The organism is Tahibacter aquaticus (genome assembly GCF_004363655.1).
Lineage (GTDB): Bacteria > Pseudomonadota > Gammaproteobacteria > Xanthomonadales > Rhodanobacteraceae > Tahibacter > Tahibacter aquaticus.
In genome coordinates this window covers 57,672-113,997 of record NZ_SNZH01000003.1, presented here as the reverse complement: position 1 = coordinate 113,997, position 56,326 = coordinate 57,672, and the positions used below count along the sequence as shown (strand labels likewise).

54 protein-coding genes, 1 tRNA gene and 2 pseudogenes (2 of these 57 only partly in view) are annotated in these 56,326 nt (G+C 64.5%); 22 read left to right on the top strand and 35 right to left on the bottom strand.

The window, feature by feature from the left end:
• From DFR29_RS06115 to rimK, 6 genes are all read right to left on the bottom strand, one after another.
• Positions 1-1,218, bottom strand: the 5' portion of a protein-coding gene (locus DFR29_RS06115) for a sensor histidine kinase (protein WP_133817705.1). 78 nt of this gene lie to the left of the window's left edge; only the first 1,218 of its 1,296 coding nucleotides appear in the window; the start codon lies at positions 1,216-1,218; its stop codon lies off the left edge, out of view.
• 18 nt (positions 1,219-1,236) lie between these two features.
• Positions 1,237-1,923: a response regulator transcription factor gene (locus tag DFR29_RS06110; RefSeq protein WP_133817704.1), complete on the bottom strand. Its 687-nt coding sequence runs from the start codon at positions 1,921-1,923 to the stop codon at positions 1,237-1,239.
• Between the two features lie 303 nt (positions 1,924-2,226).
• The gene (locus DFR29_RS06105; RefSeq protein ID WP_133817703.1) at positions 2,227-3,966 is read right to left on the bottom strand and encodes a M56 family metallopeptidase; all 1,740 of its coding nucleotides are present in this window, start codon (positions 3,964-3,966) and stop codon (positions 2,227-2,229) included.
• A complete protein-coding gene (locus tag DFR29_RS06100; protein WP_133817702.1) occupies positions 3,966-4,364 on the bottom strand; it encodes a BlaI/MecI/CopY family transcriptional regulator in 399 nt (132 codons plus the stop codon). Before DFR29_RS06100 ends, DFR29_RS06105 begins: the two co-directional genes overlap by 1 nt.
• 114 nt (positions 4,365-4,478) lie before the next feature.
• Positions 4,479-4,958 (bottom strand): hypothetical protein, encoded by a 480-nt coding sequence (locus DFR29_RS06095; RefSeq protein ID WP_133817701.1) that lies wholly within the window; start codon positions 4,956-4,958, stop codon positions 4,479-4,481.
• Positions 4,959-5,175: 217 nt separating this feature from the next.
• On the bottom strand, positions 5,176-6,072 hold the full coding sequence (rimK, locus tag DFR29_RS06090) for a 30S ribosomal protein S6--L-glutamate ligase (protein ID WP_133817700.1): 897 nt from the start codon (positions 6,070-6,072) through the stop codon (positions 5,176-5,178).
• 329 nt (positions 6,073-6,401) lie between these two features.
• Between rimK and DFR29_RS06085 the strand changes: the two genes are divergently transcribed.
• The 4 genes and pseudogenes from DFR29_RS06085 to DFR29_RS30460 all read left to right on the top strand — a co-directional run bounded on the left by DFR29_RS06085 (position 6,402) and on the right by DFR29_RS30460 (position 11,261).
• Positions 6,402-7,802 carry an RtcB family protein gene (locus DFR29_RS06085; protein ID WP_133817699.1) on the top strand — a complete coding sequence of 467 codons (1,401 nt, stop codon included), beginning with the start codon at positions 6,402-6,404 and terminating at the stop codon, positions 7,800-7,802.
• 458 nt (positions 7,803-8,260) lie between these two features.
• Positions 8,261-10,318, top strand: a complete 2,058-nt coding sequence (gene fusA / locus DFR29_RS06080) for an elongation factor G (protein WP_133817698.1) — start codon at positions 8,261-8,263, stop codon at positions 10,316-10,318.
• Between the two features lie 225 nt (positions 10,319-10,543).
• Positions 10,544-10,687, top strand: a pseudogene (locus tag DFR29_RS30465) (transposase); the annotation flags it as partial.
• 325 nt (positions 10,688-11,012) lie between these two features.
• Positions 11,013-11,261, top strand: coding sequence for a hypothetical protein (locus DFR29_RS30460; RefSeq protein ID WP_425598825.1), 249 nt, complete (start codon positions 11,013-11,015; stop codon positions 11,259-11,261).
• A gap of 335 nt (positions 11,262-11,596) precedes the next feature.
• Here DFR29_RS30460 and DFR29_RS06070 read toward each other — a convergent pair whose 3' ends face one another.
• A complete protein-coding gene (locus tag DFR29_RS06070; protein ID WP_133817696.1) occupies positions 11,597-11,986 on the bottom strand; it encodes a DUF6573 family protein in 390 nt (129 codons plus the stop codon).
• A 254-nt stretch (positions 11,987-12,240) separates the two neighbouring features.
• Here DFR29_RS06070 and DFR29_RS06065 point away from each other — a divergent pair, with 254 nt between their 5' ends.
• Positions 12,241-13,530, top strand: coding sequence for a hypothetical protein (locus DFR29_RS06065; protein ID WP_133817695.1), 1,290 nt, complete (start codon positions 12,241-12,243; stop codon positions 13,528-13,530).
• Between the two features lie 376 nt (positions 13,531-13,906).
• Here DFR29_RS06065 and DFR29_RS06060 read toward each other — a convergent pair whose 3' ends face one another.
• From DFR29_RS06060 to DFR29_RS06045, 4 genes are all read right to left on the bottom strand, one after another.
• Positions 13,907-14,896 carry a hypothetical protein gene (locus DFR29_RS06060; RefSeq protein WP_133817694.1) on the bottom strand — a complete coding sequence of 330 codons (990 nt, stop codon included), beginning with the start codon at positions 14,894-14,896 and terminating at the stop codon, positions 13,907-13,909.
• Between the two features lie 171 nt (positions 14,897-15,067).
• Entirely contained in the window at positions 15,068-15,355 is a 288-nt protein-coding gene (locus tag DFR29_RS06055; protein ID WP_133817693.1) for a helix-turn-helix domain-containing protein, read from the bottom strand.
• A 162-nt stretch (positions 15,356-15,517) separates the two neighbouring features.
• Positions 15,518-15,769: a hypothetical protein gene (locus DFR29_RS06050; protein WP_133817692.1), complete on the bottom strand. Its 252-nt coding sequence runs from the start codon at positions 15,767-15,769 to the stop codon at positions 15,518-15,520.
• Positions 15,770-15,784: 15 nt separating this feature from the next.
• A complete protein-coding gene (locus DFR29_RS06045) occupies positions 15,785-16,105 on the bottom strand; it encodes a BON domain-containing protein (RefSeq protein WP_166653907.1) in 321 nt (106 codons plus the stop codon).
• 109 nt (positions 16,106-16,214) lie between these two features.
• On the opposite strand from DFR29_RS06045, the gene DFR29_RS06040 reads away from it, so the two are divergent.
• From DFR29_RS06040 to DFR29_RS06025, 4 genes are all read left to right on the top strand, one after another.
• A complete protein-coding gene (locus DFR29_RS06040; protein WP_133817690.1) occupies positions 16,215-17,300 on the top strand; it encodes a helix-turn-helix transcriptional regulator in 1,086 nt (361 codons plus the stop codon).
• A 174-nt stretch (positions 17,301-17,474) separates the two neighbouring features.
• Complete coding sequence (locus DFR29_RS06035) at positions 17,475-18,236, top strand: hypothetical protein (RefSeq protein ID WP_133817689.1); 762 nt, start codon at positions 17,475-17,477, stop codon at positions 18,234-18,236.
• Between the two features lie 224 nt (positions 18,237-18,460).
• Entirely contained in the window at positions 18,461-18,943 is a 483-nt protein-coding gene (locus DFR29_RS06030; protein ID WP_133817688.1) for a hypothetical protein, read from the top strand.
• A 2-nt stretch (positions 18,944-18,945) separates the two neighbouring features.
• Positions 18,946-19,761, top strand: a complete 816-nt coding sequence (locus DFR29_RS06025) for an abortive infection family protein (RefSeq protein ID WP_133817687.1) — start codon at positions 18,946-18,948, stop codon at positions 19,759-19,761.
• Positions 19,762-19,890: 129 nt separating this feature from the next.
• Here the strand turns inward: DFR29_RS06025 and DFR29_RS06020 are convergent, their stop codons facing one another.
• From DFR29_RS06020 to DFR29_RS30455, 6 genes and pseudogenes are all read right to left on the bottom strand, one after another.
• Positions 19,891-20,139: a hypothetical protein gene (locus DFR29_RS06020; RefSeq protein WP_133817686.1), complete on the bottom strand. Its 249-nt coding sequence runs from the start codon at positions 20,137-20,139 to the stop codon at positions 19,891-19,893.
• Between the two features lie 123 nt (positions 20,140-20,262).
• Positions 20,263-20,997 carry an ATP-binding protein gene (locus DFR29_RS06015; protein ID WP_133817685.1) on the bottom strand — a complete coding sequence of 245 codons (735 nt, stop codon included), beginning with the start codon at positions 20,995-20,997 and terminating at the stop codon, positions 20,263-20,265.
• Positions 20,994-22,604, bottom strand: a complete 1,611-nt coding sequence (istA, locus tag DFR29_RS06010; RefSeq protein ID WP_133817684.1) for an IS21 family transposase — start codon at positions 22,602-22,604, stop codon at positions 20,994-20,996. The genes DFR29_RS06015 and istA overlap by 4 nt, the downstream gene beginning before the upstream one ends.
• Complete coding sequence (locus tag DFR29_RS06005; protein WP_133817683.1) at positions 22,601-23,041, bottom strand: hypothetical protein; 441 nt, start codon at positions 23,039-23,041, stop codon at positions 22,601-22,603. Before DFR29_RS06005 ends, istA begins: the two co-directional genes overlap by 4 nt.
• A 583-nt stretch (positions 23,042-23,624) precedes the next feature.
• Entirely contained in the window at positions 23,625-24,290 is a 666-nt protein-coding gene (locus tag DFR29_RS29945; RefSeq protein ID WP_243745974.1) for a hypothetical protein, read from the bottom strand.
• A gap of 294 nt (positions 24,291-24,584) precedes the next feature.
• Positions 24,585-25,082, bottom strand: a pseudogene (locus DFR29_RS30455) (MobA/MobL family protein); the annotation flags it as partial.
• 292 nt (positions 25,083-25,374) lie between these two features.
• Here DFR29_RS30455 and DFR29_RS05995 point away from each other — a divergent pair.
• Together DFR29_RS05995 and DFR29_RS05990 are read left to right on the top strand one after the other, a co-directional pair.
• Entirely contained in the window at positions 25,375-26,841 is a 1,467-nt protein-coding gene (locus DFR29_RS05995; RefSeq protein ID WP_133817681.1) for a hypothetical protein, read from the top strand.
• A 6-nt stretch (positions 26,842-26,847) separates the two neighbouring features.
• The gene (locus tag DFR29_RS05990) at positions 26,848-27,768 is read left to right on the top strand and encodes a DNA adenine methylase (protein WP_133817680.1); all 921 of its coding nucleotides are present in this window, start codon (positions 26,848-26,850) and stop codon (positions 27,766-27,768) included.
• An 880-nt stretch (positions 27,769-28,648) separates the two neighbouring features.
• Here the strand turns inward: DFR29_RS05990 and DFR29_RS05980 are convergent.
• On the bottom strand, positions 28,649-29,794 hold the full coding sequence (locus DFR29_RS05980; protein WP_133817678.1) for a hypothetical protein: 1,146 nt from the start codon (positions 29,792-29,794) through the stop codon (positions 28,649-28,651).
• A 162-nt stretch (positions 29,795-29,956) separates the two neighbouring features.
• Between DFR29_RS05980 and DFR29_RS05975 the strand changes: the two genes are divergently transcribed.
• The gene (locus DFR29_RS05975; protein WP_133817677.1) at positions 29,957-30,370 is read left to right on the top strand and encodes a hypothetical protein; all 414 of its coding nucleotides are present in this window, start codon (positions 29,957-29,959) and stop codon (positions 30,368-30,370) included.
• Between the two features lie 335 nt (positions 30,371-30,705).
• On the opposite strand, the gene DFR29_RS05965 is transcribed toward DFR29_RS05975, so the two are convergent.
• The 3 genes from DFR29_RS05965 to DFR29_RS05955 form a co-directional block, all read right to left on the bottom strand.
• A complete protein-coding gene (locus DFR29_RS05965; protein WP_133817675.1) occupies positions 30,706-31,953 on the bottom strand; it encodes a hypothetical protein in 1,248 nt (415 codons plus the stop codon).
• 64 nt (positions 31,954-32,017) lie between these two features.
• On the bottom strand, positions 32,018-33,592 hold the full coding sequence (locus DFR29_RS05960) for a site-specific integrase (protein WP_133817674.1): 1,575 nt from the start codon (positions 33,590-33,592) through the stop codon (positions 32,018-32,020).
• A 103-nt stretch (positions 33,593-33,695) separates the two neighbouring features.
• Positions 33,696-33,769 (bottom strand) — tRNA-Gly (locus tag DFR29_RS05955).
• A gap of 217 nt (positions 33,770-33,986) precedes the next feature.
• Here DFR29_RS05955 and DFR29_RS05950 point away from each other — a divergent pair.
• The 5 genes from DFR29_RS05950 to DFR29_RS05930 all read left to right on the top strand — a co-directional run bounded on the left by DFR29_RS05950 (position 33,987) and on the right by DFR29_RS05930 (position 40,542).
• Positions 33,987-36,365, top strand: coding sequence for a DUF6600 domain-containing protein (locus DFR29_RS05950; protein WP_133817673.1), 2,379 nt, complete (start codon positions 33,987-33,989; stop codon positions 36,363-36,365).
• A 134-nt stretch (positions 36,366-36,499) separates the two neighbouring features.
• On the top strand, positions 36,500-36,700 hold the full coding sequence (gene thiS / locus DFR29_RS05945; RefSeq protein ID WP_133817672.1) for a sulfur carrier protein ThiS: 201 nt from the start codon (positions 36,500-36,502) through the stop codon (positions 36,698-36,700).
• A 409-nt stretch (positions 36,701-37,109) separates the two neighbouring features.
• On the top strand, positions 37,110-37,901 hold the full coding sequence (locus DFR29_RS05940) for a thiazole synthase (RefSeq protein WP_133817671.1): 792 nt from the start codon (positions 37,110-37,112) through the stop codon (positions 37,899-37,901).
• Entirely contained in the window at positions 37,901-38,635 is a 735-nt protein-coding gene (gene trmB, locus DFR29_RS05935; protein ID WP_133817670.1) for a tRNA (guanosine(46)-N7)-methyltransferase TrmB, read from the top strand. Before DFR29_RS05940 ends, trmB begins: the two co-directional genes overlap by 1 nt.
• 56 nt (positions 38,636-38,691) lie before the next feature.
• On the top strand, positions 38,692-40,542 hold the full coding sequence (locus DFR29_RS05930) for an SLC13 family permease (protein WP_208113519.1): 1,851 nt from the start codon (positions 38,692-38,694) through the stop codon (positions 40,540-40,542).
• Positions 40,543-40,737: 195 nt separating this feature from the next.
• On the opposite strand, the gene DFR29_RS05925 is transcribed toward DFR29_RS05930, so the two are convergent.
• Positions 40,738-41,082, bottom strand: a complete 345-nt coding sequence (locus DFR29_RS05925; protein ID WP_243745972.1) for a Rieske (2Fe-2S) protein — start codon at positions 41,080-41,082, stop codon at positions 40,738-40,740.
• 64 nt (positions 41,083-41,146) lie between these two features.
• Here DFR29_RS05925 and DFR29_RS05920 point away from each other — a divergent pair, with 64 nt between their 5' ends.
• Positions 41,147-41,452 (top strand): hypothetical protein, encoded by a 306-nt coding sequence (locus tag DFR29_RS05920; protein WP_133817668.1) that lies wholly within the window; start codon positions 41,147-41,149, stop codon positions 41,450-41,452.
• Here DFR29_RS05920 and rimI read toward each other — a convergent pair.
• Genes rimI through DFR29_RS05875 form a run of 9 tightly spaced genes read right to left on the bottom strand, consistent with a single transcriptional unit; the run spans position 41,449 to position 48,366 of the window.
• The gene (gene rimI, locus DFR29_RS05915; protein WP_133817943.1) at positions 41,449-41,901 is read right to left on the bottom strand and encodes a ribosomal protein S18-alanine N-acetyltransferase; all 453 of its coding nucleotides are present in this window, start codon (positions 41,899-41,901) and stop codon (positions 41,449-41,451) included. The genes DFR29_RS05920 and rimI overlap by 4 nt on opposite strands.
• Before the next feature lie 35 nt (positions 41,902-41,936).
• Positions 41,937-42,404 (bottom strand): hypothetical protein, encoded by a 468-nt coding sequence (locus DFR29_RS05910; protein ID WP_133817667.1) that lies wholly within the window; start codon positions 42,402-42,404, stop codon positions 41,937-41,939.
• Positions 42,401-43,003 (bottom strand): ABC-type transport auxiliary lipoprotein family protein, encoded by a 603-nt coding sequence (locus DFR29_RS05905; RefSeq protein WP_133817666.1) that lies wholly within the window; start codon positions 43,001-43,003, stop codon positions 42,401-42,403. Before DFR29_RS05905 ends, DFR29_RS05910 begins: the two co-directional genes overlap by 4 nt.
• Complete coding sequence (locus DFR29_RS05900; protein WP_166653905.1) at positions 43,000-43,926, bottom strand: MlaD family protein; 927 nt, start codon at positions 43,924-43,926, stop codon at positions 43,000-43,002. The genes DFR29_RS05905 and DFR29_RS05900 overlap by 4 nt, the downstream gene beginning before the upstream one ends.
• Positions 43,927-43,948: 22 nt before the next feature.
• Entirely contained in the window at positions 43,949-44,755 is an 807-nt protein-coding gene (locus DFR29_RS05895) for an ABC transporter ATP-binding protein (RefSeq protein WP_133817664.1), read from the bottom strand.
• Positions 44,752-45,552 (bottom strand): MlaE family ABC transporter permease, encoded by an 801-nt coding sequence (locus DFR29_RS05890; RefSeq protein ID WP_133817663.1) that lies wholly within the window; start codon positions 45,550-45,552, stop codon positions 44,752-44,754. Before DFR29_RS05890 ends, DFR29_RS05895 begins: the two co-directional genes overlap by 4 nt.
• Positions 45,549-45,887, bottom strand: coding sequence for an STAS domain-containing protein (locus tag DFR29_RS05885; protein WP_133817662.1), 339 nt, complete (start codon positions 45,885-45,887; stop codon positions 45,549-45,551). The genes DFR29_RS05890 and DFR29_RS05885 overlap by 4 nt, the downstream gene beginning before the upstream one ends.
• Positions 45,884-47,578: an ATP-binding SpoIIE family protein phosphatase gene (locus tag DFR29_RS05880; protein WP_166653904.1), complete on the bottom strand. Its 1,695-nt coding sequence runs from the start codon at positions 47,576-47,578 to the stop codon at positions 45,884-45,886. Before DFR29_RS05880 ends, DFR29_RS05885 begins: the two co-directional genes overlap by 4 nt.
• On the bottom strand, positions 47,575-48,366 hold the full coding sequence (locus tag DFR29_RS05875) for a CDP-alcohol phosphatidyltransferase family protein (RefSeq protein ID WP_133817660.1): 792 nt from the start codon (positions 48,364-48,366) through the stop codon (positions 47,575-47,577). Before DFR29_RS05875 ends, DFR29_RS05880 begins: the two co-directional genes overlap by 4 nt.
• 222 nt (positions 48,367-48,588) lie before the next feature.
• Here DFR29_RS05875 and DFR29_RS05870 point away from each other — a divergent pair, with 222 nt between their 5' ends.
• From DFR29_RS05870 to DFR29_RS05860, 3 genes are all read left to right on the top strand, one after another.
• Complete coding sequence (locus DFR29_RS05870) at positions 48,589-49,044, top strand: DUF4124 domain-containing protein (protein WP_166653903.1); 456 nt, start codon at positions 48,589-48,591, stop codon at positions 49,042-49,044.
• A 7-nt stretch (positions 49,045-49,051) separates the two neighbouring features.
• Positions 49,052-49,366, top strand: coding sequence for a DUF4124 domain-containing protein (locus DFR29_RS05865; protein WP_133817658.1), 315 nt, complete (start codon positions 49,052-49,054; stop codon positions 49,364-49,366).
• 79 nt (positions 49,367-49,445) lie between these two features.
• Entirely contained in the window at positions 49,446-51,143 is a 1,698-nt protein-coding gene (locus DFR29_RS05860; protein WP_133817657.1) for a proline--tRNA ligase, read from the top strand.
• Positions 51,144-51,253: 110 nt separating this feature from the next.
• On the opposite strand, the gene DFR29_RS05855 is transcribed toward DFR29_RS05860, so the two are convergent.
• Positions 51,254-52,120 (bottom strand): hypothetical protein, encoded by an 867-nt coding sequence (locus DFR29_RS05855; RefSeq protein ID WP_133817656.1) that lies wholly within the window; start codon positions 52,118-52,120, stop codon positions 51,254-51,256.
• A 431-nt stretch (positions 52,121-52,551) separates the two neighbouring features.
• Here DFR29_RS05855 and DFR29_RS05850 point away from each other — a divergent pair, with 431 nt between their 5' ends.
• Positions 52,552-52,863 (top strand): H-NS histone family protein, encoded by a 312-nt coding sequence (locus tag DFR29_RS05850; RefSeq protein WP_133817655.1) that lies wholly within the window; start codon positions 52,552-52,554, stop codon positions 52,861-52,863.
• A 43-nt stretch (positions 52,864-52,906) separates the two neighbouring features.
• On the opposite strand, the gene DFR29_RS05845 is transcribed toward DFR29_RS05850, so the two are convergent.
• The 3 genes from DFR29_RS05845 to DFR29_RS05835 all read right to left on the bottom strand — a co-directional run.
• Entirely contained in the window at positions 52,907-54,145 is a 1,239-nt protein-coding gene (locus DFR29_RS05845) for a threonine/serine exporter family protein (RefSeq protein ID WP_133817654.1), read from the bottom strand.
• A gap of 481 nt (positions 54,146-54,626) precedes the next feature.
• On the bottom strand, positions 54,627-55,256 hold the full coding sequence (locus tag DFR29_RS05840; RefSeq protein ID WP_133817653.1) for an alpha-ketoglutarate-dependent dioxygenase AlkB family protein: 630 nt from the start codon (positions 55,254-55,256) through the stop codon (positions 54,627-54,629).
• Positions 55,253-56,326: the 3' portion of a CaiB/BaiF CoA transferase family protein gene (locus tag DFR29_RS05835; protein WP_133817652.1), read on the bottom strand. 147 nt of this gene lie beyond the right edge of the window; the window shows 1,074 of its 1,221 coding nt (coding positions 148-1,221); its start codon lies beyond the right edge, outside the window; the stop codon is at positions 55,253-55,255. Before DFR29_RS05835 ends, DFR29_RS05840 begins: the two co-directional genes overlap by 4 nt.

The window sequence follows — 56,326 nt, the reverse complement described above, 5'->3', positions numbered from 1 at the left end:
CAACTCGCACAGGCGCCGCACAATGGCCAGGCCCAGGCCGGCGCCTTTGCCCGACGCACCCTCGCCGCGGTAGCCGCGCTGGAACAGGCGCTCGGCATCTTCCAGCTTGATACCGGGACCGGAGTCCTCGACCACGACCTTGCCGTCGCCGATGCGCACGCGCACTTCGCCGGCAGGGGTGTACTTGAAGGCATTGCCGACCAGGTTGGTCAGGGCTACGGCCACGACCGAGGACGGTGCGACCACTTCCAGCGCTTCGTCCACTTCCAGGATGACTTCGACCGGTTTGTTGGCGAGGTGGGTGCGGTTGACCTCGATCACCTGCTCGGCCACGCGCGCCACATCGGTGGTCTCGCCGTCGCTAGGCGCCTCGCGCTGGCGCCGCGACAGCAGCAGCAGTGCTTCGGTCAGCTCGGTGGACTGGCGCGAGGCGCGCTCGATGCGCTTGAGCCGGTCACGCGATTTGTCGGCCAGGTTCGGCGCCGCCATGAGCAACTCGACCGTGGTCGCGATGACTGCCAGCGGCGTACGCAGCTCATGGCTGACGTCAGCATTGAATTCGCGATCCCGCTCGACCATTTCGGTCAGGCGCTCGCGATAGTCGTCCAGCGCCGCGGCCAGCTCGCCGACTTCGTCGTTGGCGTAGTGGGCGGCCAGGTTTTCCGGCGGCGCGCCGTTGCGGAAGGCACGCAGGCGCTCGGCCAGGTCGGCCACTGGCCGCATTACCCGTCGCGCCGACCACAGACCGAGCACGAAAGCCAGCACCGAGAACACGATGACGGCGACGATCAGCGCAGTAATCAGCTGGCGTTCGCCCAACTCTTCCTTGGCCACGTCGTAGCGGTAGAAAGCCCAGAGATCGGCCTCCTTGCGCACGGCCAGCTTGTACGGGCGCTCGCGGCCGTGTTCGTCGGCCTCGCGGATGTCATAGACGCCGGTGCCGTACTTCTGCCAGGCAAACGGCACGTTGGCGAACTTGCGTTCACTGACGATCAGCGCCGTAACCGGCGAAAACGGGAACTGGGCGCCTTCTTCCGGGTGCTCCCGCTTGAAATCGAGGAACTTGTTCACCCCGTCCTGCAACGAGGCATTGATGAGCTGGTCTTCCAGCGTACCGCGCAGGCCGACCACGGCCAGCGCGAACAGCGCCGTCAAGGCCATGCCGAACAGGCCAAAGGAAATGACGATGCGGCTGCGTAGCCGGCGGCGGTAGCGCACTCGTGCGATTACTGCGGCTTAGCTGCTGGCCGCATCCGGATCGGCCATGCGATAGCCGATACCGTGACGGGTCTGGATCAGCGGCTTGTCGAACGGCTTGTCCAGCGCCGCGCGCAGGCCGTGGATATGCACGCGCAGGGAATCGCTGTCCGGCAGCTCTTCGCCCCAGACCCGATGTTCCAGATCCTGGCGCGTAACGACCGACGGGCTGGCTTCCATCAGGAACTGCAGCAGCTTGAGCCCGATCGGGTTGAGCGGAATCTGCTTGCCGGCCCGGCTTACGGTGAGCGTATCGAGGTTGAAGCTGAGGTCGGCTACCTGCAGCACCCGGCTTTGCGGACCCTTGCCGCGCCGTGCCAGCACCAGCAGCCGGGCTTCCAGCTCCTGCAGGGCGAACGGCTTGGTCATGTAGTCGTCGGCACCGGAATCAAAGCCGGAAAGCTTGTGATCGAGGGCGTCGCGGGCAGTCAGCATGAGTACCGGCGTCTGCTTGCGCGCCTCCTGGCGCAGCTTGCGGCAGACTTCGAGGCCGTCCATGCCGGGCAAGGTGAGATCGAGCACGATGGCGTCGAAGTCATTGACCACGGCCAGGTGCAGGCCAGTGACGCCGTCGCCGGCGAAGTCGACGACGTGTCCCTTGTCCTCGAGGAAGTCGCCGACATTGGCGGCGATGTCACGATTATCTTCGATTACCAGTACGCGCATAGGCCTACTTTAACGAACTCCGTTTCGAATGGGGGATGCGCAGAGGATGCGGCGAAGGAACGGAGCGGCGGGAAGCGGCACGAAAGGCCAAGAAAAGATTGGCCCAAGGAGGTGCCATTGGGGGAACGCACCTCGCTTGGGCCAAATAGCTACTGCCCCGATTACCGTAGTCTGCTAGTCACGACCTGACCAGGAGTGTTCGCAGGATTACAGTGGCAGTGATGTTAGGAAGAGACGGCTTAAATCGCCGTTAAGCCGCCTTGATTCTGACGTTAAGATCTGAATGCGCTTGCGTATTGCGACTCAATCCAGCGCGGCGGTGGTTTGCAGCTCCACCGGCACCGTCTCGCTGGCGCGGCGGCAGATGCGCGTACCGGTAACCAGGCGACAGTCGTTCGGGTCCACGCTCTCTTCCGGCAGCTGCGCCACACCGCCGTTGAGGGCGAACACGAACTGGCGCGAGTAGCGGCGAGTGCCGGCCTCGAAGCTGCCGGGCACGAAGCGCCACTTGCGCAGTGCAGTCACGGCTGCCGTGTCGAAGATTGTTGCCGGGGTCGACTGCTCCACCTTGACGTCGCGCACGCGGCCGTCTTCATCCAGCACATAGGACAGCCGCACGTTGCCGCTGACGCCACGCAGCAAGGCGCGCTCCGGATAGCCCGGCTGTACCGCGTGGGCCGTCATCGGCTCGCGCAGCGTTGCCGATTCCAGCGGACCAGGCGTGGCTTCGGTCGGCGGTGCGGCCGGCGCAACGGCAGGAATACTGGCGAGCGGCGCGGGCGCGACCGCAGCGGGCTCGACCGTTGCGACAGGTTTGGTTTCCGGCGCGACAGGCGTCACAGCGGGTTGCAGCAGGCTCACGGCCGGCAGCGGACCAGCCTCGGGCGCAGCCTCCGTCAGCACGGGCAGACGCGGCAGGCGCAGCGAACGGCGGTCTACCGCCAGATCGCCGACAGCCGGCGCGGCCAGGCGGATCTGCACCGGCTCGCGCTGCAGCAACTCGCGGATCTGTTGCGGCGCCAGCAAAGTAAGCATGGAGCTGTTTTCCCAGGTCGCCCGCTGTGCGTAGCCCAGCACCATGACGGCGGCACCGACGACCAGCAGCGGCAGCAGGCGCACCGGCGCGCGCAGATCCAGCCGCGTCGTCGGCACCTTGGCAATATGCTGTACGCGCTCGAGCAGCACGCCGCCCGTGGCCGACAACGCCAGCGACGCCGGGCCTTCCAGGCGCAATTGCTCCAGATCGGCCAGGGTGGCGACGTAGTCGCGCGGATTGGCCTGGCCCAGTCCCAGCACCAGCGAGTCGCAGCAGATTTCACGCTGGTCGCGCAGGTCGCGCGAAATCCAATGCACGACCGGGTGGTAGAACAGAACGGTTTCGACAACGACCTGGAACAGGTTGACTAGATGGTCCCAGCGACGCAGGTGGCCAAGCTCGTGCGCGAGAATCAGCTCGATCTGCGCGGCCGGGAAACCCAGCGCGACGGCGGCAGGCAAAAGAATGACCGGACGTATCCAGCCGACCAGGGTCGGCGTTTCCACATCGCTGGAATACAGCAGGCCGACCTTGCCCAGGCCGAAGCGTGCGCAGAGCTGGCGCAGGCGGCCGCTCCAGTCCGGCATGGCCACGCCACCGCGGATCAGGCGGTTAAGACCGCGCCAATGCATCAGTGCGCGCAGGCTGAGCAGTGCCACACCCGCCGCCCAGAAGGCAACCAGCCAGGGCAGGTAGTCCATCCACTCGCCCAGCGCACCACCCGGAATCGCATAGACCGTACCTGCGTCCGTACTGACGGCGGCATGGGCGATCGCAGCCGTTGCCACAGCACCGTCGGCACTGAGCCACAGTGCCGTCACGACGGGCGCTGCGGCCAAGGCGAAGAAACAGATCATGCCCAGCGTATAGCGTGGGCCGCCGGCGCCGAGCTGGCGCCGCAGCAGGCCGAACACGGCACCGATAGCCGCGCCCTGCCAGAGAAAATGCAGTAATACCAGGCCGAGCAACTGCATGGCGGACGCCATTCCCCCGAAGGCGGCGTCCATTATTTCGACTCCCGGTCCAGCCGATTGATCAGCTGACGGATTTCCTTGAGCTCTTCCCGCGACGCGCTCTGGCTGCCCAGGGCATGCAGCACCAGCTGCGAGGCGGAACCGTCGAAGACCCGGTTGACCATGTCGGAAAGGAAGCGCTTCTGGGTGCGTTCCTTGCTGACGACGGCCCGGAACACATGGGCGCGCTGGGAATCGTCGCGTTCGACCAGACCCTTGGCATGCATGACCTGCATCAGTTTCAGTGCAGTGGTATAGCCGCCGCCGTCATGTGCGTAGAGCTCTTCGTGCACATCGCGGACCGTACCGCTACCGCGTTCCCAGAGGACGCCAAGAATGGCGAGTTCGGCCTCGGTCGGCTTGGGCAATTCAGAAACACGACGTGTAGTCACGGCAGCCCCACTCAACGAATGACTTCGTACAGCATGCCCCAGCCCCTGCCCGGCCGCAAGCGCAAGATCCGGGGCCGCCGCCGCAACACCAGACGGCGGCGCCCCCTTCTCCCGTCAATTGGTTCTAAGGCCGCCCTGGCGAACTTCGTTACGCAGGTAGTTTTGCGATTCGCGCCGCTCGCGTTCGCGCTCGGCAAAGGTGGTGCAGGTCTTCTGCTTGCGGTTGGAACCGGTCGGCGCAACGTTCTGGCAGATCAGCCGGCGGCCGTCCTTCTTGGTCAGGATGGCGTTGACCTCTTCCTGAGCTTCCAGCAGCTTGGCCTTGTCGCCGCCGGGCAGCTCGCCTACTTCGCTGCTGCTGGCCATCAGGGCAGTGATTTCGTCAAGGCGCTTTTCGACCGTGTCGCGCTCGCCGGCATCGACAAACTCCCAGCGACCGCCGGCCTTCATCTGCGAGCGTATCGCCGCGGCCTGGTCATCGAACTTTTCTTTGGTGGTGGCCTGCAGGGCAGGGTCCAGCTTTTCTGCTGCTACCGCGGCGAAGGACAGTGCAAAACCCAACGCGACCACGAACACTTTGGCGATACCTTTCACTGCGCTCACTCCGTCGGAACCCTGGAAACGTGTGCCCCCTGCGCACCGTCTGCGGCAAGGCCTGGGACAGCGGCCGGACGATGCTAGGCAAGCCTCCGACGGCTTGTCAACGACAATCTTCGTACGATGACATTACTTGACGAATGAACGAAGCTTCATTGACAGGCAGGACGAATGGCACATGTCTCGCGCACAGCGACTGGGCTTGCGCGGCTATCTATATACCGCGGCGTTTTCGCTTGAGCGCGCTGCTGCAGACGTAGTCGATGATGGCGCCAGCCACGTCGACCGAAGTGGCCGCCTCGATGCCTTCCAGACCTGGCGACGAATTGACTTCCAGCACGAGCGGACCGCGCTTGGAACGCAGCAGGTCGACGCCGGCGACATTCAGCTGCATGGTCCGCGCGGCCAGCAGGGCAATTTCCTGTTCGCGCACGGACAATTCCACTTCGCTCGCCGTGCCGCCCCGATGCAGATTGGAACGGAATTCGCCGGCACGCGCCTGGCGCCGCATCGCCGCGACCACCTTGCCACCGACCACGAAACAACGGATATCCGCGCCCTTGGCTTCGCGGATGAATTCCTGCACGAGGAAATTCGCATACAGGCCGCGAAACGCCTCGATCACGCTTTGCGAGGAAGAGCGCTTCTCCGCCAGCAGCACGCCCTGGCCTTGCGATCCCTCGTTGAGCTTGATCACATGCGGCGGTTCGCCCAGCAGAGCCAGAAGGTCGGCAGTGTCGTCGGGGTTGTCGCCGAACACCGTATCGGGCAGGCCGACCTCCTGCCGCGCCAGCAGCTGCAGGCAGCGCAACTTGTCGCGCGCGCGCAGCACCGCATCGGAACTGTTCGGGGTATATACGCCCATCATCTCGAACTGGCGCAACACCGCCGTACCGTAGAAGGTGATGGACGCACCGATGCGCGGAATCACCGCCGCATAGTCGGCCACCTGCTTGCCTTTGTAGTGAATGCTGAATTCGCCTGGCGAAATGCGCATGTAACAGCGCAGGGGATCCAGCACACGCACGCGATGGCCGCGGGCGCGGCCTGCCTCGATCAGGCGCCGGGTCGAGTACAATTTGGAATTACGCGACAAAATCGCAATATTCATACAATGGCTTTCGAGCGCCGACTCGCCCGCGGAACAGCGTCGGTAACTCAGGGGATAGCGGGAGCCGACACGCCTGGCGCCGAGTATCGGCGGGCAATGTTGCAATCGGCACCGGGCTACGGCGACGACCGGGCAATGCGAGACAAGCCGCACGATAACAAGAACGCCGTTGCGCGGGCTATCCCCGCTGCCACGCGTTGCGACCAGTGCGCCGATTGACGCCGGCCAATCCCGCGTGATTCCATGTGGTCGCCCTTGCGGCTGCTGATTGCCCTGACCCACTCCGAATTTCCGGGGTGCGTTTGTCTGTGCCTATCAGCAGGTTCCACATGTCTTCTTCCCCTACTCGTCTGCAACGGGCTTTCGCCCGGCACGGCATTGCGCTCGAACAACACGGCGCGGTCTATCAGGTTCGCCGCGGCCACAGCGAAGCACGCATTCTCCTTCCCCACGATCTGCCGCTTGAAGCCAAGGCGGTTTCCCAGTTGCTCGACTTTGCCGGCGTCGGCTGGCCGGACCGGCCACAGCCGGTACGCTGCGCCTGCGCCACGCCCGACTTTCATCCCGGCAGCCTGGCTCCAGTCGGCAGCATCGTCGCCACCGACGCCGACGTCGTCATTCCCGCCGCCATCGGCACCGACATCTACTGCGGCATGCGCCTGATTACCACCGGCCTGCGCCAGGATGCGCTGGCCGCGCACGAACCGCGCTGGATCCGCCACCTGACGCGGCGCCTGCTGGTCGGCGAAACCGACGTACCGGTGCCTTCGCAGGCATTCCGTGCCTTGTTCGCGCAGGGGCCACGGGCCTGCCTGGACGAGCTGGCCGCCGAGGGAGTCTGGGCAGCGGCCGACCGCGCGCGGCTGTTGCGCGAAGTTGCCGGCTGCGTAGGCCTGGACGGTCTCGTCGCCGACCCCGCCTACGCTCCCGAGCACCTGGTCGGTACGCGCGAACGCGTGCGCGCTGCCGACCTGGGCACGGTCGGCTCGGGCAATCACTTCGTCGAATTCCAGATCGTCGAAGCGATCCACGACCGCAACATCGCTCATGCCGCCGGACTGCGCCTGGGCGAAGTGGCAGTAATGATCCATAGCGGGTCGCGCGGCGTCGGTTTCCATGTCGGCCAGCGCTGGATGGACCAGGCCAGATCAGCCTGGCAGCAGGGCCACAAGCACCCGCCCAGCGGTCTGTATGCCTTGCGTGGCGCAGCGGCGCAGCAGTGCCTGGCGGCAATGGGCACCGCTGCACGTTATGCCTGGCTCAACCGTGTAGTGATCGCCGAATGGGTGCGGGAAGCACTGGAATCCTGCGTCGGTGCAGATGCCTCCCGCCTCGTGGTCGACGTACCGCACAACTTCGTCGCAGCGGAGCAAGGCCTGCATCTGCACCGCAAAGGCACGACGCCGGCGCATGCCGGCGACTGGGCCTTGCTGCCGGGCTCGATGGGCGATGCCTCGTACCTGGTCGCCGGACTGGGCAACCCCGACTGGCTGTGGTCGTGCAGCCACGGCGCCGGCCGCGCGCTGCGGCGACAGGTCGTGCGCCGCCAGGTCCGCCAGGACGGCGCAAGTAGTCCAACGTGGCGCTGCATCACACTGCGCGAAGAACGCCGCCTGCAGGAAGATCCTTCCGCTTACAAACCGATAGGCCCTGTGCTGCACAGCCAGGAGCAAGCCGGCCTGCTGCGTGCGGCGGTGCAACTGCGCCCATGGCTGACGTTCAAAGCGTAGTGATCCGAGACCATCGAATCCGGGGCAGGAACGTTCGCCCCGGATTCGTTTTGTTGGCGTGTCCATCGCTCTTGTATTTGCCGCAGCCACGCCCATCTGATGCAGCCATTGACTGGCTGCATCCACACCGCCAGACTTCGCCACCTTTTCGACCGACCGCCATGACCAACCAGCGCACGCCATTGCTGATATTGCCTCTGCTCCTGCGCGCAAGCGCGGGCATGGTGCGCCTGTCGCCGGTACTGGTCGAGCGCGGATCCTGACGATCCTCGCGTTCCTAACACCGCACAGAAGCACCCGCCCGGGTGCTTTTTTTTCGCCTGAATTTCCCGCCAACCCATCGAAGCCAAGGAGAACGTGTCGTGAATACCGCCGCGCCCGAGTCGCAAACCTAGCCGCGCGCCCTGTTGCCAACCGGAGCGCGCGGCCTCCGACGTTGGCAACAAGTGGAAATAATCATGACTACCAAAACCCTCGCACGCTGGCGCAACCTCGGCATCATTGCGCATATCGACGCCGGCAAGACCACACTGACCGAACGCCTGTTGTGGAAGACCGGCACCATCCACCGCATGGGCGAAGTCCATGACGGCGCCGCCACCACCGACTTCGGTGCGATCGAGCGCGCGCGCGGCATCACCATCGGCGCGGCCGCAGTACAGGCGCAATGGACGCCGCAGGGCGGCCAAGCGCATCGGCTGACCCTGATCGATACGCCCGGACACGTCGACTTCGCCATCGAAGTCGAACGTTCGCTGCGCGTGCTCGACGGCGCCGTCGCCGTGTTCTGCGCCGTTGCCGGCGTGCAGCCGCAATCCGAAGCAGTGTGGCGCCAGGCGCGCCGTCACGGCGTGCCGCTGATCGCCTTCGTCAACAAGATGGACCGCACCGGCGCGGCGTTCGACAACGTACTGCAGCAAATGCGCGAAAAGCTCGACGCGACGCCGTTGCCGCTGGGCCTGCCGCTGGGCGCAGAAAACCTGTTGCGCGGCTGGATCGACCTGGTCGGCGAAACCACGGTGCTGTGGGACGAGTCAGGCGATGCCACGCGCACGCCCTGGACCGCGGCGGAAGCGACCGAGTATTCGCCGCAGCGCCAGCGCCTGGTCGAAGCCGTCGCCGATGGCGACGACACGATGGCAACGGCCTATCTCGAAGGCCGTCGCGTCGATGCCGCCGAACTCAAGGCGGCCTTGCGTCGCATCACGCTGAGCGGCAACGGCGTGCCGGTGCTGGCTGGGTCGGCGTTCAAGACCAAGGGCATGGAATGCCTGCTCGATGCCATCGTCGACTTTCTGCCGTCGCCGCTGGATCGCGCTGCGGTCTGCGCGCAAGGCGAACACGGCGAAGTGCTGCTGCCGCCCGATCCGGAAGGCCCGCTGGCCGGGCTGGTGTTCAAGATCGCGCACCAGGAACACGGTCCACTGACCTTTGTGCGGCTCTATTCGGGCCGCCTGAAAGTCGGCGACACGGTATGGGCGTCGCGGCGCGAACGCAGCGTGCGTGTCGGCCGCCTGGTGGTAGTACAGGCCGATCGCGGCGATGACGTTGAGCAGGCTTGTGCCGGCGAGATCGTCGCCGTGCTGGGCTGGAAAGATGCGGTCAGTGGCGAAAGCCTGAGTGCACCGGGCCAGCATCTGCAACTGGCCAGCATCCAGGCGCAGCCGGCAGTGCTGTCCTGGCGCCTGAACGCCGCCAGGCCGGCCGATCTCCTGCGGCTGGGACAAGGCTTGGCCAGCCTGGCCCAGGAAGATCCGTCGTTCCGCGTCGGTACCGATGCGGACAGCGGCGAAACCCTGGTCTGGGGCATGGGCGAGCTGCATCTGGAGGTGATGGTCGAACGTCTGCGCCAGGACTGGAAGGTGGAGGTCAAGACGGGTACGCCACGCGTCGCGTACCAGGAAACTCCTGCCCGTGCCGTGCAAGGTATCGAAGGCAAGCTGGACAAACAGAACGGCGGTTCGGGCCAATACGCCCGTATCGTCATCGACGTCGCGCCGCGCAGCGACGGAGAGATTGTGTTTGTCGACCGCAGCAGCGGCGGCGTCATCGCGAAGAACTTCGTCGCGGCGACGGAAAAAGGTGTCCGTGCAGCCCTGGCGGAAGGCCCGCGCGGCTATCCGGTGATCGGCCTTGACGTGACCCTGCGCGATGGGCAGATGCACGCGGTGGATTCGTCCGATGTCGCATTCCAACGCGCCGCGGCCGAAGCGATCAAGACGGCGCTGGCCCTGGCCGGCACCACCTTGCTGGAACCGGTGATGCAGCTGCAGGTGGATACGCCGCTGGCAAATGTCGGCGACGTAATCGGCGACCTGCAACGGCGCGGCGGTCGCGTCAGCGGCATCGTCGAACAGGGCAGCCGCAGCGACATCGCGGCGCGTGTTCCGCTGGCGCAGCTGTCGGGCTATACCACGACGCTGCGTTCGCTGACCCAGGGACGCGCCAGCGCCAGCATGAGTTTCGACCGCTACGAACCGGCACGCCTGCCGGCAGCAGCAACACTGGCCGCATGAAGTACGACGGAGGGGCCGCGATGGCCCCTCCTTTTTGTCCATTCAAGGGAATGGAATTTTCCATGAATGTCTGCGCGGCCATGTAACGCCGCTGCAACGCCCCAGTCCTTGCCGGCACGCCGCCGCCCGACTGTTCGCCCGTCTCGCCCTGCCGCGGCATCCCCCGGCGTCAGAATAGTTGTCGCCCCGATAAACTCAGCAGGCAGGGGCGAAGGAAAGTAGAACGTGGCTCGATATAGACAAGCGTTTAAAGATCGGATGGTGGCGCGCTTGCTGCCGCCGGAGAGTGCGGAGGTGAGTGTGGTATCGCGGGAGGCTGGTGTTTCGGCAGAGACGCTGGGGCGCTGGCGTAGCGAGGCCTTGGCGAAGGGCCAGAAGAGCGGAGGCTGGACCGCGGTGGCGCGCTTTGAAGCGATTCTTGCGACGGCAGGAATGAGCGAGGAAGACAAGGCGGGGTGGTGTCGACGGCAAGGGATTTTCCCGAGTGAGCTGGTCGAGTGGCGAGAAGCCGCGACGGGAGCGCTGGAAGTGCCAGGTCATCGAGCAGCCAACGAATCGACGACGGCGGCGGAGCGCCGGCAGATCAAGGAACTGGAGCGCGAGCTGCGGCGTAAGGACAAGGCGCTGGCCGAGACAGCGGCGTTGCTGGTGCTGTCAAAAAACTCCCGGCGATCTTCCACAAGGACGCGGACGAATGATCGCGAAGGAAGATCGCCAGCGGATGGCCAAGGACATTGGCGTGGCACAGGACAGCGGGGCGCGCCTGGCTCCGGCGTGCGCGCTGGCGGGTATCGATGTGCGTACGCTGCAGCGCTGGAAGACGGTGGATGGCGTAGAACGCGGCGACCAGCGTCCGCATGCTCTTCATCACCGGTCTGGCCACGTAGGCTTCGAACGAGAAAGGTTGTGCCTACCTGCGCCCTCACATCCGCAGGAAGCTTGAACCGGACATACAGGCCGCCAGGGCGGCGCAACAGCAACGGTGTCGGCACGAAGGATACCTAAAAAGGATACCTCGGCTGAGGAAAATCCCAGGCATTGATCCTTCGATAACTCACTGAACCTGCACGGAAAAAAAGCCACGTCGTACAGTTTGTGGAGCGGGCGATGGGAGATCCGATTGTCGCGATCTAACCAGCTGAAAAACCTGCACTATCTCAGCCAGCGACCTCGAAAAAACGATACCCAAAACGATACCTAGAACCACCAGAACGCGGGATGCACTATAGCCTGCTGGATATGAAAGGGCGCCACGGTCAGGCCGTGACGCCCTACCCTTCAGTCTTCGTCTGGCATCAGAACGGTCGCGACGCATTCGCCCTGGTCGCCTGGTCCCAGAACGAGGGCTAACGTGGTGAGTCGAGGGCGGCGACCGCCCCGCGGCACGACGTAAACCTGGAACGCCACGCGTCCCGTTTGGCCACGCCGGGCAGCGGCCCGAGCAGCGACCGAAGCCATCCAAAGCACATCCCAGAGACGACCATCCTCGTCCTGCGGCACTTTCTCGGCAGAGCCCCAGCCAACGCACGTCGCCCAGACTCGGGCCGTGAGGGCCACCGGCACCTTGAAGCCCGCCTCCCCCGTCATCGCACTGGCATCCACAAGGACCCCGTCTTTCAACGCGTCCGCTCGACTGTAGGTGTGGATAACATCGCCTTCCTCAAACATGGTGCCTCCGTCGTTGTTGGTCCGGTTCCGGACAACGGTCCCGGTGTCTGGGGACGGAGACCCCGCTGCCCGCAGTGAGGCGCGGTCCAGTGGGGAGCGCAGCGGACAGCAGGCCGGCAGGCGCGGGCTGGAGGGAGGCACGACCGACGACACGGGCCGGCCTGCTGCACTTGACCGGGGAAGCCGAGCGGAGCGGAAAAGCAGCAGTACCTTCACTGCAGGAATACCATCAACTCGGTTCCAGGGAGAAGACGATGCTGAGCGTGCTCCGACCAGAAACCCTGTCCTTCATCTCGCAGTTTCCTGGCGGGTTGATTCCCCTGCCCTCTCCCGGGGAGCCGGATTCGGTCCTAGTCGTGAAGGTGCCCAAGGAATACATCCTTGCTGCTGTGCTGAAGCGCGGATTCAAGGTTTACGTTTTGCCCATCCACGTTGCAGATACGGACACCGCGTTCTTAGTGTCTGCCTTCTTTGACGACGAGGAAGAGCCGTTGGCAATACGCACCCCCTTACTCCGGGGTTGGCTCACGAGCCTGCTGCTGATGCGCCTCTTAACGGATGAAATCAATGTCCACTTTTTCGATGAACATGACCGAGAACATGCAGCCTTCAAGGCACGTCTGAACGTTCCGGTGGCAACTCGGCAATTACTGCTTCACTCAGAGTTGCTTCCCGAAACAAATTTCAATGCCCGAGCAGTTTTGGACGAGGCCGGGCGCATTTTTGGCCTGAGGGACACAGCCAGCGAAGCGGCCGCGATAGACGTGGAGTTCGGTGAATCCCTTATGCCAGAGGATTTATTTATGGCGGACATGCGCCCCGACTTACACGCTTTCCATGGAAGCAAAGGATGGAGTGAGTGGGCCTTGGTCCGAGAAGAACCAGGCCCGGCTCATGAAGTCGATATAGCACAACTGCTCCAGCGAATATTCCCCGCCAACACCATCTACATCAATCCAAAGCGCCCAAACAACGACAGAGAAATTGCTGATGTACTGGTTATAACGAGCCAGGTAGTTCTGATTTTGCAGGCTAAGGACAGCCCGAATACAGCCAAGGGACTTATGGCACCTCTGGACAAAAAAAGACGCAAGGTCATGAGCGCAGTGAGCGACGCTGCCCGGCAAGTCAAACGCGCTGCTCAGTACATCAGGAGCAGTCCGACGTTGGTCATGAAGGTGGGGGGCGCCACCGTTCAAATCGAACTCAATGGCCGCCCGATTGCCGGACTCGTGGTCGTCAAGGAACTGTTTCTGGATTCCTACGACGAATACACGTCCATTCTTCTTTCACTTTCCAGCACCATCAACGGCCCATGCATCGTTCTGGACTACCCAGAATTGAATGCCTACACCAAGTACTTGAGGGACGAAAACAGTTTTCGAGAAGCGTTCATGCGTGTTTTCGATGCGGGGCGTGAAACGGGGCGCTTTTTACGACTTCGATTCGGCCTGAGCGACCCTGAAGGCTCCTCGGACCAAACAAACGGTTTGAATGTCCGCGTAGGGCAACCGTTTTTCGCTCGGAAAGTTCCGGGGATTTAGGTCTTACTGCTCCCGGCGTCCACCCGCCGCCGCCGCGGCGGCCGGTACGGCTGCTCTTTCAGGCGCCCCTCAAGGCGTCGGGCAAAGCTCGGAAAGCCCACTCCGTACACCGCGGCCAGTTCCCGAACGTGAAGCAGGTCCCGCCCGCGCCCGCCCACTTCGAGCGCCGAGAGCCACGTTTGGGGACGGTTTGCGATATGGCTGGCGCGCTTCTCCGCCCTGACAGCCAGCCGCAGAGAACCGACCCAGCCAATGCCAGTATTGCTGGGCTGGCCGGCAAGGTTCGTCCGCAATCAACGGGACGTCCCAAAAGCAAGAAGGGGCCTTTCGGCCCCGTCTTATTGTGCTGGCAGCGCTTCGAGCGCACCGCTCTACCCTATTGCTGGCAGTACACCGTACACAGCATCTGCGCGCCCGCGTCGGAGCATGCGAGCACCACGCGGCGGCAGATGGGACCTCCGCCGTCGATGGAGTAGTTGCTGCCGGTGCGGTTGGCCACGAACGCCGCCATGTCGCGGGCTTCCTGGAACCCGTTGCGGCCCCATTCGCGCCGGATGGGCCGTTCGCTCATGGTCGGATACTGCACGTTGAGCGAATCGCGGGCGCCGAGGTAATCCGACTGGATTCCGTTGGGGGTTATGGTGATTTTCACCCGCGCGCAGTCGCCGTCGTTGTTGCAGAAATCCACGGTGATGGAGGAACCGATGCTGCCGAACTGGATGCCTCCGGTAACGCCGCCGGTACCGCCTTCGATGTAAGCGCCGGTGGCCGGGGACAGTACGCCGTGGATCATGCGGGAGAGCGTCCCACTGACGGCGGCGGAACTGTTCCGCCCCGACAGCAGCTCGTTGACGCGCTCCAGGAACTCAAAGCCTTCGCCGCTGGGGTATTCCCAGCCGATGGCCTGCGGGCTGAACGAACGCGGTGCGATGGCGCCGTGGGTCAGCCCGAGCCGGCTGATGTCCACCCGGTGCGTCTTGGAAAACGCGTTGGGATCGATGAGGTGGATGGCGCGCATTTCGCTGAAAATGCTCGCGACGTCCGAATCCACGGTCATCTCCCACAGCGTGCGTACCGCGACCCCGGAGGGCGTCTGCACGCGCGCGCCTTCGGTCGGCTGCGGCTCAACGGGAATCGCGTCCAGCACGAAGTTGTTGGGGACGTCCAGATACACCTTGAACTTGCGGATCGAATTCCCGGCAAGGTCGTACACGAAGCGCAGGCCGAGTCCCGGCGTGGACAGGGCCAGCTGTTCCTCCTGCGCCGCCGAGCAGTTGTTGCACGCCACCGCGGGGACGGCCGCCCTGGCCTCACCGATGGCACCCCACGCGGCCATGCACAGCACGGCAGCCACGAACTTTTTCATCTTTCACTCCTGTGAACAATTTCCCCTGAGCTTGACTATAGCGCAACCGTGTTGCGCTCCGGACCGGCGCGGCGCGCCGACCCTACGAACGGGTGGTAGTGGTGGTTCGTGCCCTCGCGGGGAGGCTGCACCGACAGCCGAGAGTGGCCGTCGTCGGGGCGACGGCGCGGGTCAGGCCCCGGGCTTGCGCCGCTTGAGCGGACGCACGGGCTTGCTCGCCAGCCGCTGTTCGAGGTCGGCCGCAAAGGCCAGGAAATCGCTGCCGTAAAGGGCAGCCAGTTCGCGCACTTGAAACAGGTCCAAGCCCCGGTCGCCGGTCTCGATGGACGACACATAGGACTGCGGGCGACCCAGGCGCGCCGCCGCCTCCTGCTGCGTCAGGCCGGCTTCCAAACGGCGATCGCGGAGCAGCGCGACCAGCAGCGCGTGCTCCGGGGTGTGGATCGAGGCGCGACGCATGTCCGGCACCAACCAAGGGTCGGCCACGGTAGTGCGTGCGCACCTTCATCGAAAACTCGAATAAATATCCATATTGCGGATAATATGCAGTCATGGCGCGCGGGTGCAATCGGTCTAGGTGGAGGGATGCCGATGGAGATGGCTGGAGACGACGCAGCAGGCTTACAGCGCCGTCCGGGCGCACTCGTCGGCCAGCCAACGTCGGACCCGCGGCAGCCAATCGGCCGCCGCAGGCCCCACGGCTTCGCCACTCATGAGGGCCGCGCTGAGGTCGGGAGGAAGGGCCTCGGGGGGAAGGGCGGCCAGGACGCGGCGAAGTTCGGTGCGCAGGCGTTCGGAGGGGTCGAAGCCCGGGCGGTGCGGGGCGGCGGCCTCGGCGACCAAGGAAACGAGACGCTGAACGGTGAAGTACATCGGGTTGGGCGGTCCTTACGGCGTGGGTTCGACTTCAATCTTGTCCAGCACCGAAACGACACCGGAGACTTTTCCGACTTCGCGGAGGACCGCGTCCCGGGTCTGCCGCGTCCGCGCAGTGCCTCTCAGCGACACCACACCATCGCTGACCTGAACCTCGATGCGATGGAAATTGACCAGGTCGTCGGCAGCCAGGCGGCGGCGCACAAGGGCTTCCGTCAGCGCGTCGGCTTCCGGGTTGTCCGCCAAGTCGGCAGGGCCGGCGGCGGCGGCCGGAAACACGGTCAGCGCGAGGAAGAGCGCGAGCAACCAGCGCGGGAGATTGAGGGTCGGCATGACAGGTGGACTCCGTGGGGCGCCTTGAGCGACGCACGGGGAATCCTCCGCATGTCGGCGCGCGCAGGGCATTCCCAAATGGGAATGGCGCACATCTTGGGAGCCGCACATGGACGCTGATAACCGTTTGGTCGGCGCCCTGTTCGAAAACCTCACGGAGACCGACTGGGCGAATGCGTTCCTCGCTGGCGTGTGCGAAGCGACCCGCAGCCCAGCGGGCGCCGTGCTGCAGGTGGACGTCGCCTCGCGGAAGCAAACCCTGCCCGCGTACTTCGGTCAGGGCCACGCAATGGCGGTAGCCTTCGAGCAGGAACACGCCATCAGGAACCCCTGGCGCCCGGTCGATGAGTCCAAAGGCCCGCCGCCGGGCTCGGTCGTGGTGCCCGACGACTTCCTGCCCCTATCGTCGCTCCGCCGAACCGAATTCTGGGCCGATTTTCTGCGCCCCATGAGGGTGGACCACGGCGGCGGTTTGATTGGGTTCCGTTCGCAGGAGCGCGTCGTCAGCCTGACGCTGTTGCGGTCGGCCCACGCAGGCCCCTACGACGCGCAGGAACGCGCGTGGCTTCGTCGCGTGGCGCCGCACTGGGTCAACGCCTGCAACCTCAGAAACCGACTCGTCCCGGACGAGAGCTACGGGTCGGACGCCACTCGGGCGCTGGACGCGCTGGGCACCGCCGCGTTTTTCTTCGACGAGCGGGGTCGGTGCACCCGCCGGAACGCCGCCGCGGATTTGCTGCTCAGCCAAGGCGACTTGGTGCGGCTGCGGGGCGGACACCTTGTTGCCGCACATCCAGACAGCGGCGCTCTGTTCGCATCGACCGGGGCAACGACGGCGTTGCGCCGGCGGGACGGAAGCGTGGCGGGGCACGCGGCCGCCCACCGCCTTCCCGGGCACGGTGCGTTGGGGAGCGCGCGAACGGTGGTTTTTGTGGAGCCTGTGGAGGCAACGCGCCCGCGGGCACTGCGGCAAGCCTTAGCCGCCGTGTATGGGCTGACCCCACGGGAGGCAGAACTGGCGGTGCGGCTGGCCGATGGCGACGACTTGCCGCGAGCGGCAGGCCAGATGGGAATCGCCCCTGGCGCAGCACGGACTCGGCTCAAGGTCGTTTTTGGAAAGACGGGCGTGCGGCACCAAGGCGGCTTGGTCGCTCTAGTGAAAAGTCTGAGGGCGGTGCTCGGCCCGGCCGAATGAAGCACTCCGAGCGCGGGAGAGGCGGCCGGGCTGACGAGACCCGGTGGCCGCATTTGGAAAAGACACACAACAGCGGTCCGGCTAGCCATCCAACTAGGAAGTAGCCACGACGCTCGACAATGTTCGCCCAGTTGGGCCACGCTAAGGCTACGGGCGAATCATTGAGGACAAAGTATGGCTGAGCAGAAGAGTGCCAATATCAAGAATCCTGCTCGGTGGCTAATGACCAATGTCTGGGACCGACTCCCTGACCCTAGCTCAGTTCCCAATCGAAACATTATTGGCGGATGGGCGATGACTTTTCGCCTATCTCCAGGCGATTGCCAAGTCTTCCGCTGCCTTCGTGCGATTGAGTTCATGATGCAGAGAGCAAAGAACAAAATCCAGGAAATGGGATTTTCCGAGGCCGTAAAGGCACGCCACTTAGGTTGGGTGCCTGCGTTCCAAGATGGCCTTAACAAGACCGCCGCCGGGCACGCATGGGAAGACCTCTATCGAGGTTTCTCTTCCGACCGACGAATCCACTTGGAATATGCAATGCACTGGCTGGACGACACGGCTTCTCCAGACAATGTGATGACACAGTCCGACCTTGATGGCCTCATCCAGAGCATCGACGCGCTTCGTAAAGAGATTGCGAGCGCGACCGACCTGGAGGCGGACTTCAAGGCGTTGCTACTAGACATGGTTGAGGCGTTAAGGCGAGCCCTGTCGGAGTATCAAATTCGTGGCGCTTCCGGCGTAGACGATGCCTTGGGTGAAATCATGGGCCGGTTATTGGTCCACTTGAAAGTTGTGCAGGAAAATTCCAAATCGCCCTGGTTTCGCCGCGTGTTCGATGCCGCAATGAAAGTTATCAAGTTTGGCGCTGATGCAAAAGACACAAAAGAGGTACTCGGCGGATTCGGACAGTTGCTTCTTGAAGTGGTCAAGTAGCGGGCCTCATCGAATGCCTCTGTCGACCCGAGCGTCGGCGTTCTCAAAAAAGGCGGCGGCCATCGCCGGCGCAATGCTCCGGCCTGGCCGGTTAAACTCGCTGGCCAATGCCACGCACGTCGGCAACTGCGGAATGTACTGTCTTTGGCCACCCGGTTTAATCAAGAGTGGCCAGTCGAATCTCCAGCTAGACTAGGCTGGACCGTGGCCGATGGTGAACTTCTGTGCGCGCAGACCTTTTCGATGGACTGGATATACCACCGGAACTGATTGTCGAGTTCTTTTTGGTTTTCTCCCGATTCGAGTTCGCGCTGAAAGACATCGGATACTGCCGCCAGAATCGCCACGGCATTGCAGGTCCGAATTGGGAGGGATTTCGTGATGAATCCACTCAATGGTTCCGTGAGCCGGCGGCTGGCAGCGCCGAGTCGCATGCCATCGATGAACTCTTGGCGGAGCCGCCGCGCGTACAAACCGGCCCGAAAGCATGGGAGCCTCGTCCCCTTCGCGCTGGAAGCCGAATAGCTCAGGCGCTGGAAGGCGCTCAACGGGTCCGCAACAACCTGTTCCATGGGGGCAAGCACACGCCACATTCGCCCAAAGGTCGGGATGAAATCTTGGTGCGTTCGGCACTGACCGTTCTTGACTGCTGCTTGGCCTCTCATCAAGCCCTGAGAGAATCCTTCGAACAGCCCTATCGCTACTGACCATGGCGGATTTATCTCATTCTGAAAAACGTAGGCTCGAAACCCTCCTCGGCATGGGGGGCGGCTACGTCTTGGATTTCAGCAACAAGACCTTCGAAGAGTTCGTTCAGGACAGCGTCCGACGGAACATCTACGACAAACGCTACCAGGGCGACCACAGCGGCTCGAAAGCCAATCTCCTTCGCACGTTCTGGAAGGTAGAACACAACCATCTCGTCGCCAAACTTATTGATGGCCTGTTGACCTACGCCAGCGAACGAACAGAGAGGGCTCCTGATTCCGTACTGCTGGAAGGATGCCGGGCCATCACCGCTCGTCTCAAGCAGACCACGCCGCCCGCGGAGGTCGAAGCGCTGGAGGTGCTGGGCAGCGCCGACTTCGAACTCTTGGCGGAGCAATTGCGGCAGGCAATCGAAGGCAACCGCCCGGAGGCGGCTCTCGACCGACTGCACACGTTCGTCGTTCGATTCACACGGGAGTTGAGCGAAGGCCACGGCATCACGACCTCACGGGACAAGCCGCTGCATTCGCTGTTTGGGGAGTACGTGCGGAGTCTGCGGGACGCCGGGCATTTGAAATCCGAAATGACGGCGCGGATATTGAAGTCCAGCATTTCCGTGTTGGAGGCGTTCAACGACGTCCGAAACAATCAAAGTCTGGCTCACGACAACCCAACGTTGAACTACGACGAAAGCCTCCTCATTTTCAACCACGTTGCAGCATCGATTCGGTTTCTGCGCGCGATGGAGCAGCGGATTAAGGAGGCTCAAAAGCCCAAGATGCCCGACCCCTTCGACGACGATGACATACCGTTCTGACTCGCAAGGCAGTTAGCCACGGCGGTCGATGAAGGCGAATCAAGCCGGGTTTTGCTGCGGCCCCGCGTCGCCCACAGAGCGGTCGCGTCGAGCCAGAGAGCACATCGGCGGGCCGCCCAGCCGCCGCGGTCAGCCTCCCAACTCTTGCAGCCGTGTCGCTCCATAACGCGTCAGGACACCCACTGTTATTCGGAACACGCGGCGACTGCCGGAATGGCTCTCTTTGTCCTCAACGTACTCTTCAAAATGTCCCTCCTCGTTCAGGTGCCGCATAACCGCCAACCACGCCTCGCGTTCGGCTACTTCCGATGGTTCTTTAAAGAATCGCGTTCCGTCAGCCACTTTTCTCAATATTTGCTGCTCGCTGAGGATGCTCATGTTGCCTCCGGGCTCTAGGAGACCCCACGGTAGGCGGCTCGGAACCTCCGAACAATCCCTGTCAACTGTCCTAAGCAAAAAAGGCCCGCCTTTTGGCGGGCCTTTTTCAGCAGACGACCTTCCTCACTTCCTTTGCTTTCGCTCCCGCATTGACGGCCCCTTGAAGTCCAGCCGGTGGGGCACACGCGAGAACCAGTCGCACAGTTCTTCGGCTGTGTCGCCCCCACCGAGCCAGTCCGACCACGCCTCCGGCGGGCTCTTGGCCACGACCAGAACGGAGCGTTTCTCCAGAGCCGGTAGGACCACTCTCCGCAGCACCCCCACGTCCTTCCGGTCCAGTGGTTCGTCTCGGTGGCCCCAGTCGTCCAGCACGAGCAGGTCCGTGCGAGCCAGCAGCCGGCGAAAGCGCGGAAGTTCCCCGTTTGCGTCGTATGCCGCCCACTCGCCCAGCAGGTCGGGCACGTCGTAGAAGCGTACCGTCAGCCCTGCTCGCAATACCAAGTTGGCAAGCACAGAGGCCAGGAACGTCTTGCCGCGGCCACTCGCCCCCGTGAGCACCAAATGCTCGTGCTCGCGCACCCAGCGCACATCAAGGAACTCCTGAAGTTCGCGCTTCAAGAAACCCCTTCCCGGTGCGTAGCGCACGTCCTCGGGGCCGACGGCACTCGGCACCCGCGCTTGCACGCAGCGGCGCTCCATCGCCCGCTGCGCCCGTGCTTCGGCCTCGGCCACCACGCCCTCGGCAAGGCGTTCGACGAACGCCCGTGCATCGCCGGAGCCCTCCTGCCGCGCGAAGCGCTCCGCCATCGCTCGCATCTTCAAACCACGCAGGCCGTCCACCCACGTCAAAGCGCTCATGCAGACCTCCCTGGCCCTTTGCGCAGCCCCTTGGACCCCGTCCCACGCAACGGCGGATTGACCCTGGACGAGGCGGGGGCAACAGCCGCGGACGCCGTCTTTTTCCGCCTTCGCGGTCGATGCCTGAGTGCACCGGAGGTGCGGTCGTCCTCCAAGAACGGGTCAGCCATGGGCTCCGACAGGCAGCGCTTGACCGCCGTGTAGTTCAGCAGTTTGCGCTTTACCGCACGGGAGGCGGCGGCTTCCAGTTCCGCTGGATTGGACCCCCGCTCCAAGTCCCGCAGCGCCCAGGCCGCGGGCAGACCCTGCAGCCGTACCTTGCCGGCAAACTGATGCTCCACGACGGCCAGCATCGACGGACCAATCTTCCTGGCCCAGTCCAGCAAGTGCTTCGGCGACCGCTCGCCTTGTGCCCGATGTGCGTCCGGCTGATGGGCCACGTCGGTCGTGGTGCCGCCCTTGCGCACGCCGCGGGCGTGCTTTGCGACGCATTGGCCGTCCACGTATATCTCGACGCCTGCAGGCACAACCTTGGCCTCCGCCTTCCACCCTACATACGCGTGGGGGACGCTGTAGTAGTGCCCATAAACCGGCAAATGGTAATCCGCGGGCACGGTCTGTTTGGCCACCCATTTGCCGTAGACGTAGGGCTCTCGGGGCAACGGCTGCAGAGCCGCGCGGTCGAGGCGTTCGAACTCCGAACGACGGCTGCCCTCGCGCTTCTGGAATGGTCGCGCGTTGTAGCCCTCCATCAACTTGGCCATGACTTCGTTCAAGGCCTCCAAGCTGTAGAACTTCCGCTTCCGAAGTTCGGGCAAGACCCATCGCTGCACGTTCAAGACCGCGTTTTCCACAAGTCCCTTATCTCGCGGTCTGCCAGGTCGTGCAGGCACGATGGCCGTCGTGTTTTTGCGCCCCCAGGCCAAGTAGTGCTCCTGCACCGTGGGGTCTTTGCCAGCGTCCGCGATGGCACTCTTGAGGTTGTCGGGCGATACGGTCGCCGGCGCCCCACCGAAGAAAGCGAGCATTTGCGTGTGTGCGTCCAACCAGTCGGGGACGGCTTGGCTGGCGGTGCAACACGCGAAAGTGTAGCCCGACGCACCCAGCACGCCGACGAAGAGTTCAACCGGCACGGCCTCGCCGGTCGCCTTGTCGCAGTAGGACGGCCTCTTTCCCGAGTAGTCCACAAAAGCCACATATCCGGGCTCGTGCGTCCGCCGCAGGACCAATCCGCGCGCCGTGGCTTCTTTGGCCAACCGCCGCGTGTATTGTGCGTATCCCAAACCTTTCGCCGGGTCTTCGAGGCCGTCGCGGTATTCGGCCCAAAGGCGAGCGCGCGTTGTTCCGTGCTCGGCCAATCTTCTTTCGACGTTGGAAAAATCCGGCACAATTTTGCCGCTCTCCCGCTCCTTTCCGTTTAAGTGCACGTAAAGTTCCGACGGCGTGCATTCGTCCAGCGAAGACTTTCCTTTTGGAAGCCCTTTTTCCTCCCATTTCTTGAAGTACGTGGAAACCGTGGTCTTCGACATAGCCAACATCGCGCCGATGTTGCGGAACGAAAGGCGCCCACCGAAATAGCGGATCATGTCCATCAGTTTGTTTTTCATTCTGCGTCTCCCTGGGTATCGCTCGAAGTCGGCGGAGGCCCATGCCGCCGGGGCAGGACCGGTGCCGCGTGCCGGCAGCGGTGGGAGCGCAGCCGGCGCGTGAACTGCGACCGGCTCAGGGCACGCGGCTGGGCGCGGCGGTAGTCCTCCCACAGCAAGCCGACGGGCGTGCCGTTGCCGAGGGATTCGGCGTAGGCGTCGAGGGCCTCGATTTCAGCCGGAGCGACCCCGGGACGACCGTTCAAGAGGCGGTCCAACTCAGCGGCGGTGCAATCCGACACGTCGGACCAGCGCCACCCCTTTCCAGCCAGCAGTAGCCGGTAGCGAAGCACGGTGGGCCGGACGACGTTGCAGCGTTGGGCGACGACAATGTCCGGTGGCACCGGGGGCGTGAGGAGGGTTTTAACCAAGAAGTAAAGACGTTGATGCAAAGCCATGCGCGTTCTCTCCGCCGGCACGGGCCGGCACGAAGGGAGAAAAAGCAGGGCGCACGGGGCCGCGCCGACCCGTGGGGGCGGTGTTGACTCAGTGCGGGAACGCGCTACAGTGGGCTTGCGGTTGGTATCGCGAAGCGTTGTAAAGCCCGGGTTAGCTTTCCAGAGCGCCCGGGCTTTTTGCGTTTTTCCCTGCCGTAAGTGTTTGGATCGACAGAGGAAGGGCGGCTACATGGCGGCACCTCCCGCCCCTTGGTACGGCCGCGCCACGCCGCCTGCTGGGCTGCGACGTTGGCTGCGGCGGTGCAACGACGGGGAAATGAGTGGGGCCATTCTGACCTCGCAAGGATTCCGCCCCACCGTAGCGCGCAACCGGCGTTCGTCAAGTTTCGTACTTTCAATGGGTTACGCTGATCAGCGAAGTTTGGATTCCGCTCAAAGACTTACGCGCATTGCGTTGCACCGCAACAGTTGCGGCGGCCCGCTATCCGTTCGGCGGCGAACTGAAAGTATCGAGTAGAATCAATGGCCTGAACGGTTTTCGCGTTTTTCCATTGTGAACACTACGGCCGGACGACGCCTTTGATTACTTTGGCGCCCGAAGCCTCGGTTTCCGCGGCCCAAGAACCGGATGTGCAGACGGGCACGAAGCGGGCGGAGCCGCGTCCTTCGCCCGGTTGGCCTGTTCGAAGTTGGCAACCGCAGCCCAGAAGGCCTTCCGGGCGCGCGTCAGCTCGCCTTCCGCAGCGCGAACTCGGCTTCCCCCCACCCCCTCGGCCAGTACCGTCCGTTCGGCTGCTTCGGCTGACGCCACGGCCGCGCGTTCGGCCCGGCGTTTTTGCGCCCACTGCCGCCGCGTCAAGGGACGCCACACCGGCGGCTTGTGTGCTTCCGTATCCCGGCAAGACCGGCGCGCTTCCGCGGTGCGGACGGCCGCTTTGGCCCGTGCGTCCCGCCGCCCCATCGCAACGGTGCAGGCGTGCTCCCAAGCTTCGTGGGCGTCCACCACGGCGCGAACACGGGCGTCTTCGCCGGCCACGGCAAGGAAGCGCCGAAGCCGTTCGGCCTCCTCCGCCGTCGCGTTCAAGGCGGCGAGCAGCTTGGCAAATTCCCTATCGACCTGGGCCGACTCCTGTTCCAGCGCTTCCGTCTGCATGCGTACGATGGCGCGCTCGATGCGGAGCCTTTCTTGGAGTCGAGTGGCCTGCTCATTGAGGACCCGAGCGCTGGCGCCTGTGGCGCGCACGGCCAACGACGAGTCTCCGATGTGTACCCGGGCACGGGAATGCGGGGATGCGGTTCCACCGCTGCGGAGCTGCGCTTGCCCCATGCGCCGTACGTCCCGGTTGTCGCGCTGGACCGAACGGTTGTGGGCCTGGCGCGGGCTGGAACCGCCTCTGCGGAGCGCGGCGGTGGCGGCTCGACCCAGGTGCCGGGTCGGCTCTCGGGTGAGGCGTACCACAGCGTCCGCATCGCCCCGGTCCGCTGCCTCGCTCGATTGGACCGCTAGGGTGCGGTGGTCCACACGAAATGCGAAGCCGGCGGTCAGCAACGCTTCGTTCGTGCGCTCGGCTACCAGGCGGCGGACCGCCTCGACTTCCCGTGGGCCGGTGGTGCGGTCATCAAGCACGCGGATTTTGGCTCCGAACCCAGCGGGTCCGATGCACCGCGTGGCGAGCATCAAATGCGCGTGGAAGTTTCGACCGTCGCCGCCGGGGTCGGGGGCATGGAGCGCGACGAGTACCGCGCAGCGGTATCGGGAAACAAGGTCCTGGGCAACGCGGTCGGCGAGTGCAGACCGGGCGGATTCGGAAAGTTCGTGGGGCAAGGCAACGATCAGGTCGCGACCGACGCGCGCGTTCTTCCGGTTCTCGGCAGCCTCTGCCCGATTCCAGACTTCTTCAATGTCCGCGGCCCAAGGTGGAGCGTCCGGCGGCACCACCATTGATGCCCCAAGGACACCCCTCTTACGGGTGAAGTCGTGAGCCAATCCGGTACGCTCATCGACCAGCCGGACCCCAGCACGGTAGGCCCCTGCGGCCACGGCGCTGTGGCCTTGGGACCGGGACAAGACGCGGAAGCTGGCGTGGTAGATTGCGATGGGGTGAGAGATTCGATTCGGAAACGTCAGGATAAGCACGGATTGGAGCCTGGCAACAGCTCCAGCTAGCGCGCGTTCGGAAGGAACACGGGCGACCCAAGGCTTGCCATTTTCAACAATGGCCTTTTTTTGGACGCCCGTAGTACCCTCAAGGGCACTGCCGTTGGGGCTGCGTTTCACGAACTGCAGCGCGCGGACCAACACCCCCGGCAATGGGGACTACAGGGGAAATTCGATGCCGGAAACGGGACTGGTCGCCGTAAAGAAGCTCGTCCTTGACGTTCGAAACTACCGAACGGTGGCGCAACCAAGCGAACACGCCGCAATTCATGCGCTGATTGCCTTGGACCCCGAATACTTCTGGGGCTTGATGGAAAGCCTCATCGACGACGGCTACCTTCCTACGGAAAACATTATCGTTCTCCGGCAAGGCAAGCAGTTGGTCGTCAAAGAGGGGAATCGGCGCATCGCCGCATTGAAAATCATCCACGGCCTGGTTTCTGCAGATGATTTTGACCTACCGGATGAAATTTCGGAGTCGATAGCCGCGTTGTCGTCGGCCTGGAAAAAGACAAACGCCTCTGTCCCTTGCAACACCTACGACGCCGGAGATAAAGAGATCGTCGACCGGATTGTCTCCCTGACTCACGGGAAGGGAGAGAAGGCCGGCAGGCGACTTTGGAACGCCGTCGCCCGCGCTCGACACAGCAGGGATGAGGGCGGCATCCCGCAACCGCCGCTGGACTTGCTTGAAGCATTTCTCAAATCGGCCAAAAAAATCACTCCGGAACAAGCCGAGAGATGGGCCGGAAAATACAACCTAACCGTGCTTGAAGAAGCATTGAAACGCCTGGCTGTGCGGTTGGGTTATAAATCGGCTCCTGAGTTGGCGAAGGCCTACCCGAAAATCAAGAACAAAGCCTCGTTCGATGAACTCCTTGTGGACATCGGCCTGGAGCAGACGGGGTTTAAGGAGGTTCGGGCCGAAGGCTTCGGGACCAAGTACGGCATGCCACCTCCGACGCCGCAACAGCCGGCACCGGGGGCTACGGGCGGCGCACCGAACGGCCCTCCCGCTGGCTCAACTGGGCCGGGCGGAAGCAGCGGCCCAACCGGAGCGCCACCTTCTTCAGGTGGGGGCGGCACCTCGGGGCCAACGGGGCCAGCTGGCAACCCCAACGCTCCTGGCGGAACAGGAGCAGCGCCACCGACTGCCAAGCCTCCGGTGGCCCATCCGGCGGGCGACCCCAAGGCCGTTGCCGCAATCCTGAAAAAATTCAAGCCCAAGGGGTCTGGTCGTGAGAAGGTGGCGACGCTTCTCAAAGAACTGAAAAGTTTGGACATCGAAGCAACGCCGCACGCCTTCTGCTTCGTGCTGCGCAGCATGTTCGAGATTTCCGCAAAGGCCTACTGCGACGACCACGCTGCTGCGGGATTGATTGCTACGGAAGCAAGCGGGGGCGACAAGAAACTGGCCAAACTGCTGAAAGAAATCGTTAACCACCTCACTGCAAACAATCAGGATACGGCCAAGGTGAAGTTGCTGCAGGGGGCCAGCACCGAACTGGCCAATCCGACCAGCATTTTGTCCATCACGTCGCTGAACCAATTGGTCCACAGCCCGCACTACGTTGTATCCGGTAGCAACGTCTGCCTGACGTTCAAAAACGTCTTCCCGCTTCTCGCTGCGACCAACGGTTGAAAGCCCATGTCTCGATACAACACGCCGTTGCGGTACCCAGGCGGCAAGCAAAAACTGGCCCCATTCGTGGCCGAAATCATGCGCGAGAACGACCTGGAGGGCGGCCACTACGTCGAACCCTATGCAGGCGGTGCAGGGGTCGCCATCGAACTGCTGTTGAACGGAACAGCATCGCAAATCCATCTCAACGATTCGTGCTCCGCGGTCTACTCCTTTTGGAAGTCCGTCTTAGGCGAGACCGAGGAGTTTTGCCGTCGAATTTCGCGAGCCTCGCTCACTGTTCGAGAGTGGCGGCGGCAGCAGGCCATCATCGCCAGCCAGGAAGAACATTCGGCATTGGATGTGGGCTTCAGCCTTTTCTACCTCAACCGCGTCAACCGCTCCGGCATTGTGTCTGGGGGGCTCATCGGCGGCTTGGCCCAAACCGGGGAATGGAAGATGGACGCCCGGTTTTCGCGCGATGAATTGATTCGTCGCGTGGAGGCCATTGCTCGAAAAAAGAGAGCCATCCGCCTGCGCAACTGGGACGCGGAACGGTTCATCAAGGAGTACCTTCCTCGGCTCCCAAGAACGTCTCTGGTGTACTGCGACCCACCGTATTTCGAGAAAGCAGACCGGCTGTACTTGAATCACTACAAGCCCAGCGATCACCAACGCATTGCCAAGGTCATCCAGAAGATGAAGTTGCCCTGGATGGTTTCATACGACTGCGCGCCGAAAATCCTCGATTGCTACGGCCAGCGGAGAGCGTTCGTTTACGGCCTTCAATACAACGCGGCCAAAGCCTACGTCGGCACCGAGGCTTTTTTCTTTTCAGACGGCCTTAAGGTTTCGAAGCGTTCGGCCGTACCGGCCATCGACAAAGCGCTGAGCCGCCCCGGACACCTAATGCTCGGCCAGGAAGCGGCTCAACTGATGGTCGCCTGAGCCGCCTTCGCTCAGATAGTCGAGCGCGGTTGCAAGAGTTTTTTCAGCCGCAGCAGAGCGTTTCCACCAAACCTCACTTTCTTTTTGAGCCCCACCAATCAGCCAATCACACCGACACCATTTTTCCCCGAGCCGCCGCGGTGAGAGTCGCATAGCCTCAGGTGGAACCAATTGTCATGCTGTCTACAGCACTAAGGAGCAATCTATGTCTTCGAACGGAAGTGGGTTTCCGCCGGCGCTTCTTTTCGTGCTCGGCGGAGCATTCGTGACCCTCATTTCGGTGATCCTCTACTGTTCCTACTGCAAGCATTCTGAGAATCGAGCATGCGAAGGTCGATATGCAGAGGAAAAAGCCCGAATCTCTGTATCGAGAAACGCGCCAAGAGACCGAGAACTTGCTTTGGCCGCCGAGCAGGAGCTCGCGTCGTGCAAAAATCGAATTCAGTGTGGCTGGGGGTTTTGCTGAGCGCAGCTCAACGCTACGGAAGAACAAATCGGCAAAAACCAATACCCAACCAGAACCCAATAAATCCGCCGAAAATGGTGCAGAAAATTCTCCAGATGACTGGGTGCTCTGCGCTAAAACTGCGGCGCTCGGATTGTGGCGCTGGCGAGATTGAGGAGGACATCAGCGTATTCGCATCGGAAAGGAATTCACCGTTACCAGATTCTGGTGGATGCGCAAGCCCGAATCCGGCAGCACGACTCCAATGGATTCCCGCTAGCCAGCACCACTTTTCGTCCATCAAATAGCGCCGCGCCAGCGGCGGGGTCTGGGGCAAAGCCCCGGCGCTCTCCGGGACCCAAAGGGTACCGGGCAAACCGCAGGTTTGCGTAAGTGCGCTCTTGCTCCACCTTCATCTTCGCCCCGCACGCCGATTTAGCCTGAAACCGACGCGGCCGCCGTGCGCGCCAAATCGAGCGCTGCGTCCCACGAGCCGGCACGCTGCACCGACTGGAGAAACACGGCAGTCCTGGGGTCTTTTTGCCGGATGCGCCGCACGTTTTCGTGGGTGCGCTTGTCCACGAACAGCGCATCCATGTAGGGGGCATGGCAGAGCAGATGCATGTCCCCCAAATCGCTGCCCTGAGTGCGCGCCGCGACCTGGCGGTGCTTGGTGTAGGCCAAGTGGATGAGCCACGTGGGGAATTGCTCGGGCCGAACACGGCGCAGTTCGTCGTTGGTAAGGCCCAGGTGGCGGGCGGGTATTTCCAGCTGCTTGCGAAAATGGCCGAGGTCGGCTACCTCACTGATGTACCGCATCCCCGCGGCTTCTTGAGCGCTGACGTTGGCCCGCGCGAGCAACGCCTCCCAGACGTTCCCGTGGTCGGCGATGCCTTCGACATCGCCCATGAGTTCCCGGATGAATTGGGCGGCACCATCGACGGCCTCGGACTCGGACGCGCGGGGGTCGCGGCGTTGCACTACTTCCGCAGCCAAGCGTTTCCCCAGAGCGAACAGATTGGCCTTCACCTCCGCCGTCGGAAGAGCCCGAGCGTTTGGCATCAATTTTTCTTTCGAGCGGTCGAGTGCGGCCGCCTGGGACAGCAACGAAACGTTCCGACTCCGTGCGGTCCCCTTCGCCGCATGCCAGTGAAGAATGTCCAGCTGCGGCAAGAGCCAATCGCTGAAATCGGCCCCGGATGCAGGTTCGACCGCACCGGGCCAAACCGCTGCGGCGATGGCCTCGGCCTCCGCGTCGGGCGATTCCAACGCGGCAAGTAGCTCCTGCGCTATCAAGTCAAGCACCGAACCCGGACCGTCGCTTGTGATTCCGGAAAGGGCACACATCGGGGCAATGTAGCCGAGGGCGCGAAACCGTGCTTCCACCTCGTCGCGGTTTTCGTGCTGGGCGAGTTCGACGATGTGGTGAAACGTCAGCGCCAAGCTCCCACCGACAGCCTCGAACGCTGCGAGCCGGACCTGTGTTCCCGCACGGGTCTTCGCCGACCGCAGCGCGGCAATCAGCCCGACCCAGTGGGCCGTATCCAGACACACGACAAACGGTCCTGGTGCCGTGAGCATGCGGGTCTCCTGCAAGGCATGGGCTGCGGCGCCATCATGCAGCCCGTACGTCTCGTTCCGTGAGACGGCTGCGCAATTCGAATTTCCCCGTATGCGGTTCGGGGCTTGCGGGCGATTCGGTGCCTGCTATTCCTGTAAGCGAACCCACAGGAGCCTTACCGCATGACGCACCATTCTTCCGACCCTCGTATTGCCGCCGTTCTCCCCGCTCTCATCGAGCACTTGGACAAACTCGCCGCGTCGCACCGACTTCTGCGGCAATCGGTTTTACGGACAATCCCGGAGCTATCCGGCCCGTTCCGCGACCACGCCGCCGTCGTTGAAGCAGCGATGGAGGGCGAGCGGAGTCTGCTGGTTCCGCCTCAGCTCAAAGGCTGGGATTACGACTTACAACCGCCGTGGCCCTGGAACCGTCCGCACCGAGAAACCCGGCTCGGTGATTGGCTGAAAGCCAGGCGGTCGGTGCGCGGCGGCGACCATCGCCAACCGCCAACGCCCGACGAAGCAGCACGCGAGGATGGGGACGACGAATTTGGCTCCGACCCGGTCCCCGGATTTGGCCGTAAGCCGCAATGAAAAGAAAACGGCTGAGCATTGAAGAACGGGTCGTGAATGCGGCCCGGGAAGTCTCTCAGTTGGAGGCTCGCCGCCGACTGGGAGAAATGCAGCAGGCGTTGCGCCAGAAGGTCAGAATTCGAAGGGAAGAGAGAACGCGCAGGCAAGAACTGGGGCGTGCCGTCATGGTCGCTGGGTGCGGGGACTGGGACGTGTCCGAAATCGTTGGGCTGCTCCTCGATGGCGCTGAGCGTGTGGGCTCATCCCCCACCATGAGGTTGGGAATGGGCCAGCGCGGGGAGCACCATCTGGCGATGGCTCGGAAGGGCCGGCGGGCGTGAGGGAACAGCTAAATCTCAGCCGTGGTCGAACAGCGGAATCGCCCGCGCGTCGTCGAATGTGCATGCCCCATTTCGAACTGCAAACGCAGTTTGGTTGACGACAAAGCCATCGGGCTGCGGCACATCGTACCGCTCTCCCCGCCACACCACCGCGGCCGTGGTGGGGTAAGCGGCAAAGGCTCGTTCGGCCATCTGCCCGAACGCCGGCCCCTCGTGGAACATGCGGGCGTCTACGATGCCTTGGATTTCCATCATCACCACCCCGGGCAGGGCGGCGGTTAGCTGCTCCGCTGCAGAGTTCAAAACCGCATCGATGTGGTCGTGGTGTTCTTTCAGGGTGAGGCGTGGACCAGACAGCGCGAGCACCACTGCGTCCCGCGGCGGTGCAGCTCCCAGAGGCAGGCTGGCAACAAAATACCGACACCCTTGCTCCTGGTGGGCCAACTGCGCATCAGTCCGTGCACGCAGATTCGTTTGAGCGACCGCCGGCAAGCCCCGCACCACCCCGCACAGGCAACCGATGCCGGGCACGTCCACGTTGACCTGTTGGGGATGCTCGCCCGTCGGCAGTACCGCGCGGACGGCCGCTGCCACGTCGGCTTCTGAAGGCGCGTTTTCGGTCAGTGCCGTGTCCAGCCGAATTTCTCCCGCAAGGCCTCGTTCCGCCATCGCGCGCACGACCGCGTTGCCCAACGTCAACGCGGTGCGGTCGTTGAGCCGTTCCTTGGCGGCCCGCGTGATGCGTTTGCACTCGACGTGGAACGCGACGGCGGCGCGTTCGCAACGAAACTCGGGGCCTGCAACGTTGCGGTCGGTCCATGCGATGCGGAACCCTTGCTGCTGGTAGAACCGCGCCGTGGCCCACTCCATGAGAACCGGGTGGGCTTTCCCGTGCATGTCCAGCAGCTTGCTCCGCATGTCGCCTTGCAAGGCCTCGGGCAGGCCCGGCAACAATTGCCCCAACACAAACCCCGCCTCGGCCGCCAGAAAAACCGAGCGGGGCACCTCCAGCGGAAGCGGCTGGGTGTCGTTTCGCGTCAATCGGTCGAACTCCGAGAACGCGTCCAACCAAGGCTGCTTTTCGTCGAGCACCATAAGGCGAAACGGGTTGTTCTGAGCGGCGACGATTGCCCGGGCCTGGCGAGCTTCGTCGATTCGGGCTTGGCCCAGAAAAGCGCGAAGGCGGCGGACCGAGGGAGCGATGTCCGCCGCATGAAGTTCATCGGCGTGCGGTCGGAACGCATTCACAAGACCTGCGCTCATGGTCGTTCCTTTGTTGCTGCTGAAGTGCTACGTCTCACGGCATGCAACGGCAAGCCGTTCCTGTTCACTGCACGCCGTTCTTGGCCGCCCTCTTCTTCCTATCCGCCACCGCCCGAGCCCGACGCTCCTCCCTCCGAACATCCTCGAAATACTTCGCGAACTGCCCCGCCCGATAAGCCGCCAGCGGTGGCACCGGCAAACTGGCCGCAATCCGGTCGATTCGTTCTTTGCGTTGGGACACGGTCGAAGCATCGATGTAATGCCGTGCTTGGACCGAGCGCGCCTCATGCCCGGTCAGTGCCCCCACCTGTGCTTCCGTGAATCCCAAACTGTCGCCTGCCGTGATGAAGTTGTGGCGCGTCGAGTGATACGAAACTGCTTTGTCGTTGATTCGGCATGCGCCGCGAAGCAATGTTCTGTTGAACCATTTGCCGACGCGATTACCCGGGCCGTTCTTCGAACCCGCTGAGCCACCCGGAAACAACGCGGTGAAACCCAAGGCCTTCACGTCGGCGGCGTAGTCCAGAAGGCCGAGCGCCAGCAAGCGTTCCGGCACGGGCACAAAACGCTTGCTCTGGGCGTTCTTGACCGACTTGGCCCCTTCGCCCGTGATGTGGATACCCCACACGCCGCCGACTTCCGCCAGGTCGCTCACCAGCAGTTGGGCGGCTTCGCTGAGCCTTGCCCCGGTGAACAGACCAAACAGGGGAATCCAGAAATACATCGGGTCGTCGTCGCACTGCTCCGCCCGCCGCATCGGGTCGAACAGGGCGCTGAGTTCGTCGGGCCGGAACCCCCGCTTGGTCTTGGTGTACTTGTCGGCGTTGGACTGCAGGCGAAGGCCAGCCAACGGGTTGTGCGGCAACTCCCGGCGCTGGACCGACCAATTGAAGAACGTCCGCAGCCTATCCAGGTGCTTTTCCATCGTACGGATGCTGAGACCGCCCTCGCCCCGCTTCTTGGCCTTGGCCACGATGGCCTTGGCACTCAATCCCTTGTAGGCGGGCAGCACGCGGGCGCGGGCCGGCCAGGAGGCAAGCGCCTCCCGGAACGCATCGATGTGCGTCGGCCCGAGGTCCGCTATGGGGATGTCGTCGAGAAGGTCGCAGAACAGGTCCACGCTGTGTTCGGCCTCCAACTGCGTGGACGCGGCCCGGCTGGTGGACTTGTAGTGGGTGATAAAGCGCTTAGCCGACTCGCGGAGGGACGGGCCTTTCGGCGGTGCCGGGGCAGTGGCCGCCCCCTGCAGCCCGCCAACGCCGGGCAGGCCAGGGATGACCACCCGCATGGCCGCCAGCGCCTCCATCGCCCGGGCGTGGTCGTCGGGGCCATCGGCTTTGAGCGACAGCACGCCGGGGACGTTCAGTTCGTAGTGGCGGCTGTCCGGAGAAGCCGCCGACCGAATCGCCGCATCGAGGTGCTTTTTTGTATCCAAGTCCCCTCCGGCGCATCGGATACTTTGTATCGCCTGCGCCACAGCATAGCCCATGCGGGCTGCGGTGAGCCGTGCGGCATCGCCCGAGGACTTACCCAGGGGGCGCACCAGAAATCGGGTGCCCGTTTTGGCCTGGATGTCGGCGGGCAGCAGGAAGCGGGCGTAGAGCCCGCTGGGACGGCGAAGCAAAAAGGCCTTCGGCACGAATCGATACCTATTTCGATACCTCGGAAGGGATCGGTTGTCGATATCGGATTCGCCGGAATCGCTTGCATTACCAGGCACTTACAGCCGGCAAGCAAGAAAATGGAGCGGGCGATGGGAATCGAACCCACGTCAGTAGCTTGGGAAGCTACAGCTCTACCATTGAGCTACGCCCGCAGCCGGGCTATTTAGCCATAGAGCGAGCAGACGCAGCAATGCGCTACCGTTCGTCGGCGTGTAATCGTTTAGCAGCTGACGCCGCGTTGAACGGGGCGGGCTCGCCTAAGCTGTTCGCCTTGGCGGCAGGGGTGCGTTCAGGGTTTGTACGCTCAGATACCGCTGCCGCAACGCGCCCGCCGGGTGCGTATGCGGCGCCTCTTATAGGGAGACTTTCATGTCGATGTTGATGCGGTTCGCGGCGATTCTGGGCGGCGCGCTGCTTGCGGTGGTCGCGGCCTCCGCCCACGCCGAGTATGTGGACCCGCCCAGCCGGGTCGCACGCTTGAGCTTTACCCGTGGCGAAGTGAGCTTTTCCCCGGCCGGTGAAGACAGTTGGGTCAACGCCACACGCAATCGCCCGCTGATCCGCGGTGACCGCCTCTGGGCCGACCGCGGCGCCCGCGCCGAACTTCAGGCCGGCAATGCCACCTTCCGTATCGATGAAGGCACCAGCTTCCAGATCCTCAATCTCGATGATCGTACCGCCCAGGTGGAAGTGACCCAGGGCACCTTGAATCTGCGCGTGCGTCGACTTTACGAAGGGCAGATCTTCGAGGTCGACACACCGACCCTCGCCTTTGTCGTCTCGCGTCCCGGCGAATACCGCATCGATGTCGACTCCCGCGGCCGCCATACCACGGTCGCTGTATGGGACGGTGATGGCGAAGCGCATGGCGAACGCGCCAATTTCCGCATCCGCGAAGGCGAGGCCATCCGTTTCTACGACACGCGCCTGCAGGACTACGAAACATTCGACATCCCCCGGCCTGACGATTTCGATCGTTTCTGCGCCGAACGCGAGGATCGCTTCGAACGCTCGGTTTCGCGCCAGTACGTATCGGAAGATCTGATCGGCTATTCCGACCTGGACGAATACGGCTCCTGGTCCGCCGTCAGCGACTACGGCAATGTCTGGTTTCCCAGCCGGGTTTCCTCCAGCTGGGCGCCGTATCGCGATGGTCACTGGATCTGGCAGGACCCGTGGGGCTGGACCTGGGTCGACGATGCCGACTGGGGGTTTGCACCTTTCCACTATGGTCGCTGGGTAAACGTGCGCAATCGGTGGGGCTGGATTCCGGGCCCGCGCGGCGGACGCTCGGTCTATGCGCCGGCCCTGGTCGCGTTTGTCGGCGGCAGCGGTTTCAACATCAGCATCAGCTCGGGCCGGCCGATCGGCTGGTTCCCGCTGGGCCCGCGTGACGTCTTCGTGCCGTCTTACCGCACCAGCCGCAACTACTTCACCAGCATCAACGTGTCCAACACGGTGATCAACAACACGTACATCACCAACGTCTACAACGATTACTCCAGCAACCGCAACATGCGCGCGCTGAACTATCACAACCGCGCCGTAGCCGGCGCGATCACCGCCGTTTCCAGCGACACCTTCGTCAACTCTCGCTCGGTACGCCAGCAGATGGTGGCGGTCAACCGCGATGCGGCAGCGCGGGCCGAAGTCAGCCAGGTTGCCGCGTTCGCACCGAACATGCGCAGCGTGGTTGGCTCGGGCCGTGCGGCAACGTCGGCGCCACAGCGGGAAATATTTGACCGTGCCGTAGTCGCCCGCACGGCGCCGCCAGCGCCCGTGGCCTCGTTCAATCAGCGCGAAGCAGTATTGCAGCGTACGCCGGGCCGCGGCATGGGCATGGAAGGCATGGAGTCGGTGCAACGCACGCCGCGCCCCGGCGCGCAGACCGCAGCGCCGGAACGTGTACGCGTGGTCGGTGCCGGCGATGCGGGTAATGTACGCACGGCCGATAGTGCTCCGGGCCGTCGTGGCACCGACCGCAATGCTGGACCTGAGGGGGGCCTGCGCGGCGAGACTGCGCCGGATCGCGGCGGCGCCCTGCGCGAAGGGCGCGGCGCCACGCCTGCCCAAGGCAACCCCTTGCGTGAAGGCGGCGGTGTATCGCCGAGTGAGCGCGCGCCGGTACGTCAGGCGCCCGCCGATGCGGGTCGCGGCGGCAGCCTGACTCCGCCGGAACGCGATTTCACGCGTCCCACCGGCCGTACCTCGCCGGAACGCGTGGAAACCCCGCGTGGCCGCGTGGAACGCGAGGCCGAAACGGCGCCGAACCGCGATATGCCACAGCGTCAGGAACAGCCGGCACAGCGTTTCGAGCGTCGCGAGGCCCCAACGCAGCCGGTACAGCGCGAGGAAACGCCACGCTTCGAACGCCGTGAAGCCCCGCCGCAGCCGGTACAGCGCCAGGAAACTCCGCGCTTCGAACGTCGCGAGGCGCCGCCGCAGCCGGTACAGCGCGAAGAAACGCCACGTTTCGAACGCCGCGAAGCACCGCCGCAACCAGTACAGCGCCAGGAAACGCCACGCTTCGAACGCCGTGAGGCTCCGCCGCAGCCGGTACAGCGCCAGGAAGCACCGCGCGTCGAGCGTCGCGAGGCGCCGCCGCCGGTCCAGCAGGAAGCGCCGCGGGTAGAACGCCGTGAAGCGCCGCCACCGCAGGACAAGCGCGGCGACGACAACAGCGACGACCGCGGACGCCGCAGCAGCGACGACGGCGGCAACAACGGCCGTCGCCGCCGCGACGAGTAAGCGCGTGCTGCGTTGAATGAAGGGGGCGGACTCAGGTCCGCCCTTTTTCTTTGCGGCGCTGATTTCCTCGCGCTGCCACCATCCATTCGCCCATGGCCCTGCAACCGCCGCTTCCGATACGCGACAATCCGACCATGCAAATCCTCCTCAACGGCAATGCCCACGACCTTCCCGAACGCACCACTCTGCAGCAGTTGCTGCAGGATCACGGCTACGCCGGCCGGCGCGTAGCGGTAGAAATCAACCGCGAAATCGTGCCGCGCTCGCAGCACGCCAGCACCGAACTCCAGCCCGCCGACCAGGTAGAAATCGTCCACGCGATGGGAGGTGGGTGAAATTCCGCGCTTACGAGGTGCCATGAATGGCATCTGGTGCGGAATTTCACGCCCGCACAGGGATGTGCGGGCCGGCGCCCTGCACCAAGGATGGTTGCTCACCTCACCGCTAGACCTCGCTTTGGCGATGCGTTGAAGCGCATCGCCAGAGGTCTCGAGCGCCCGGCCAGGGGAGAAAGACCGCGCCTTGGCAATGCATTCAAGTGCAGTGCCTGCGGTCTTGAACGCCCGGCCAAAACCGGCCGGGCTGGCCGCCCTGCTCCAGGGAGGGCTGCTTGCCTTGATGCGCCTTGGCTTCGGCTTCGGCCTCCCTCTGCCTCAACGCGCACCCGCAGAAACCAACCCATCATTTCCCATCCCCCAAGCCCCCCTTGTTACCATTCCCCTTTCCCCGCCTCGTTGTACTTCCATGACCGCATCGCCCTCCGACGCCTTCGTCATCGCCGGCAAGACCTACCGCTCGCGCCTGCTGACCGGCACCGGCAAGTTCAAGGACTTTGAAGAAACCCGCCTCGCCACCGAAGCCGCCGGTGCGGAAATCGTCACGGTGGCGATACGCCGCAGCAATATCGGCCAGGACCCGAGCCAGCCCAACCTGCTCGATGTACTGGACCCGGCGCGCTATACCATCCTGCCCAACACCGCCGGCTGCTATACCGCTGAAGACGCCGTGCGCACCTGCCGGCTCGCACGCGAGCTGCTCGACGGGCACAAGCTGGTCAAGCTCGAAGTGCTGGGCGACCAGCGCACCTTGTTCCCCGACGTCGTGCAGACGCTGCAGGCTGCGGAAACCCTCGTGCGCGAAGGCTTCGACGTGATGGTCTATACCTCCGACGACCCTATCCTGGCCAAGCGCCTGGAACAGATCGGCTGTGTCGCGGTGATGCCGCTGGCCGCGCCGATCGGGTCGGGCCTGGGCATACAGAATCGCTGGAATCTTCTTGAAATTGTAGAAAATGCCAAAGTTCCCATTCTTGTCGATGCCGGCGTCGGCACCGCGTCCGATGCGGCCGTGGCGATGGAACTGGGCTGCGATGGCGTACTGATGAATACGGCAATCGCCGGCGCGAAGAATCCCGTGCTGATGGCCAGCGCCATGCGCAAGGCGATCGAAGCAGGTCGCGAAGCCTTCCTGGCCGGACGCATTCCGCGCAAGCGCTTCGCCTCGGCCTCCAGTCCCATCGACGGAACCCTGGGCTGATGAGCAGCGGCAGCAGCGAGCCGAACGAGCCGGCGCAAGACCAGGCCAGCGCCGAGCCGCGCGCACCGCGGCGGATCAAGAGCTTCGTGCTGCGCCAGGGCCGCATCACCGATGCGCAGCAGCGCGCGTTTGCCGAGCACTGGTCGCGCTACGGCCTGGACTTCCAGGGCGGCCCACGCGACTGGCCTGCGGTATTCGGTAACGACCATCCCGTTACGCTGGAAATCGGCTTCGGCAACGGCGAGCAGCTGGCCTGGGGCGCCCAGGCCGAGCCGCAGCGCAATTTCGTCGGCATCGAAGTGCACCGGCCCGGCGTCGGCCGCGTGCTGAATGCGCTGGCTGCGGCGAACGCCGCCAATGTACGCGTCTATCACTTCGATGCCGTCGAGGTGCTGCAGCAGGAAGTGGCTCCGGCCAGCCTGGACCAGGTACGCATCTACTTCCCCGATCCCTGGCACAAGAAGAAACACAACAAGCGCCGCCTGATCCAGCCCCCGCTGCTGGCGCTGCTCGCCTCGCGCGTGCGCGGCGGTGGCATCTTGCATATGGCGACCGACTGGGCGGACTATGCCGAGCAGATGCTGGCCTTGACCGATGCGGACGCCGCCTGGTCCAACCTGGCCGGCAGCGGAAACTACTCGCCGCGGCCCGATTGGCGCATAGAAACGCATTTCGAACAGCGCGGCCTGAAGCTGGGCCACGGCGTCTGGGATCTGGTTTACCGGCGCGTCTGAGCAGGCCGGCTTGAGCCGACGCCTGCGCGCCGGCAAGGATGATCGAACGGGCGACGATGGAATACGGACTGACCCTGACCACCGACATGATGCTTGTGTTCGGGCTGGTCGTTTTCACCGTGCTGATGCTGGTGCTGGAATGGATCCGCGCCGATCTCGTCGCGCTGTTGGTGATCGTCTGCATCGGCATTACCGGCGTGCTGCCGGTGGAGCAGCTGTTCGACGGCTTCGCCGGCAACGCGGTGATTTCGCTGATCGCCGTGATGATCATGGGCGCAGGCCTGGACCGCACCGGCGTGCTGACCAAGGCCGCCAGCCTGATCCTGCGCATTTCCGCCGGCGTCGAATCGCGCCTGTCGCTGGCCATCAACGTGATGGCCGGCGCGCTGACCTCGATCATGCAGAGCCAGGCCCTGGCCGCACTGCTGCTGCCGGTGGCCTCGCGGGTGTCGGCACGCACCGGCGTGCCGCTCAAGCGGCTGTTGCTGCCGATGGGCTGCATGATCCTGGCCGGCACCAACACAACGATGATCTCCAACTCGCCGCTGATCCTGCTCAACGATCTTATCGTCAGCGCCAACCGCAACCTGCCGCCCGGCGCGGACACCATCGCCCCGTTCAGCCTGTTCGCCATCGCGCCGATCGGCGTACCGCTGCTGATCGTCGGCCTGGCCTATTTCTTCTTTCTCACGCGCAAGCTGCTGCCCGACGAAGAGAGCAAGCAGAAGGTCACGCCGGGCCGCACCGAAACCTATTTCGCCGAAACCTACGGCATCGCCGGCGAAGTGATGGAACTCACCGTCACGGCGGAAAGCCCGCTGGTCGGCATGAGCGTGGGCGAAGTCGAGCAGATGCGCGGCGCGCCACTGATACTGGCGATGAAAAACGGCAACGAATCGCGCCTGGCACCGCCGGCCGACCAGATGATCTGGGTAGGCACCGTGCTCGGCGTGCTCGGACAGCGCGACCAGGTCAACGATTTCGCGCAGAACCAGCTGCTGCGCGTGCAAGCTCGCCTGCGCCAGTTCGGCGACATGTTCAATCCCGGCCGCGCCGGCATTTCCGAAGCAGTGATTCCGCCCAACTCGCGCTACGTGAAGCAGGTGCTCGGCGATCTGCGTATGCGCAAAAGCCACGGCATCAGCGTGCTGGCGATCTACCGCGGCGAGCAGGTATTCCGCGAAGACGTGCGCAAAGTATCGCTGCGGGCCGGCGACACGCTGGTGCTGCACAGCTCCTGGCGCGACCTCGCCCACGCAGCGGAAGACCGCGACTTCGTCGTCGTCACCGATATTCCGAAGGAAGAAGCGCGCCCGGCCAAGCTATGGCATGCACTGACGTTTTTCGGCCTGGCCATGGCCCTGGGCCTGTTCACCAGCATGAAGCTTTCGGTGGCGATGCTTACCGGCGCCGTCGGCATGCTGCTGGCCCGCGTGCTGACCATGGAAGAGGCCTATGCCGCGATCAACTGGAAGACCATCTTTACCCTGGCCTGCCTGATTCCGCTGGGCTGGGCCATGGACACCACCGGTGCGGCCGCCTGGGTTGCCCAGGAAGTGCTGATCTACCTCGGTGCCTGGCCGCAATGGGCCTTGCAGGCGGTGATCGCGGTGCTGGCCCTGTTCTTCGCCCAGGTCATCTCCAATGTCGGCGCTACCGTGATGATGGTGCCGATGGCGATCAATATCGCGCTGGCCTCCAACGGCAATCCGGCGGTATATGCGCTGATCGTGGCGATCTCCACCTCGAACACCTTTGTCATCGCCAATGCGAATCCGGTGCTGACCATAGTCGGCGGCCCCGGCGGTTACCGGCGCCGCGATTTCTGGCGCGTCGGCCTGCCCTTGACCTTGCTGCTGCTGCTCACCTTGCTGGTCTCGGTGAACTGGGTTTTTGGCCGCGCGTAGGCTGCGGGTAAGCCGCAGGCGCATCCCAGCACCAAGCTCCGTCCGCACTGAAAAGACCACTGCCGAGGGAGCGCCCGCCGAAACCCGATGCTTCCTTCGGCCTGGGTTCTTTGCGATTGTGGCAAACCGCGATGTCGGGGGAGCGCCTGCGGCTTACCGCCAACCTGCGTCCGCGCCGAAACATCGGCGCCGCTTTCAGGGCAGGTAAACCACACCATCCCGCAGATGGACAGGCAGCGCCACCAGGCCGCTGCGGCAAGGCCCGGCCAGCGCTGCGCCCGTAGCCAGTTCGAAGGTGGCGCCGTGGGCGGCGCAGATGACATTGCCGTCCTTGATCAGGAATTTGCCGGGCGACCAGTCCAGCCGGCGGCCGGCATGGGGGCATTCGTTGTGGTAGGCCAGCACGCTGTCTCCACGGCGCGCCAGGATCAGGCTGAAGCCGCCGGTGGCACTGTCGATGTCGGCCGCGATCGCGCAGCCGTCGGGAATGTCGTCGAGACGGCAAAGCGCCTTGTCGGCGCCGGCACTGACTTCATGCACTTGAGTTGCTACCGGAATACCCCACACTGGGCCCATGCATCATGCCACATGGAGTCGACTGCCCATGGTCGCCGCGCTGTTCCGTCTGCCTCGCCCGCGCAACCCCTTGCTGCGTGCCCTGTCTGTCGTGCTGGCCCTGGTGGCCGCCGCCGCGACGGTGTTTTTCGGCATTCTCGTCGTCATCGCGCTGGCCGTCGTTGGTGCCGTGTTCTGGGCGACACGCCAGTTCGGCAGGCCGCGCCCGGCGGCTCCGGTCGACAGCAATGTCGAGCCCGCCAGCCCGCGCAGCAGCACTCGGGCGACACCGCCCGGCGTCATCGAAGGCGAATTCGTTGTCGTGCGCGAACCGGCAGAACAGCCGCGCCGCTAGTCGGCGTCAGTGTCGGAAAACAGTTCCAGCGCCATCACGATGGCATCCTCGCGCCCGCGCGTGGCCGGATAGTAGTTCGGCCGCCGGCCGATCTCATTGAAGCCCAGCGAGTGATACAGCTGGATCGCACGCGGATTGGACGGCCGCACTTCCAGGAAGATGCGCTCGGCCCGGTGCCAGCGCGCCAGATCCATCAGGCGGCGCATCAGCCGCCGGCCCTGGCCCTGGCCCTGTGCATCCGGCGACACGCAGACATTCAGCACATGCGCCTCGCCGGCGGCGACCGACAGCACGCCATAGCCGATCAGGCTTTCCTCGCGCACCAGCACCCAGCAGTTGTAGCCGGCACGCACACAGTCGCGGAAGATGCCTTCGCTCCAGGGAAATTCGTAGGCGCGCGCCTCCAGCGCCGCAACCTGGGGAATTTCCTCGTTGCGCAACGGACGCATTTCCGGCAAGCCGGATTTCAGGATGGCAACCACGCCTACTCCCGCAATTGCCGCCGCAGCGGCCGCAAGGCCTGCCAGAGCAGGCGTTTGGCCATGCCGTCGCCGCGCCACTGCGCAGGCGCCGAGGTCACCACGATACTTGCCGCCTGTTGCGCCGCAGTCGGCAGCTCGGCACCCAATACCCGGGCCAGGTGATTGCCCAATACCAGGAAGGCGGCGGCATCCAGCTCCAGCTCGGCCAGGCGGCCGTCGCGCGGCATATGCCAGAGCAAAGCCGATTCGGCGATGCCCAGTGCCGCTGCAATGGTCCGCGTCGCTTCGCCGCGCGGCTGATCGCTGATCACCGCCACGCGCAGATGATTCGGCACGGCAGCCACCGCTGCCGCCGTTTCCACCGCGCCCGCGTCCGTCACGGCAGCGCCGCGCTGGCGCAGGCGATAGGTAACCACGCCCATGGCATCGAGCTGGCGCAAACGCCGCGGCGAGAAGGCCAGCGCCGTCATGGCTGATGCCGCGCCGGCAAACCCGCAAGGCGGGCGATGAATGAGGCATAGATCTGGTCTATGGCTTTGCCGTAGGCCGCGACCGTGGCCGGAATTTCCTTGCCCTCGGCCGGCACGCGCGCGCTGTAGACCTCTTCGGCCAGCAAGTGGCCGGCATGTTCGATACGCATCTGCAGGCCGACCTCCACGCGGGTCTCTTCGCCGTCCTGTACGCGCTCGAAGCGCTGGATCACCGCACTGACGCGATACGCGTCGGCGCTGGCAGGCAGGCGGTCACTGATCTGCGGCGATGCATCGATGCCGCGCAGCACGCGGATCAGACGCCGTTGCAGCATGCGCGACGGCGGATCGCTCCATTGCTGGTAGTGGTAGGTGCGCAATGCATGGCCATCCACGTCCAGTGCGTAGATCAGGGCCTGGTCGGCATAGATGCCGTCGGCATTGAACACCGCCACGTCGATCGGCAATTCGACCCGGGCCGCACGCGTCGGCGGCAATACCGGATCGGGCAGGCGGTACCAGGTCATGTCCGGCACCGGCACAGCGCCGCAACCGCTCAACAGCAGCGCCGCTGCCAGGGCCATCGTGGCCAGCCTCATCGTTCGGACTCCTCGACCTTGTCGGCCTTGGGCGACAGCAGCAACCGGTTCGGATTCTTGCGGATCTCGCGACTGAATTCATCCAGGTTGCGGCTGGCCGAATCCATATGGTGGGTGATCGCGTCGATACGGCTGGACAGCGCCGCCAGCACCGCGCGCAGATCGGTCACCGCGGCCTCGACGCCGGGACGGTTGTCCTTGGTCATGCCGGCCAGGTCGCCCACGGCCGCATCGAGATTGCGCTTGGTCACGTCCAGGTCACGGCTGAGCGCCTGCACTTCGCCCAGGATGTCGCTGACCGCAGCCCGGTTCGATGGCTTGAGCAGGTCGTTGACGGCTTCGGAAGCCTGGGTCAGGCGGACCAGCAGATCCTGCGCCTGGTTGATGATCTTCGGCGTGCCCTGGTCGAGCGAGCCGGTGATCGAATCCACGCGCTGGGACAGGTTGCGGATCAGCGGCGTGATCTGGCTGCGCGTCAGCGTGGTGATCTCGCCGGCCAGTTCGTTCATGGCGCCGAACAGGTCGGTGCCCTCCTCGCCCTTGATCTCGCCGCCCACGGCCAGCGCATCCTTCGCCGTACCTTCGCGGATGGCCACGGTCACATCGGCGAGCAGGCCGCTGGACTGCATGCGCGCGACCGAATCGGCCGGAATCGGCCAGTCGGCGCGCAGATTCAGTTCGATCCGGTAGCGCGTGCCTTCGCTGCCGCGCTCGGGCAGCACTTCGCCGACCTGGCCGATGCGATAGCCCTGATAGAACACCGGCGCGCCCGCGCGCAGGCCGCTGACATTGCGGTAATAGGTGTGGTATTCGGCCTCGCCGCCGCGCCGGCCGGTGATCAGGAACAGCGCCAGCAACAGCAGCGCCAGTGCTGCCAGCACGACGCTGCCGACCAGGGTGTAATTCACATGGTCACGTTTCACGCGAGGCTCCGCTGGGCCGGATTCATACAGCTTCCTCGGTCAGGCGACGCAGGTACGCGTCGGCATCGACAACCACTTCGCGCGGCCGCCGGTTGAGCAGATCCTGGATACGCTCGTTGTCGGAATGGCGCACTGCATCGACCGTACCGGTCATGAGAATGCGGCCCTGGTCGAGCACGGTGATGCTGTCGGCAATCTTGAAAGCACTCTCCAGTTCATGCGTGACGACGACGATGGTCATGCGCAGCGCATCGCGCAGGCGCAGGATCAGCTCGTCCAGTTCGGCCGAGACTACCGGATCCAGCCCCGCCGAAGGCTCGTCGAAGAACAGCAGCTGCGGGTCCATCACGATCGCCCGCGCCAGGGCGGCCCGCTTGACCATGCCGCCGGAAAGCTGGCTGGGCATCAGGTCGTGAAAGCCGCCGAGGTTGACGATTTCCAGTTTCATGCGGCTCATGATGCGGATCTGGTTTTCGTCCAGGTCGCTGTGATGTTCGCGCAGCGGTAGGGCGACATTGTCGCCGACGCTCAGCGACGTGAGCAGCGCGCCCCCCTGGAACGACACGCCGAGCTTGCGCCGCAGCAGCTGCATCTCGCGCGGCCCGGCGCGGGTGATGTCGGTGCCGAGCAAGCGGATGCTGCCTGCGGTGGCCCGGTGCAGGCCGAGCAGATGCCGCAGCAAGGTGCTCTTGCCCGAACCCGAGCCCCCCATGATGACGCGGATCTCGCCTGCGTCTACGCGAAAATCCACATCGTGAAGAATGCGGCGTTTGCCGTACCAGGCTTCGAGGCCATGCACCTCGATCAGCGGTTCGCGCGCGTCGTTCATCGGTTGAGGAAAAACGAAAAGATCATGTCGGCGACGATGATGTAGCAGATCGACAGCACCACGGCACGGGTGGTCGCGCGGCCTACGCCTTCGGCACCGCCGCTGACGTTGAAGCCGGTGCTGCAGCCGATCAGGGTGATCAGCACGGCAAACACCACGCTCTTGCCGATGCCCTGCCACAGGTCGCCCGGACTGAGCAGCGAGATGGTCTGCAGGATATAGGCCTGGGTGGTCACATTCAGCGCAGGCGCGCTGTACAGCGCCGCGCCGATGATCGCGACCGCGTCGGCGAACACGGTCAGCAGCGGCAGCATGATCAGCATCGCGATCAGCGCCGGCGCGACCAGATAGCGCACCGGCTCTATGCCCATCACCGCCAGCGCGTCCACTTCCTGCGATACCTGCATCGAGCCGATGCGTGCAGCCAGGGCCGAGCCCGAGCGCCCCGCCACCAGGATGGCCGTGATCAGCGCGCCGAATTCGCGGGTGACCGACTTGGCCACGGCAATGACCACCTGCGATTGCGCACCGAATTCGCTCAGCGCCGCAATGAACTGGATGCCCAGCATGATGCCGATGGTGAAGGCGAGCAGGCAGACAATGGGCAATGCATCCACGCCGATGCGCCGCATCTCGGCCACGATCGCGGTGATGCGCACCGGCTGTCCGCTGCGCCAGCCGGTCAGGCCGAACCACAGGCTTTCGATCAGCAACATGCCGCAGTAGCCGAAGCCGGCGAGCGACTGCAGCGTGGCGCGCCCCAGCGCGGCCACCGACTGGCTCAGGCCAATACTCAACCGACCTCCGCCGGGCGCAAGGCGCTGCCCACATCCGGCAACAGGGTGAAAACGCGGTCCAGCCGCGCCAGCTCCAGCACGGCCAGCACCGGCAGACTGGTCGCGATCAGCACGAAGCGCCGTTCCGCGTCGCGTGCCGTCTGCAGCCCTTCGACCAGGGCAGCAATGCCGGACGAATCGATATAGCTGACCGCGGCCAGATCGACGCCGACGGAGCGGGTTTCCAGTGCTTCCAGGATGGCCTCGCGCACACGCGCCGACCAGGACAGGTCGACCTCGCCCGCCAGCTTTACCAGGGTGAGATCGTCGCGCTGTTCGGTGACTATGTCGTTCATGCCTCGTCCTCCAACGGCGCCGGGCAGCGCTTCCACATTCGCAATACATTGCCGACACCGCCGGCCTGGGGCTGCAGACGCCAGCCATCCATCAGCGCATCGATGAAATTCACCCCCAGACCGCCGGCCCGGCATTCGGCCAGGTCGCGCGGCGTGATGCGGCTGGGGTCGACGCCGGGCGCATCGTCGCGCAATTCGAAGTCCAGCACATCGCCGTCGCGGCGCAATGACAACACGATGTCGCCGCTGCTGCCAGCATACGCGTGGCGAATGATGTTGCAGCAGGCTTCGTCGACGGCAAGTACCAGGCGATCGCGCAGATCCGCCGGCACGCCGCTGCGCTGCAGGGCCAGGCGCAGATCCGCGCGCATGCTGCGCAGGCGTTCCGCCTCGGCCGGGAAAGTCTGGCGCAGCAATACCTGGGCCGTCTGCGCGCGCGGCTCTTCCAGCAGCAATAGCGTGGTGTCGTCGACCAGGCGCAACTGGCGCAGCTCCGACACCATCAGGCGCAGACGCGCCTCCGGCGGCGCGCTCGCATGCCGGTCGATCAGGCCGCGCACGCCTTCCTGGCCCAGGCGGCCGTCGCCGACGCGTACGTCGGTCACGCCGTCGGAGAAGAAATACAGCGCCGCGCCGCCCAGGCGCAGGCGCGTCTCGGTGTACTCCTGCCCGGCCACGATGCCCAGCGGCGGACCGTCGGAACGGTATTCGCAATACACGCCGTCGCCATGCAGCAGCGCCGGCGGAAAGCCCGCGCCGGCTAGGCGTACTTCGCCGGTACTGCGTTCGTAATAACCGACGGCGGCGCAGACGAAGCGACCGCCGGTAGTGGTCTGGCACAGTTCCTCGTTGGCCCGGCGCAACCATTCGTCCGGCGCCAGCCCGTCCTTGCCGGCCCAGCGCAGCAGGCTGGCCGCGCGCGTCATCAGCAGCGCCGCATCCAGGCCCTTGCCCGAGACATCGCCGATGACAAAGCCGATACGGCCGTCGGCCAGGTCGAAATAGTCGTAGAAATCGCCGGAGATCTCGTGCGCCGGCACATTCACTGCCAGCAACGGAAAGCCGGCCCGGCGGCGCTTGGGCAGCAGCAGCTTCTGCAGCCGCCGGGCCAGATCGAATTCGCGCTTGAGGCGCTGCTGCTCGATCAGCGCCGTGGCCATGCGTGCGTTGTTAATGGCCAGTGCCGTGGGCACGGCCAGCAGGCGCAGGATGCCGGCATCGGTCGCATCGAAGGCGGCACCGTCGAGCTTGTTGATTAGCTCCAGCACACCGATGGTGCCCTTGGCCGCCGTCAGCGGCACGCAGATCAGGCTGTGCGTGACGAAACCAGTTTCTTCGTCGATGCGCTTGTAGACACGCTCGTCGTTGGCCGCGTCGGCGACGATCTGCACCGCCGCCTGGGTGAACGCCAGGCCGACGATGCCCTGGTCGGTACCCAGGCGCAGCCCGCGCACGTCGATCGGGCCGACGCAGACCTTGCAGGCCAGCTCGTCGGTTTCCTCGTCGAACAGAAACAGCGAGGCCGCCTGCACCTGCATGTAGTCGACGATGCGCTGGATCGCGATCGGCAAGGTGCGGCGCAGGTCCAGCGATACGGCCAACGCTTCGGACAGCTCTGCCAGCAAGGCGAACGCATACGCATCGTCGCCGACGGCGGCCTTGGCCAGCAGATGGGCGTCGGCAGCGCTCACGGCGCGGACGAGTCGCTCTTGGGCGCATCGCGCTGGCTGCGCCGGCGGCGCAGCCCCCACAAGGTGAACAGCGGCCCGGACAGCACGTACAGCGCGGCGATGCTGAACAGCACCAGCGGCGGGTCGATGTACAAGGCCATCAGCAGCAGCACGGCGAGCGGAATGACGACGAACGGCACACGGTCCGGCCAGGACTTGAAACTGTAGTAGCGGAAACGGCTGACCATGAGCAGGCCGGCCGCGACGCTGACGCAGGGCGCCAGCGGCTGTACCAGCTCGCTATCGCCGGCAAAACCGCTCGCACTCATGGCCCAGACGAAGGACATGACCAGGGCCGCCGCGGCCGGGCTGGCCAGCCCCTGGAAATAGCGCTTGTCGATCACGCCGACCTGGGTATTGAAGCGGGCCAGGCGCAACGCCGCGCAGGCTGCATAGATGAAAGCGGCGGCAAAGCCGACCTTGCCCCAGAACGGGCTGACCTGCTTGAGACTGGACAGCGACCAGATATACATCACCAAAGCCGGCGCCAGGCCGAAACTGACCATGTCGGCGAGCGAGTCGTACTGCACACCGAATTCGCTCTGGGTATTGGTCATGCGCGCGACACGGCCGTCCAGTCCATCCAGCAGGCCAGCGATGAACACGGCCATGGCCGCTTCCTGCGGCCTGCCGGCCAGGGCGACGACGATGGCGTAGAAACCGGCGAACATACCGCCCGTCGTCAACAGATTGGGCAGCAGATAGATACCCCGGTGGGGCTTGCGCGGCGGGCTGTCGCTGGATGGCATGGATGATCTCGTAGTGGCGGGGGAAGCTTGCGCGATAGGCCTGCGCTAGCCAAGTCCTGCGCCGTGCCGGCAGGCAAAGCCAGCGAGCCCAGGGATTTACCGTAATTTACTGCAACGCCGCACAGTACCGCGCCGCAAGCGCTTGTATCGTACGGACAACAGTGCTATCCAATGCCCCGCGTATTACCCGCGCATCCCCTTGCGCGACCAGGAGAATCCCCTATGAAAGCCACCCACGTCGCCTTCGGCCTGCTCGCAGCAGTCGCCGCGACTGCCGGCCAATCTGCTGACAAAGTTTATAAATGGAAAGACGCCAACGGCGCGATCCATTTCTCGGATGCGCCGCCGCCCAAGGGGACCGAGTTCAACAACGTCAAGATCGTCAACCAGAGCGCGGCGATCACCAGCCAGCCCACGCCGGAAGCGCCACCGGCCGATGCCGCCGCCGACGCCGATCCGAACAAGCCCGCGGCAGCACCCCAGGTAGCCAAGGACACGTCGCGCGAAGCGCGCTGCAAGGAAGCGCAGCAGCGCGTACGCCTGCTCGAAGGTGCGCAGGCCATCAACATCGATCGCGGCGACGGCAAACCCACGGCGCTGCAGGGCGAAGACCGCAAGGTCGAACTCGACGTAGCGCGCGCCTCCGCCACGGCGCTGTGCTCCGACAGCAACAGCTGAGCCCGTCATGGTGCGCAGCCTGGCCTGGATAGCGGCGGCGATCGCAGCCGCCCTGGCTGCTTGGTGGTATTTCGCGCCACAAACCCTTCCTACCGCCGTGCGCCATGCCGTACCGCTGTCGCCGAACGCGGCGAAGGCAGCGCCGGTACTGTACAAATGGCGCGACGAGAAAGGTCGTCTGAACGTGACCGATGTGGCACCCAAGGACAGGCCGTACGAAAGCGTCACCTACGATCCCAATACCAATGTCGTCCCTGGCTACCGCAGCCCGGACGCGGCCGACCAGCGCCCGATACCGCCCGACCCGGCGAAACAGAACTGAGCCGCCCGCACGCAGCCGTTGTGGGCTAAGCGCGCCAGAACCCCTAGAATCGGGGACTTTTCCGCCGTAGCCCGTACCCATGCGCCTGAGCAAGTTCCATCTCGCCACTGTCAAGGAAGTTCCCGCCGACGCCGAAATCGTCAGCCACCAGCTGATGCTGCGCGCCGGCATGATCCGCAAGCTCGCTGCTGGCCTGTACACCTGGTCGCCGCTGGGTCTGCGTGTACTGCGCAAGGTCGAAGCCGTCGTGCGCGAGGAAATGAACCGCGCCGGCGCCATCGAGGTGCTGATGCCGGCGGTGCAGCCGCGGGAACTCTGGGAAGAAACCGGACGCTGGGAAAAATTCGGCGGCCAACTGCTCAAGATGAAGGACCGTAAGGAAGCCTGGTACTGCTTCGGTCCCACCCACGAGGAAGTCGTCACCGACTTCGCCCGTGCCGAGCTGCACAGCTACAAGCAGCTGCCGCTGAATTTCTACCAGATCCAGACCAAGTTCCGCGACGAGATCAGGCCCCGCTTCGGCGTGATGCGCGCGCGCGAGTTCCTCATGAAGGACGCTTATTCCTTCCATCTGAGCGCGGAATGCCTGGAGCGTGAATATTGGAACATGTATAACGCCTATACGCGCATCTTCACCCGGCTGGAGCTGAAATTCCGCCCGGTGCAGGCCGATGCCGGCGCGATCGGCGGCAGCGTCACCCACGAATTTCATGTGCTGGCCGAATCGGGCGAAGACGCCATCGCCTTCTCCGACGGTTCCGACTACGCCGCCAATGTGGAGAAAGCCGAAGCCATGGCGCCCGCCACCGGGCGTACCGCGCCGGCTGCGGCACTGGAGCGCGTCGCCACGCCGACCCAGCGCAGCATCGACGAGGTTTCCGGCTTCCTCGGCGTCGCCGCCGCCGGCTGCCTCAAGACCATCCTGGTGCGCGGCAACGACGGCCTGGTCGCGCTGTGCGTACGCGGCGACCACGAGATCAACGAGATCAAGGCGAGCAAGCTGGCCGAACTGCCGGGCGAACCGGTACTCGCCGACGAGGCCGAGATCGTCAAGGCGCTGGGCTGCAAGCCCGGCTTCATCGGCCCGGTAGGGCTGCCAGACTCCATTCCCGTCATCGTCGACCGCGACGCCGCGGTGCTGGCCGATTTCGTCTGCGGCGGCAACCAGGACGGCTCGCACTATCGCGGCGCCAACTGGCTGCGCGACGCGCGCCTGAGCCGGGTGGAAGACCTGCGCAAGGTCGTCGACGGCGATGCATCCCCCGACGGCAAGGGCCAGATCCGCCTGGCCCGCGGCATCGAGGTCGGTCATGTATTCCAGCTCGGCACCAAGTATGCCGAAGCCCTGAATGCCAGCGTGATCGACCAGTCCGGCAAGAGCCAGGTGCTGGCCATGGGCTGCTACGGCATCGGCGTCAGCCGCATCGTCGCCGCGGCAATCGAACAGAACTTCGACGCCGCCGGCATCGTCTGGCCCGAACCGATGGCGCCCTGGCGTGTCGTGCTGTGCCTGATCAACCCGAAGAACGACACCAATGTCGCCGCCGTCGCCGATGCGCTGTATGCAGACCTGCAGGCGCGCGGTGTCGACGTGGCGCTGGACGATCGCGGCCTGCGTGCGGGTGGCATGTTCGCCGATATGGAACTGATCGGCATTCCCCACCGCGTTGTCGTGAGCGAACGCGGCGTCGCCGCCGGCACTTTCGAATACCGTGCGCGCCGCGACAGCGAAAGCCGCCAGCTCAGCCGCGACGAAGTGCTGGCGCTGTTTGCCTGAGAAATGACGATGCCCGGCCATGCCGGGCATCGCTGCAGGCGGAAAATGTGAATCTCGTCACATTCTGAAGAATGTCGACGGCGCCGGAAGCGGCTGCCGTCGGCGGCGGATCATTTGTCTTTCTTGACCAGGCCGCGCAGCCTGCCGAAGAACGAACCGCCCTTGACCTGGTCGACAACCTTGCTCAGCTTGCCGCCCAGTCCTTGCTGGCGTTCCATTTCGGCCAGCTCTTCGCGCTGGCGATCGGACATCTGTGCTTCCCAGCGCCGCTTCAGCTCTTCCTGCTGCACCTTGGTGCGCAGCTGCTTGCGGTAGTCATCGGGCAAGGCTTCGCGGAACAGATTGTTCGGCTCACGCGCCACGTAGCGGCCGACTTCGTCGTACAGCGCTTCGTTGAACAGCTCGGCCGTGAACGACTTGGTCTGCTGGCCGCCCATCTGGTCGAAGTTGTTGAACTGCATGCGCACGGCGCCGGATTCCGCATCGCCGTTGAACACCGCCATCATCACGATGCGGCCGCGGGCACGCACGCTGGCCGCGATCACTTCGCCGTTGTTGTCCTTCTTGGTCACCGTGACGCCGCCGATATGAAAGCGCTGGAACGCGCCAGCGATCGTCTTGACCTTGGTCACGCCGAGCACTTCAACGTTGGGGCATTCGTCGGTGACGATGAGACAGGGGAAGGAAAGCCGGATCTCGCGTGCATTCGGCATGTTGTTGATGAACTTCAGATCGTATTCGTGCTCGACCTGCAACACGACGTCGCCATAGCCGGCGAGTGTATGGCGAATGATCTTCCTGGGCTTGATGAAGGTGAGGTTCTGCGTGAGCTTGGACAGGTATTCATGCAATGCCGCCATGCCCGGCTCGATCTGCGTGCGATAAGCCGCCTCGCGCTCCTGTTTGGCGCGATCCTGGTCGTCTACGCCGGCTTTGCGCCGCTGCGCTTCCTGTTCGAGTTCGTCCAGCAGACCCACTGCTCACCCCTGAGACGTGTAGAACCAAGCCCCCGCCAGTCCCGCATACCCAAGCATATTAGCCCGTATACCGCCTCAAGAGCACCACCCCTGCCGGCAGGATTGAAGGCTTGCGCCGACACGAGCGCCATTGGGTGGCCGGGAACAAGGCGCAATCTGCCTTTTTGCCTGCGCCGGCCGCCCGATGCGGCAGAGCTGCCAACCCGTGCGGCGCAAGGGTTTTGCGCGGCTGCCGGGCAAGCGGCCGACTATGCAGGCCACGGAACCGACACTTATCCAGACTTTGCCAGGTGTACATTTTGCGCACGAAGTCCGTTTGGCACAAAATTGCCGCACAGGGACCTTACCACCAGAAGCCTGCCGTACTTCCGCACGGTCGCGTCCGGCGGAAACAGCGCCTTCTGACTGAGAAAAACGGCAACAGGACCGCCATGGCAATCGACCTCGATTCTCTCAGCCCTAAACAGCTGTCCGAACTCATTCATCGCGCCAACCAGCGCCAGCACGAAATCCAGCGCGAACGCGCTGCCGAGGTACGCGAGAAAATCCTCGCGCTGGCGCACAAGGAAGGCTTCACCATCGACCAGCTGTTCGGCGCCCGGCCGGCCAAGCGCCGGGTCAAGCCCAAGTACCGCAATCCTGCCGCACCGGACGAAACCTGGACCGGCCGCGGCAAGCAGCCGCGCTGGTTCAGCGCCGCGCTGCGGGCCGGCAAGAAGGAACAGGAGTTGCTGATCGGTTGAACGCAGGCACTGTCCCGGCCATGCCAGGACGGTGACGCTGGCGTTACAGGCTGCGCCGTGGCGGCACCAGCAGATCGCCGAACAACAGGCCGGCAACCAGCGACACCAGAATCGCGATCAGGGAAAACGCCGTGTCGACGCCGAGGAATACATCGCGCTCGAACACGAAGGACAGACTCTTGAAGCCCACGCTGCCCGGCACCAGCAGGATGATGCCGGGCTCGCGGATCACCGCACCGGGGCGCTGGTACAGGGTCGCGTACAGGTTGCTCGCGGCACCGACGCCCAGGCCAGCGATGAAGACGCCGAACTCCGGCCCGAACTGCGCACCGCCCAGGCGCGTCAGCGCGTAGCCGAACATCACCGAGGCCACCACCAGCGGGCCGTCGCGCGGCGCACTGCGGAACAGCACGGCAAACGACAGCGCCGCCGCCAGCAGGCCCAGCCATTCCACCCAGATCGGTACCGGCGGCAACGCCGTCGCCGGCACCTCGACGCCGAGTACGCGGCAGAGCTGGGTCGCAGCCACTGCGCCGAAAGTCAGTTTCAGCAAGGTCGCCGTGGCGCCGGCCATGCGCGCGACCCCGGAAACCAGGTGCTGGCTGGACAGTTCACGCACCGCCGTGGTCAAGGTCATGCCCGGCAGCAAGACGATCAGGCTGGCCAGGATCACCGCGTTCAAGGTCAGCGGCGCGACGAAGGCACTGAACAGCGTCGCGATGGTCGTCGCCAGCAGCGCCGACACCGCCTCGAAACTGTGGGCCAGGCGCGCGCGCCGCTCCGCGCCCAGCGCGAGCAGGCCGATCATCCAGCCCAGCAGCGCGACCACCAGCAAATCCATCCACGAGGCCTTGAGCAGGCTGGCCACGCTGGCCGAGGCCACGCCGAAGCTCAGCACGGTCAGCCAGCGCGTACGCGGACTGGCGGGCCGGCCCAGCTCCAGCAATTGGCGATAGCCTTTTTTCAGATCCAGGCTGCCGTCGATGACCTCGTCAGCGATGCGGTCCACGGCACACAGCCGGCGCAGATTCACTTCGCCCGGGGCCAGGCGGATCACCTGGGTGATGTCGGCTACCGCATCCAGGTCACGGCCTTGCTCGGAGAACGACAGCACGATCGACGTCGGCGTAGACAGCACATCGCAGACCAGGCCCAGGCGCGCACTGACCTTGCCTATGGCCTCTTCCAGGCGCGGTGCGGCCGTGCCGTACTCGTGCAGGCGCCGCGCCAGGGCAATGACGAAACCGACGCGGACTTTCAATTCGGACACAGCGTCGTTCATGCGCCGACTCGCCGACAGTAGCGCGCTTGGCCGTGGGAAACCGCAGAATTCGAAGGCATGGGGCTTGGCGACACACTCGCTGGGTCAAGGAAACGCGGAACAAATCAGAGATTGCATTGAATTCGGCCGCCCGTGAAATAAGGGCGCAGCCAAGCCCGTGCGACGCACGCGCCCGGCACAGCTTCGGCGGCAAGTCAGTCGCCGAACACCTGAGCCATTCACTCGACACAGGTTCAGGCCATCGTTAGGCATTAGCCAGGCGGACCGGCGTGATTATCTACAAACGCCTGGCGAAACGATCAGGCCAACGCCGCTTTATCGCGTGAAAAACCCGATTGTCCTGTGTTTCACCCCTGTCCTGCCGGCTTTCTTCGACGCATCACCGCCGTCGCTGGTCAGCGCTGGTCGCGTCAGCGTGTCCGGTTCGGTCGCAAGCGGACCAGCGTCGCTTGCATGCAGCCGGCGCGGCTACCGGCGCAGGCTATGCCGATGCATGGATCTGGCGGAAAGTCAGGTTCAATCGCGGCAACTGCACACGCAGGGCGCGCGGCAGGTCGTGGCGGTAATGGCGCTGGGTATCGCCGCCCATCAGCAGCAGGCTGCCGGACGGCAGCTCGATCTCCAGCCGTGCGTCCGCATCGCGCTTGTGGCGCAGGCGGAAGCGCCGCGGCGCGCCCAGGCTCAGCGACGCGATCACGGGTCGCGGCCCGAGCTCGGCCTCGTCGTCGCTATGCCAGCCCATGGCATCGTTGCCGTTGCGATAGAGATTGCACAGCACGCTGTTGAAATCCGCGCCGGCCATTTCAGCGATGCCGCAACGCAAGGCAGACAACAGCGGCGACCAGGGTCGCGGCTCGAAGCGCACGCGCGAATAGGTATACACCGCCTCCGCATCGCCTACCCAGCAGGACAGGCGCGGCGCCGGAATCTCGCGGCCGAACAGGCGCAGGCGGTGCTGCTCCCAGGGAATTTCGCGCTGCAGCTGCGCCAGCAAGTCCGCCGGCCGGTCCAGCACGTCCAGCGCCAGGCGCAGCTGCGCGCCGGGCAGCGCTGGTAATGACTGCCATTGCGGCGTTTTCCACACCACCGCATTGTTTCCCGTATCGCTCATCCGCGCCCGCCGCCGACGATGCCGCGCGCAACCAGGTCGGCGCGCTGCTGCGCATCCAGGCCCAGCTCGGCGAGCACCGCTTCGCCGTGCTCGCCCAGGTCCGGCGGCGCCAGCGGCGCGAGCTGCGGCTTGCCGTCGCGGCGCAGCGGATTGGCAATCTGCGGCACCTCGCCCCAGAGCGGATGCGTCAGGCTGGCCGCCAGGCCGCGCGCCTCTACCTGCGAATGGGCGAATACCGCGGCCAGGTCGTTGACCGGTCCGGCCGGTACGCCGGCCTCGCCCAGCTGCTGCAGCCAGTCCTGGGTGGAGCGCGCCGCCAGCAACGGCGTCATCGCCGAAACCAGTTGCACGCGGTTGGCGACACGTTGCGCGTTGCTGCCGAAACGCGCGTCTGCGGCCAATGCCCCGGCATCGGCAGCCGCGCAGAAACGGCGGAACTGCTCGTCATTGCCGACCGCCAGCATCAGGTGCCCGTCGGCCGTGGCGAACACCTGGTAGGGCGCGATATTCGGATGCGCCGTGCCATGCCGCGGCGGCACCGTGCCGCCAACCCGATAGTTCATGCCCTGGTTCGCCAGCCAGCCGACCTGGCAGTCGAACAAGGCCAGGTCCAGCTGCGCGCCGCGCTGGGTGCGAGAACGCTCGTGCAAGGTGGCGAGAATCGCGCTGGCCGCATACATGCCGCACATCAGGTCGCTCACGGCGACACCGACCTTCATCGGCCCGCCCGCCGCTTCGCCGGTCAGCGACATCAGGCCGGCTTCGGCCTGGATCATCGCGTCGTAGCCCGCCCGTGCCGCATTCGGCCCGTCCTGGCCGAAGCCGCTGATGGAGCAGTAGATCAGGCGTGGATTCAGCGCGGCCAGGCTGGCGTAGTCCAGTCCATATTTCTGCAGCGTGCCCGGCAGATAGTTTTCCACCAGCACATCGCTGGCTTCGGCCAGGCGGCGCAGGATCTGCTGGCCTTCGGCCTGGGTGAAATCCAGTGCCAGCGAACGCTTGCCGCGATTGCAGCAGAGAAAATACGCCGCCACGTCGCCATCCACGGCCGGACTTTGCCCGCCGCGCAG

Excerpts from the sequence above, each read along its gene's own strand:
- DFR29_RS06005 (WP_133817683.1), bottom strand. The coding sequence starts at position 23,041 with ATGGCTTTGCATCAACGTCTTTACTTCTTGGTTAAAACCCTCCTCACG.
- DFR29_RS06040 (WP_133817690.1), top strand. The coding sequence starts at position 16,215 with ATGGACGCTGATAACCGTTTGGTCGGCGCCCTGTTCGAAAACCTCACG.
- DFR29_RS06070 (WP_133817696.1), bottom strand. The coding sequence starts at position 11,986 with ATGTTTGAGGAAGGCGATGTTATCCACACCTACAGTCGAGCGGACGCG.
- DFR29_RS05845 (WP_133817654.1), bottom strand. The coding sequence starts at position 54,145 with ATGAACGACGCTGTGTCCGAATTGAAAGTCCGCGTCGGTTTCGTCATT.
- rimK (WP_133817700.1), bottom strand. The coding sequence starts at position 6,072 with ATGAATATTGCGATTTTGTCGCGTAATTCCAAATTGTACTCGACCCGG.
- DFR29_RS06020 (WP_133817686.1), bottom strand. The coding sequence starts at position 20,139 with ATGAGCATCCTCAGCGAGCAGCAAATATTGAGAAAAGTGGCTGACGGA.
- DFR29_RS06025 (WP_133817687.1), top strand. The coding sequence starts at position 18,946 with ATGGCGGATTTATCTCATTCTGAAAAACGTAGGCTCGAAACCCTCCTC.
- DFR29_RS05905 (WP_133817666.1), bottom strand. The coding sequence starts at position 43,003 with ATGAGGCTGGCCACGATGGCCCTGGCAGCGGCGCTGCTGTTGAGCGGT.
- DFR29_RS05950 (WP_133817673.1), top strand. The coding sequence starts at position 33,987 with ATGTCGATGTTGATGCGGTTCGCGGCGATTCTGGGCGGCGCGCTGCTT.
- DFR29_RS30460 (WP_425598825.1), top strand. The coding sequence starts at position 11,013 with ATGATCGCGAAGGAAGATCGCCAGCGGATGGCCAAGGACATTGGCGTG.
- DFR29_RS05975 (WP_133817677.1), top strand. The coding sequence starts at position 29,957 with ATGACGCACCATTCTTCCGACCCTCGTATTGCCGCCGTTCTCCCCGCT.
- DFR29_RS05910 (WP_133817667.1), bottom strand. The coding sequence starts at position 42,404 with ATGACGGCGCTGGCCTTCTCGCCGCGGCGTTTGCGCCAGCTCGATGCC.
- DFR29_RS05995 (WP_133817681.1), top strand. The coding sequence starts at position 25,375 with ATGCCGGAAACGGGACTGGTCGCCGTAAAGAAGCTCGTCCTTGACGTT.
- DFR29_RS05850 (WP_133817655.1), top strand. The coding sequence starts at position 52,552 with ATGGCAATCGACCTCGATTCTCTCAGCCCTAAACAGCTGTCCGAACTC.
- DFR29_RS05980 (WP_133817678.1), bottom strand. The coding sequence starts at position 29,794 with ATGCTCACGGCACCAGGACCGTTTGTCGTGTGTCTGGATACGGCCCAC.
- DFR29_RS05840 (WP_133817653.1), bottom strand. The coding sequence starts at position 55,256 with ATGAGCGATACGGGAAACAATGCGGTGGTGTGGAAAACGCCGCAATGG.
- DFR29_RS06085 (WP_133817699.1), top strand. The coding sequence starts at position 6,402 with ATGTCTTCTTCCCCTACTCGTCTGCAACGGGCTTTCGCCCGGCACGGC.
- DFR29_RS06110 (WP_133817704.1), bottom strand. The coding sequence starts at position 1,923 with ATGCGCGTACTGGTAATCGAAGATAATCGTGACATCGCCGCCAATGTC.
- DFR29_RS06065 (WP_133817695.1), top strand. The coding sequence starts at position 12,241 with ATGCTGAGCGTGCTCCGACCAGAAACCCTGTCCTTCATCTCGCAGTTT.
- DFR29_RS06045 (WP_166653907.1), bottom strand. The coding sequence starts at position 16,105 with ATGCCGACCCTCAATCTCCCGCGCTGGTTGCTCGCGCTCTTCCTCGCG.
- DFR29_RS05860 (WP_133817657.1), top strand. The coding sequence starts at position 49,446 with ATGCGCCTGAGCAAGTTCCATCTCGCCACTGTCAAGGAAGTTCCCGCC.
- istA (WP_133817684.1), bottom strand. The coding sequence starts at position 22,604 with ATGAAAAACAAACTGATGGACATGATCCGCTATTTCGGTGGGCGCCTT.
- DFR29_RS06055 (WP_133817693.1), bottom strand. The coding sequence starts at position 15,355 with ATGCGTCGCGCCTCGATCCACACCCCGGAGCACGCGCTGCTGGTCGCG.
- fusA (WP_133817698.1), top strand. The coding sequence starts at position 8,261 with ATGACTACCAAAACCCTCGCACGCTGGCGCAACCTCGGCATCATTGCG.
- DFR29_RS06035 (WP_133817689.1), top strand. The coding sequence starts at position 17,475 with ATGGCTGAGCAGAAGAGTGCCAATATCAAGAATCCTGCTCGGTGGCTA.
- trmB (WP_133817670.1), top strand. The coding sequence starts at position 37,901 with ATGAGCAGCGGCAGCAGCGAGCCGAACGAGCCGGCGCAAGACCAGGCC.
- DFR29_RS05885 (WP_133817662.1), bottom strand. The coding sequence starts at position 45,887 with ATGAACGACATAGTCACCGAACAGCGCGACGATCTCACCCTGGTAAAG.
- DFR29_RS05965 (WP_133817675.1), bottom strand. The coding sequence starts at position 31,953 with ATGAGCGCAGGTCTTGTGAATGCGTTCCGACCGCACGCCGATGAACTT.
- rimI (WP_133817943.1), bottom strand. The coding sequence starts at position 41,901 with ATGCGTCCGTTGCGCAACGAGGAAATTCCCCAGGTTGCGGCGCTGGAG.
- DFR29_RS05920 (WP_133817668.1), top strand. The coding sequence starts at position 41,147 with ATGGTCGCCGCGCTGTTCCGTCTGCCTCGCCCGCGCAACCCCTTGCTG.
- DFR29_RS05895 (WP_133817664.1), bottom strand. The coding sequence starts at position 44,755 with ATGAACGACGCGCGCGAACCGCTGATCGAGGTGCATGGCCTCGAAGCC.
- DFR29_RS05865 (WP_133817658.1), top strand. The coding sequence starts at position 49,052 with ATGGTGCGCAGCCTGGCCTGGATAGCGGCGGCGATCGCAGCCGCCCTG.
- DFR29_RS06050 (WP_133817692.1), bottom strand. The coding sequence starts at position 15,769 with ATGTACTTCACCGTTCAGCGTCTCGTTTCCTTGGTCGCCGAGGCCGCC.
- DFR29_RS06105 (WP_133817703.1), bottom strand. The coding sequence starts at position 3,966 with ATGGACGCCGCCTTCGGGGGAATGGCGTCCGCCATGCAGTTGCTCGGC.
- DFR29_RS05940 (WP_133817671.1), top strand. The coding sequence starts at position 37,110 with ATGACCGCATCGCCCTCCGACGCCTTCGTCATCGCCGGCAAGACCTAC.
- DFR29_RS05875 (WP_133817660.1), bottom strand. The coding sequence starts at position 48,366 with ATGCCATCCAGCGACAGCCCGCCGCGCAAGCCCCACCGGGGTATCTAT.
- thiS (WP_133817672.1), top strand. The coding sequence starts at position 36,500 with ATGCAAATCCTCCTCAACGGCAATGCCCACGACCTTCCCGAACGCACC.
- DFR29_RS05930 (WP_208113519.1), top strand. The coding sequence starts at position 38,692 with ATGGAATACGGACTGACCCTGACCACCGACATGATGCTTGTGTTCGGG.
- DFR29_RS06015 (WP_133817685.1), bottom strand. The coding sequence starts at position 20,997 with ATGAGCGCTTTGACGTGGGTGGACGGCCTGCGTGGTTTGAAGATGCGA.
- DFR29_RS05990 (WP_133817680.1), top strand. The coding sequence starts at position 26,848 with ATGTCTCGATACAACACGCCGTTGCGGTACCCAGGCGGCAAGCAAAAA.
- DFR29_RS06060 (WP_133817694.1), bottom strand. The coding sequence starts at position 14,896 with ATGAAAAAGTTCGTGGCTGCCGTGCTGTGCATGGCCGCGTGGGGTGCC.
- DFR29_RS05870 (WP_166653903.1), top strand. The coding sequence starts at position 48,589 with ATGAAAGCCACCCACGTCGCCTTCGGCCTGCTCGCAGCAGTCGCCGCG.